Origin of the sequence: Thioalbus denitrificans (assembly GCF_003337735.1) — a bacterium.
GTDB classification, from domain to species: Bacteria; Pseudomonadota; Gammaproteobacteria; order DSM-26407; family DSM-26407; genus Thioalbus; species Thioalbus denitrificans.
Genome location: NZ_QPJY01000003.1, coordinates 1 through 56622, shown reverse-complemented (window position 1 = coordinate 56622; position 56622 = coordinate 1). Strand labels below are relative to the sequence as shown.

Below are 56622 nucleotides of genomic sequence, written 5' to 3'. Positions count from 1 at the left end.
CGTTCTCGGGCACCAGCAGCGCGAACAGCAGGTCCACCGGCTTGTCGTCGATGGCGTCGAAGTCGATGGGCTCCTGCAGGTGCGCCAGCGCGCCGATGACGTGGTCGCTGTTCTTCAGCCGTCCGTGGGGAATGGCGATACCGTGGCCGATGCCGGTGCTGCCGAGGCGCTCGCGGGCGATGAGGCTCTCGAACACCTCGGTGGGGTCCAGCTCCGGCTCGTCAGTCGCCGCCAGGCCGCCGAGGAATTCCAGCGCGCGCTTCTTGCTGCCGGCGATGACGTCGGTCGCGGTGCGTTCGAGGGTCAGGATGTCACGCAGGTGCATGGTGATTCGTCACTGTGCGGGGCGATCCGTTCGATTTCAATCGTCTGGCGTCTCTCACTGGTCTCGGTCCGGGTCCGCCGCGGTTGTCGTGGGTTCGAGTCCGGGACGGGGCTGACGGGGCCGCCGGCCCCGTCAGCCCTCCCCGGTTCCGGGCTCAGGCGCGCTTGGCGCTCTCGTGGTTGTGAGCCTGGGACTTTTCCTTGTGCTTCTTCACCTGCCGGTCGAGCTTGTCCACCAGGGCATCGATGGCCGCGTACATGTCATCGTGCTCGGCGTCGGCGTACAGTTCGGCCCCGCTCAGATGGATGGTGGCCTCGGCTTTCTGCCGCAGCTTCTCCACGCCCAGGATCACGTGCACGTTGGTGATGTTGTCGAAATGGCGTTCGACCTTCTCCAGCTTCGAGTTCACATAGTCGCGCAGTGCCGGGGTGATGTCGACGTGATGACCGGTGATGTTGGTCTGCATAGCTGACTCCTTAAGCCTTATAGCAGGCGCTTTCTTTCGTTTGATGGCGGTATCGCCATGACCTCGCGGTACTTTGCGATGGTCCTGCGTGCCACATTGACTCCCTGATCAGACAGGATTTTTGCGATCTTGCTGTCGCTGAGCGGCTTGGACGGGTGCTCGGCGGCGATGAGCTTCTTGATGAGCGCCCGGATCGCCGTGGAGGAGGCCTCGCCTCCGCTCGCCGTACTGACGTGGCTGGAGAAGAAGTATTTCAGCTCAAAGATACCACGGGGGGTGAGCATGTACTTCTGGGTGGTGACCCGGGAGATGGTGGACTCGTGCATCTCCACCGCTTCGGCGATGTCGTGCAGGACGAGGGGCTTCATGGCCTCCTCGCCGTGCTCCAGGAAGCCGCGCTGGTGCTCCACGATGCAGGTGGCCACCTTCAGCAGGGTCTCGTTGCGGCTCTGGATGCTCTTCAGGAACCAGCGCGCCTCCTGCAACTGGGTGCGCAGGAAGTTGTTGTCCTGGCTGTTGTCGGCCCGGCGCACGAGGGCGGCGTAGCTGGGGTTCACGCGCAGTCGCGGGGAGGCCTCCGGGTTGAGCTCCACCAGCCAGCTGCCCCGGTGCTTGCGCACGGTGACATCCGGCACCACGTACTGGGGCTCCTCGCCGCCCACCTCGTTGCCGGGGCGGGGGTTGAGGGTCTGGATCAGCTGGATGACCTCGCGCAGCTCGTCCTCGCTGATCTTCATCCGCCGCTGGACCTGGGCGTAGTCGCGGGAGCCCAGCAGTTCCAGGTGGTTTTCCACCAGGTTCAGCGCCTCGCTGCGCCAGGGCGTGGCGGCGGGCAGCTGGCGCAGCTGCAGGGACAGGCATTCGCCCAGGTTGCGGGCGCCCACCCCGAGGGGGTCGAAGGTCTGGATGCGGTGCAGGACCGCCTCCAGCTCGTCGAGCTCCACCTCGAACTCGGGGTCGAGGCTGGCCAGGAGCTCCTCCAGCGTGGCGCCGAGGTAGCCGCGTTCGTCGATGGCGTCGATGAGCAGCCGGGCCAGTTCCAGGTCGCGGTCGTTGAAATGGGCGAGGCTGGCCTGCCAGAGGAGGTGCTCCTGGAGCGACTCGCCCCCATGGCTGACATTGGCGAACTCCTGCTCGTCACCCTCGTCGGGCCCGGAATTGCTGCTGGGCACGTCGTAGATGTCGTCCCAGGCGCTGTCCACCGGGAGGTCCGCGGGAATGTCCGCGTCGTTGCGCTCGAGGTCGAGGTCGCGGTCCTCGGCCTCGCTGCCCGACGTCGATGGCGCCTCCGCCTCACCCGACGCTTCGACCTCGTCCTCCGCCAGCTCCAGCATGGGATTGGTCTCCAGCGCCTCCTGGACCTCCATCTGCAGGTCGAGCGCTGAGAGCTGCAGCAGCTTGATGGCCTGCTGCAGCTGCGGCGTCATGGTGAGTTGCTGGCTCAGCCGGAGCTGAATGGAGGGTTTCATACGGCGCGTCGTCGTCTAGGCGTAAACGGATATCCGGTATCCGTTGTCGTTATGTCCGGATTGTAACGCAAATAACATGCCGTGCAGATAGGGGCACGGGCCGCGCGGGTATCCCCGCGACCGGGGAGGCGGGAAGTCACAGGCGGAACTCGTGGCCCAGGTAGACGTCCCGGACCTGGCTGTTGTCGAGGATTTCGGCCGGCGTGCCGTGGGCGATGCCGTTGCCGTTGCTCATGATGTAGGCGCGGTCGCAGATGCCGAGGGTCTCGCGGACGTTGTGGTCGGTAATCAGGATCCCGATGCCGCGGTCGCGCAGGTGGCTGATGATGCGCTGGATATCGAGTACCGAGAGGGGGTCCACGCCGGCGAAGGGCTCGTCCAGCAGGATGAAGCGGGGCTCGGTCGCCAGCGCCCGGGCAATCTCCACCCGCCGCCGCTCGCCGCCGGAGAGGCTGATGCCGAGATTGTCGTGGAGATGGCCCACGTGGAACTCGTGCATGAGGCTGTCGGCGAGCCGCCGGCGCTTGCCGGGCGTGAGATCCCGGCGCAGCTCCAGGATGGCCATGATGTTCTGCTCGACGGTGAGCTTGCGGAATACCGAGGCTTCCTGGGGCAGGTAGCCGATGCCGCGCCGGGCGCGAATGTGCATGGGCTCCCGGGTCAGGTCGGCTCCATCCATGGTGATGGCGCCGCTGTCGCAGCGCACCAGGCCCACGATCATGTAGAAGCAGGTGGTCTTGCCGGCGCCGTTCGGGCCCAGCAGGCCCACCACCTCGCCGCTCTCCACCCGCAGGGAGACATCGCGGACCACCTCGCGGGCGCCGTAGCGTTTGCCCAGCCCGCGGGTTTCCAGGACGCTCATTGCTTGCTGTCGCCGCCCCTGGAGGGGACGATGGTCATCTGCACCCGGCCCGGCTTGCCGCCCTCGCCGCTGCCGCCGGTGGCCAGCACCGACTCGCGCTGCAGGTCATATTCAATACGCTGCCCGCTGAACGTATTGCGCCCCTGGGTCACCTTCGCCTCGCCGATGAGCACCAGCATGCGGCTCTTGCCCTGGTATTCCAGCTTCTTCGCCTCGGCGGTCACGTCCTTGTTCCGGCCCTCGGGGCGCTGGCGGAAACGCACCGGGTTGCCGGTGGCGGTAATCTGGGACAGCTCGCCGCCGGCGGCGTGGACCACCAGCCGGTCGGCGTGCAGCTCGATGCTGCCCTGGGTCAGGACCACCCGCCCGGTATAGGTGCTGACGCCCGTGGCCTCGTTCAGCTCCGCCTGGTCGGCCTCGAGGCTGATGGGCTTGTCGCTGTCGCCGGACAGGGCCAGGGCCGCCCCCGGCAGGGCGAGGAGCAGCAGCAGTACACTGGTGTACTGCTTCACTCTTGGCGGTACATTCAGAGCCCCCCGAAAGTGCCAGGACAAGGCGCGGTGCGCAGGCAATGGCCCGGTCCTTGTCAAGCACCGCAACGCGGTCATGGTGCTTTCGGGGGGCTCCCTTCGGGCGAGCCGCTGGCCGGCCATCTGCGGCGTTGCGCTCTCTTGAAAGGACCCTGCCATTCCTGCGAGAGCGCGCCTTGCAGCTAACCGGCCAGCAACTCGCTGAACGTGCCTCCAAGAGTGAAGCAGTACACTAACGGCGGTTCGGTTCATGGGTGGCCTTCACCTTGGACTGTAGCAGCAGCCTCTCCTCCCGCAGGAAGGCCCGCATGCCGGTTGCGTTGATCATATCACCCCCGCGGGTGATGGAAACCTCGCGGTCGGTCTCCAGGTACTCCTGCTCCACCAGGACGCGCAGGTCGTGGGTGCGCAGGGTCAGGCCGGGATCGGCGGCGGTGGGCGCCTGCTCGGCCAGGACCTGCCCGGGGAGAAACACCAGTGCGCCGTCCTCGGTGACCCGTGCCCGCTCGGCGGTCACCACCCAGGGCGCACCCTGTTGGGGGTAGTGCACCAGCCGGGCCGTCTCCAGCTCCGTGCTGTCATCGTCGGGATAGTGCTGCAGGCGCTTGCCGGTCAGGCGCTGGATGGGCACCCCCTCGAGGTTCATGCGCACCGCGGAGAAGCCCTCGAACCAGTAGTCGGGATCGTGGCGCTGCACGTCCGTCCGGGTCGGCCACCAGGGTTCGTAGCGATAGGCGAACAGGCTGCTCAGCCCCGCGAGCAGGCCGAGGACGAGAAGGCCTGCGGTGGTGGGGCTGAGGCGGGGCAGGGGGAACCGGGGCATGGGGAACCGGGGCATGGGGGCCTCAGAGGTAGGCCTCGAGAATCGCCTGCAGGGTGCCCTGGGCTTCCATGATCAGTTCGCACACCTCGCGCGCGGCCCCGCGGCCGCCCGGGCTCGGGGTCTGCCAGTGGGCGTGCTTGCAGACGAAGGGGTGGGCATCGGCCACGGCCACCGCCAGCCCCACCCGCCGCATCACCGGCAGGTCGATGACATCGTCCCCCACGTAGGCCACCTCCTCCAGGGGGGTGTCCAGCCGGTCGAGCAGTTCGCCCAGGGCGTTGAGCTTGTCCTCCCGCCCCTGGTAGACGTGGTGGATGCCGAGGCTCTCCATGCGTTCCTTCACCACCCCCGAGGAGCGGCCGCTGATGATGGCGATCTCCACCCCGGTCTGGCGCAGCAGCTTCATGCCGTGTCCGTCGCGGGAGTTGAAGGCCTTGTACTCCATGCCGTTGTCGTCGAGGTAGAGGCTGCCGTCGGTCAGCACCCCGTCCACATCGAAGATGACCAGGCGGGTGCGGGCGGCGCGTTGCAGGATGTCTTGCATGGCGGTTATTGGTTTGAGGGTAGAGGGTTAAGGGTCAATGGATAAAGGTTAATGAATAAAGGATAAAGGCGGGGGTTCCGGCGGGCGGGAGTGTGCATCGCCTCCCGTTCCCCGGCACCTGCCATCACACCACCCCGGCGCGCAGGAGATCGTGCATGTTGAAGGCGCCCACCAGCCGGCCGCCCCCGTCCACTACCGGCAGGGCGTTGATTTTCTTCGTTTCCATGAGGTGCAGGGCCTCGGCGGCGAGGGTGTCGGGGGAGACGGTGGCGCAGTTGCGGGTCATGACCGCGCCGATGTCGGTGGCGTGCACATCCACCCCGCGGTCCAGCGCCCGGCGCAGGTCGCCGTCGGTGAACACCCCGAGCACCTCGCGGGCCTCGTTCACCACCACGGTCATGCCCAGCCCCTGGCGGGTCATCACCAGCAGGGCGTCGCTGAGCAGGGCCTGCTCGGGCACCATGGGCAGGCTGTCGCCGGTGTGCATGATGTCGCCGATGAGCAGCAGCAGCCGCCGACCCAGCCGCCCGCCGGGGTGGGATCGGGCGAAATCCTCGGCGGTGAAGCCGCGCGCCTCGAGCAGCGCCACCGCCAGCGCGTCGCCCATGGCCAGCGCCGCGGTGGTGCTCGAGGTGGGGGCGAGACCCAGGGGGCAGGCCTCCTGGGCCACGCCCACGTGCAGGTTCACCTCCGCGTTGCGCGCCAGGGTGGAGGCCGGATTGCCGGTGAGGGTGATCAGCGGCACCCCCTGGCGCTTGATGAGCGGCAGGATGGTGAGTATCTCCTCGGTCTCGCCGGAGTTGGACAGGGCCAGCACCACGTCCTGGGGGGTGATCATGCCCAGGTCGCCGTGGCTGGCCTCGCCCGGGTGGACGAAGAAGGCGGGGCTGCCGGTGCTGGCCAGGGTGGCGGCGATCTTGCTTCCGATGTGGCCGGACTTGCCCATGCCGATGACCACGATCCGGCCGGTGCAGCCGAGCAGGTAGCGGCAGGCCTGCGCGAAGTTCCCGTCGATGCGCCCGGCGAGATCCTCCAGCGCGGCGGTTTCGGCCCGGATGACGGCCAGTCCCAGTTCGATCAGGCGCCGATCCTCGGTCTCGGCGGAAGGGGGGGTCACGGCGGTGCTCACGGGCTCTCCGGGTCTGGGTGGCGGTTCACGGTTCGCGGCATGCCGGTCCTGCGGACGCTCATGCCGCGGTCAGGACCAGCGTGGCCATGTAGCCGGCAAAGCCCCCGAGCAGCAGGCCGCCCTCGAAGCGGGTGAGGCGGCTGCCGTCGCGGAAGCCGTAGGCCATGGCGAACAGGGCAACTGTGAAGATTAACATAACCGGGAAGTCGCGGGTCATGACCGCCGGTTCCAGGAGGGTGGGCCGGATCAGCCCGGGCAGCCCCAGCACCGCCAGCAGGTTCCACATGTTGGAGCCGAGAATGTTGCCCAGCGCGATGTCGTGCTCGCGTTTCAGCGCGCCCGCCACGGAGGCGGCCAGCTCCGGCAGGCTGGTGCCGATGGCCACCACGGTCAGGCCCACCACGTGATCGCTGACGCCGAATCCGCTGGCGATGTTCACCGCGCCCCACACCAGCAGGCGCGAACTCAGCGGCAGCAGCACCAGCCCGAGGGCGAGCCAGAGCAGGGCGGTGGCGGTGGGCATGCCCCGGGGGACCTCCTCGGCGTATTCGGCGGTCATCGGATCGGAGATCCGGCTGGCGCGGCCGATGCTCACCATCCAGTAGATCACCAGCCCCAGCCCGGCGATGAGCACCGCGCCGTCGAACCGGCCCAGCTCGCCGTCGAGCAGCAGCGCCAGGGTGAGCAGCGTGATGGCGAACAGGACCGGGAACTCGCGGCGCAGGGTGTTGGAGTGGACGTGCAGGGGCTGGACGAGGGCCGTGATGCCCAGCACCAGGCCGATGTTGGCGATGTTGGAGCCGATGGCGTTGCCGATGGCGAGCCCCGGGTTGCCAACCCAGGCGGCGGTGGCGGAAACGGCCATCTCCGGGGCCGAGGTGCCGAAGGCGACGATGGTCAGGCCGATGAGCAGGGGCGGGACCCCCAGGTTCCGGGCCAGGGCGGCGGCCCCGGTGACGAAGCGATCGCCGGCCAGGACGAGCAGGACGAATCCGGCGATGACGGCGAGGATTGAAAGGGTCATGACATGAAGCTGGCCCGGACGTTTCCCGCCAGGACGCCAAGAGCGCCAAGGTTCAAAATGATCGAGACCTCATGAATGGAGCATCAAGCATCGTCTCGTACGAGGGCCGCTGCAGTATTAAGACCATTAATCCTTTGTTTACCTGGCGTTCCTGGCGAGAGATTTATAGATGTTGGGGCACGCTACCAGGGTTCCGGGGCGCACAGCACATCAGAAACATTAGAATGTGACTGGGCCTGGTATTGCAACCTCGGGGAGGCGGGCATGCGCATTGCGGCTTACGGCTGGGACCATCCGGGCTGGGAGGGCGGCTATTATCCTGCGGACCTGCCCGAGGAGTGGCGGCTGGCCTACTATGCCAACGCGTTCCCGGCGGTGGTGGTGCCGGCGCCGCTGGCCGTGGCCGCCAGCGGGCGGGAGCTGGCCCACTGGGCCGGCGAGACCGCGCCCGCGTTCCGCTTCCTGGTGGAGCTGCCCCTGGAGGCCGGGGGGGAGGTGGCGGCGCGCTGCATGGGGCTGGGCGAGCGGCTGGGCGGCTTCCTCGTGCCGCCCGGCGCCCCACGGGGCGTGGCGGGCCTGCCGGCGGCGGTGCCGGCCTGGTGGCTGGGGGCGGCGGAGGAGGCCGCGGCGCTCGGCCTGCGCCCGTGCTGGCGCCCGGACCGGCCCTGGCCCGGCGCGGCGGCGGCCGGGCTCGGCTGGTGCGAACCGGCGCCTGATCTGGCGGCGCCGGAGCTCGGGGCGCTGCTGCGGGGATTCGCCGCCGCGGCGGGGGCCGGGGAGGGGGTGCTGGTGGTGGCCGGCTCGCCGCCGCCCGCGGGGGTGCTCGGCCGTCTGCGCGGGCTGGCGGAACTCATGGGCTGAAGCGGGACCCGGTCGCTTTCAGGTGCTGCATCGATCGGTTATGATTTCCCGACTTTTTTGCTTCCGCGCCGAGGGTTTCGGCGCTTTCAGAACTCTGCAGCGGGGCGCTCCGGTTCGGCATGGGCAAGGACAGCGAAAATCTGGTGGAGATCCGGGGGCTGAGTTTCGCCCGCGGCGACCGGATGATCTTCGACGGGGTCGACCTCGACCTGCGCCGCGGCAAGGTCACGGCCATCATGGGGCCGAGCGGCACCGGGAAGACCACCCTGCTGCGCCTCATCGGCGGCCAGCTGCGCCCCCGCTCGGGGTCCATCCGGGTGGACGGCCAGGAGGTGCCGCGCCTGCGCCGCGATCAGCTCTTCGAGCTGCGCAAGCGCATGGGCATGCTGTTCCAGAGCGGGGCGCTGCTCACCGACCTGCCGGTGTTCGACAACGTCGCCTTTCCCCTGCGCGAGCACACCCGCCTGGGCGAGGTGCTGATCCGCGACCTGGTGCTGATGAAGCTGGAGGCGGTGGGGCTGCGGGGCGCCCGCGATCTCATGCCGAGCGAGCTCTCCGGGGGCATGGCCCGGCGCGTGGCGCTGGCGCGCGCCATCGCCCTGGACCCGATGATGATCATGTACGACGAGCCGTTCACGGGACAGGACCCCATGTCCATGGGGGTGCTGGTGAAGCTGATCCGGCTGCTCAACGACGCCCTGGGGCTGACCAGCGTCGTGGTCTCCCATGACGTGGCCGAGACCGCCGGCATCGCCGACTACATCTATCTCATCTCCGGCGGCAAGGTGGTGGCTCACGGGACCCCGGCGGCGCTGGACCGGGAGCGTTCGCCCTGGGTGAACCAGTTCATGCACGGCGAGCCCGACGGCCCGGTGCCGTTCCACTACCCGGCGCCCGATTTCGCCGACGACCTGCTGGGATCGGTACGCTGATGGACACCCTCCAGAACCTGGGCCGCTGGGCCCTGGGCATGTTCGAGCGCCTCGGCCGGGGCCACCTGTTCCTGCTCTACGTGCTGATGGGGACGCCGGGCCTGCTGCTCCGCCTCCGCCTGGTCATCCAGCAGGTCTATTCGGTGGGCGTGCTGTCGCTGCTCATCATCACCGTCTCCGGCCTGTTCGTGGGCATGGTGCTTGGCCTGCAGGGTTACAATACCCTGGTGGATTTCGGCTCCGAGGAGGCGCTGAGCGTGGTGGTGGCCCTGTCCCTGGTGCGCGAGCTGGGGCCGGTGGTCACCGCGCTGCTGTTCGCCGGCCGGGCCGGCTCGGCGCTGACCGCCGAGATCGGGCTGATGAAGGCCACCGAGCAGCTGGCCGGGATGGAGATGATGGCCGTGGACCCGCTGCGCCGGGTGATCGCCCCGCGGTTCCTGGCCGGGTTCATCTCCATGCCCCTGCTGGCGGCCATCTTCAGCGCCGTGGGCGTGTTCGGGGGCTGGTTCGTCGGTGTCGGCCTGCTGGGCGTGGACGACGGCGCCTTCTGGTCGCAGATGACGGCGAAAGTGGATTTCTACGAGGACATCATCAACGGCGTGATCAAGAGCGCCGTGTTCGGTTTCGTGGCCACCTGGATCGCCCTGTTCGAGGGCTATGACGCGGTGCCCACCTCGGAGGGGGTGAGCCGTGCCACCACCCGCACCGTGGTGCATACGGCCCTGGCGGTGCTGGGCCTGGACTTCGTCCTCACGGCACTCATGTTCGGAGGCGTGTAAATGCTGCATACGAGAACGGTGGAGATCGGCGTCGGTGTGTTCGTGGCCGCGGGCCTCGCCGCCCTGTTCATGCTGGCGATGAAGGTGAGCAATCTCAGCACCTTCAAGGCGGAGAACGGCTATACCGTCAGCGCCCATTTCGACAACATCGGGGGGCTCACCGTACGCTCGCCGGTGCGCATGTCCGGCGTGCTGGTCGGCCGGGTATCGGGCATCGGCTTCGACAACGAGGCCTACCAGGCCGTGGTCACCATGAACATCGATCCCCAGTACGACAAGCTGCCGGCCGACACCTCGGCGAGCATCCTCACCGCGGGCCTGCTCGGCGAGCAGTACGTCGGGCTCGATCCGGGCGGCGATTTGCGCTTCCTGAAGGACGGTGACGAGATCAAGCTCACCCAGTCCGCGCTGGTGCTGGAGCAGATCGTGGGACAGTTCCTGTTCAGCAAGGCCCAGGAGAGCACGGCCACGGAGTAACATCGCCCGCCTCCCGCGGTCCAATGCATGACCGAATCTGACTTGTCGACGGAGCAATAACAATGAGAACCGTGATTCACTGGCTTGCCGCCGCGCTGCTGCTGCTCGGCGGCGCGACGGCCCAGGCCTCCATGGGGCCCACCGAGCTGGTGCGGGACACCGCCGATCGCATCCTGGGCACCTTCAAGCAGAACCGGGAGGCCTACCAGGCCGAACCCCGGAAGCTCTACGCGCTGGTGGATGCCGTGGTCCTGCCCCACTTCGACTTCGATCGCATGTCCCGGCTGGTGCTGGGCAAGTACTGGCGCCAGGCCGACGCGGATCAGCGCGGGCGCTTCGCCCACGAGTTCCAGACCATGCTGGTGCGCACCTACAGCAAGGCGCTGTGGGAGTACACGGACCAGAAGATCGCCTACCTGCCCATGCGCGGCAGCGAGACGGACGGGGACGTGCTGGTGCGCACCGAGGTGCAGCAGCCCGGCGGCTACCCCATTCCCATCAACTACAGCCTGTACCGGGCGGACAACGGCTGGAAGGTCTACGACGTGGTCATCGACAATATCAGCCTGGTGACCAACTACCGCGCCAGCTTCGCCAACGAGATTCGCAAATCCGGCATCGACGGCCTGATCGCGAACCTGCAGCAGCGCAACCACGGCGGCAAGTGAACAACCTCACCCTCGAACAGGCCGCGGACGGCTCCTTCCGGCTCCAGGGCGAACTGGGCTTCGCCACGGTTCCGGAGGTCCTGGAGTCGGGGCGCCGGCTCTTCTCCGGCGGCGGGACGCTGACGCTGGACCTGTCCGGGGTCAGCCGGGTGGACAGCGCGGGGCTGGCGCTGCTGGTGGAGTGGGTCCGCGAGGGGCGCCGCCAGGGGCGGACGCTCGCCTTCACCGGCGTGCCGGAACAGCTGCTCTCCATTGCCCGGATCAGCGGCCTGGAGGAGATCCTCGGGCTGGCCTGAGGCCCCGGGCCGCGCTGCGGCGGCTCCCGCCCCAGGCGGGGAGGACGCTCCCGGGGCTCGCGGCAGGCGCCGTTTTCCTGGCCCGATGGGGCGGGAAGAGCCGGGCGGGCCGGGGCTGCCACGGCCTCCCCTCCCGCCCCGCCCCGCGTGACTTCCAGGATGAGGTGTCCCGGCCTGGGGTGCGAGGTTTCGCCGCGACGGCTGTTTCCTATATGATCCGTCCCTTGTCATGGGCGAGCCGGGCGCGGTGAAGGCGGCCGGTTCCCGGAAATAATGAAACGCGCGGACATAGCGCGTGCAGCAAGACAGGAGAAAACCATGTTCGATCCCGCGGAAATCAAACGCCTGATCGAGGCCGGCCTCCCGGGCAGCGCTGCCCGGGTCACCGGCGACGGGAGCCACTTCGAGGCCACGGTCGTGTGTGACGATTTCGAGGGCAAGCGCTCCCTGGAGCGGCAGCGGATGGTCTTTGCCACCCTCGGTGATCGCATCACCAACGGCACCATCCATGCCCTCAGCCTGAAGACCGCCACCTCGGCGGAGGCGGCGCAGGGCGACTGAGTCGTCCGGCCGGCAGATGCGGACCGGGCGGGGCAGCGCAACAGCCCCCGGGGCTGTGGCTGCCCCATTTTGATTGCTCCGGGCGCATGCCAGGGCCCGGAGCGGTAACTGGTGGAGCGGCCCCGGCCGCATCCGAAACCGATGGTTGTGACCGCAGTTCCCGGTCGGGGTGCCGCGCGAGCCGGATTTACGTACGAGACTTCATGGACAAGCTGATTATCACTGGTGGCGTTCCCCTGGACGGCACCATCCGCATCTCCGGCGCCAAGAACTCGGTGCTGCCCATTCTCGCCGCCACCCTGCTGGCCGACGGTCCCGTCACCATCGGCAACGTGCCTCACCTCCAGGATGTCACCACCACCATGGAGCTGCTCGGCGGCATGGGCGTGGAGCTGATGGTGGACGAGCGCATGAGCATCGAGGCCAACACCAGCAGCGTCGACAACTTCAGCGCGCCCTACGAGCTGGTGAAGACCATGCGCGCCTCCATCCTGGTGCTGGGCCCGCTGCTGGCCCGCTTCGGCCGGGCGGAGGTCTCCCTGCCCGGCGGCTGCGCCATCGGATCCCGGCCCGTGAACCTGCACCTGCAGGGGCTGGAGGCCATGGGGGCCGAGGTCCGGGTGGAGAACGGCTACATCCGCGCCCACGTGAACGGCCGCCTCAAGGGGGCCCACCTGTTCCTCGACAACGTGACGGTGACCGGCACCGAGAACCTGATGATGGCCGCGGCCCTGGCGCGCGGCACGACGGTCATCGAGAATGCGGCCCGCGAGCCCGAGGTGGAGGACCTGGCCAACTGCCTCATCGCCATGGGCGCCGGGATCGAGGGCGCCGGCACCGATACCATCACCATCCACGGTGTGGAGCGGCTGGAGGGGTGCCGCTACAACGTGCTCCCCGACCGCATCGAGACCGGCACCTACCTGGTGGCGGGCGCCATCACCGGCGGCCGGGTGCGGCTGAAGGATACCCGTCCCGAGATCATCGACTCGGTGCTGGTGAAGCTCGAGGAGGCGGGGGCGGAGATCGACACCGGCCCCGACTGGATCGAGCTGGACATGAAGGGCAACCGCCCCCGGGCCGTGGACGTGCGCACGGCCCCCTACCCGGCCTTCCCCACCGACATGCAGGCCCAGTTCACCGCGCTGGACTCCGTCGCCGAGGGGACCGGGACCATCCGCGAGAGCGTGTTCGAGAACCGCTTCATGCACGTGCAGGAGCTGCAGCGCATGGGCGCGGACATCCGCCTGGAGGGCAACACGGCCATCTGCATCGGGGTGGAAAAGCTGACCGGCGCACCGGTGATGGCCACGGATCTCCGTGCCTCCGCCAGCCTGGTGCTGGCCGGCCTGGTGGCCGACGGCGATACCATCGTGGACCGTATCTACCACATCGATCGCGGCTACGAGTGCATCGAGGAGAAGCTGGCCCAGCTGGGCGCCCGCATCCGCCGCGTGCCGGCATAGGAGCCGGTCACGGAGCACGCGGGAGACGGCGTGCCGGGCGCAGGGCCGCGGTGACGGGGCAGCCCGGGCTGCTGCGTCCCGTTCGCCACGCCCCGGGCCCCATGGCGCTGACAAACCGGCCGACGACATCATGACCGACACACTGACCATCGCCCTCTCCAAGGGGCGCATCTTCAAGGACACCCTGCCGCTGCTGGCCCACGCCGGCATCCACCCGGTGGATGATCCGGAGACCAGCCGCAAGCTGATCCTGGACACCAACCTGCCGGAGGTGAAGCTGGTGATCATCCGCGCCGCGGATGTCCCCACCTACGTGGAGTACGGCGCGGCGGACCTGGGCGTGGCCGGGAAGGACGTGCTCATGGAGCACGACGGCGACGGGCTCTACGAGCCGCTGGACCTGGACATCGCCCGCTGCCGCATGATGGTGGCCGGTCCCCGGGAGGGACGGGCCCCGCGCCGACGGCTGCGCATCGCCACCAAGTACGTGAACACCACCCGGCGCTACTACGCCGCCCGCGGCGAGCAGGTGGAGGTGATCAAGCTCTACGGTTCCATGGAGCTGGCGCCGCTGGTCGGGCTGGCGGACCTCATCGTGGACCTGGTGGACACGGGCAACACCCTCAAGGCCAACGGGCTGGTGCCGCTGGAGCACATCGCCGACATCAGCTCGCGGCTGGTGGTGAACAAGGCCTCCATGAAGATGAAGCACGCCCGGGTGAAGGCCTTCATCCAGCGCCTCGCCGAGGCGGTGGCCGCCGCCGGCGGCAAGTAGAGGCGCACGGAGGCCGCAGGGGCGGTCGGAAACGGGTTTTCGCAGGGTGCCGGGAGGTCTGGCGACCTCTGTGTCCCCTGTGGCAGAAGCACTCCAACTGGGAGCAGACCATGGCTGAGATCACGAGACTGGATACGACCGCGGTGGACTTCTGGGAGCGGCTCGAGGGCCTGCTGGCCTGGGAGTCGGTGTCCGACGAGCGGGTGACCACCACGGTGCGCGAGATTCTCCACCGGGTCCGCCGCGAGGGCGACGCGGCGCTGCTGGAGTACACCAACCGGTTCGACCGCATGAGCGCCACGGCCATGGCCGAGCTGGAGATCCCCCGCGCCCGCCTGCAGGCGGCCCTCGCGGGCCTGCCCGCCGACCAGCGCGAGGCGCTGGAGGTCTCCGTGGCGCGCCTGAAGGCCTACCACGCCCGCCAGAAGCAGGAGTCGTGGAGCTATCGCGAGGCCGACGGCACGCTGCTGGGCCAGCAGATCACCGCCCTGGACCGGGTCGGCCTCTACGTCCCCGGCGGCAAGGCCGCCTACCCCTCGTCGGTGCTGATGAACGCCATTCCGGCCAAGGTGGCCGGCGTGCCGGAGCTCATCATGGTGGTGCCCACCCCCGACGGCGAGGTGAACCCGCTGGTGCTGGCCGCAGCCGAGCTGTGCGAGGTGGACCGGGTCTTCGCCCTCGGCGGAGCCCAGGCGGTCGCCGCCCTGGCCTATGGCACCGAGACGGTGCCGCGGGTGGACAAGATCGTGGGCCCCGGCAACATCTACGTGGCCACCGCCAAGGGCATGGTCTACGGCACCGTCGGCATCGACATGATCGCCGGCCCCTCCGAGATCCTGGTGGTCTGCGACGGCAAGACCGATCCCGACTGGGTGGCCATGGATCTCTTCTCCCAGGCCGAGCATGACGAGGACGCCCAGCCGATCCTGGTCACCCCCGACGGGGAGTTCCTGGAGGCGGTGGCCGCCAGCGTGGCGCGCCTGCTGCCGGAGATGGAGCGCAAGGCCATCATCGAGAAGTCCCTCGGCGCCCGCGCTGCGCTGGTCAAGGTGCGGGATCTCGACGAGGCGGTGACGGTGGCCAACTTCATCGCCCCGGAGCACCTGGAGCTGTCGGTGGATGACCCCGAGGCCATGGCGGGCAGGATCCGCCATGCCGGCGCCATCTTCATGGGCCGCTACACCGCCGAGGCGGTGGGCGACTACTGCGCCGGGCCCAACCATGTGCTGCCCACCTCGCGCACGGCGCGCTTCTCCTCGCCGCTGGGGGTCTACGACTTCCAGAAGCGCTCCTCGCTCATCATGTGCTCGCCCGAGGGCGCCACCACCCTGGGCCGGATCGCCTCCGTGTTCGCCCGCGGCGAGGGCCTCACCGCCCACGCCCGCTCGGCGGAGTACCGGATCAAATCGTGAGTGCGTGAGTGCGTGAGTGCGTGAGTGCGTGAATGCGTGAATGCGTGAATGCGTGAATGCGTGATGCGGATCGTCCCATCCTCAAAACCCACCACCCACCACCCACCACCCACCACCCATCACCCACCACCCATCACCCATCACTACACACACTGACTCACCAACACCCCGTGCCATGATCGCGCGTCTGCTGGCGGACTTCACCGTGCTGCTGCACCTGGCGTTCATCCTGTTCGCGGTGCTGGGCGGGCTGCTCGCCCTGCGCTGGCTGCGGGTGGCGTGGGTGCACCTGCCGGCGGCGGCCTGGGCCGCGGCCATCGAGCTGGGCGGCTGGATCTGCCCGCTCACCCCGCTGGAGAACGCCCTGCGCGCCCGGGCCGGGGAGGCCGGCTATGGCGGCGGCTTCGTGGAGCACTATCTCCTGCCCCTCATCTACCCCGCGGGCCTGACCCGGGAGATCCAGTTCGCGCTGGCCGGGTTGGTGCTCCTCGTCAACGTCGCCATCTACCTCGCCGTGGCCCGGCGTTGGCGTTGAATATCGCTGCACGGCCTCAGGCAGCGAACAGCCACCCCGTGTAGCCGGCGTAAAGGAGCAGGAAGACCACGCCGCCGATCCGGGACAGGCCCCGGCCGCCCAGGAACAGGGCCAGCATCGCCAGTGTGGCGGCGAGCATCACCCACAGGTCCAGGGCCAGCAGGCGCGGGTTGAAGGGCAGCGGCACCACCGCGGCGGTGACGCCGAGGATGCCGAGGATGTTGAACAGGTTGCTGCCCAGCACGTTGCCGAGCGCCACGTCGTTGTGGCCGCGCAGGGCGGCCATGACCGAGGTGGCAAGCTCCGGCAGCGAGGTGCCCACCGCCACCAGGGTGAGGCCGATGACCGCCTCGCTCACGCCCATCGCCCGGGCCAGGTCCACGGCGCCGCTCACCAGCAGCCGCGCCCCCAGCAGGACGCCCGCCAGCCCGAGCGCCAGGTGGAGCAGGGACCGCCAGGCCGGCAGGGGAGCGGTGCCCAGCTCGTCGGCCTCGTGGAGATGCAGCTCGGCGCCCCCGTTGCGGGCCCGGATGTCGGCGCGGTAGGACCAGGCGATATAGCCCGCCAGGAGCGCCACCATGGCGCCGCCCTGCCAGGCGGCGATGGTTCCGGTGAGGGCCAGGGCCGGCAGCAGCAGCGTGGCGGCGAGGACCGCCAGGGCGTCGCGGCGGATGCCCGTGGCCGGTACCAGGATGGGATGGACCAGGGCGGAGACGCCGAGAATCAGCAGGATGTTGGCGATATTCGAGCCCACCACGTTGCCCATGGCGAGATCCGGCTGGGCGCGCAGCGCGGCCTCCAGGGAGACCAGGAGTTCGGGCGCCGAGGTGCCGAACCCCACCACGGTCAGGCCGATGAGCAGGGGTGGGACGCCCAGGCGCCGGGCCAGCCCCGCGGCGCCCCGGACCAGCATCTCGCCGCCGGCGAACAGCAGCACCAGCCCGGCGGCGGTCAGCAGCCAGGCTGTCATGCGGCGGCTCGGGTCTCCCCCGGGGGGCTGGCGGCATCGCGCTGGGTATACCGCCACACCACCGCCGGAGGCAGGTTCAGCAGTACCCGGGCCACCGGCCGTCCCACCAGTTCGAGCCGGCGCAGCAGCGCCGGGTGGACCGGCGAGGCGAGGCCGTAGGTGAACTGGACGAAGGTGCCGTTGGGAACCAGCAGGCGGAAGCTCTGGCGCAGGACCTGGTGCTGGGTGGTGAAGGGCAGCGAGAGCAGGGGCAGGCCGGAGATGATGGTCGCGGCCTCGTGGATGCCCAGGGCGGCGAGGGACTGGATCAGCCGGCAGGCGTCGGTCTGTACCACCCGGACCGACGGATACCGCTGGCGGAGCAGGCGGCAGAAGACGGGATCCCGCTCCACCAGCACCAGTCTCTGGGGCGCGATGCCGCGGGCGAGGAGGGCGCGGGTCACCACCCCGGTTCCGGCGCCCAGCTCCAGCACCGGGCCGTCCCGGGAGGGCAGCGCCTGGAGTGCCAGGGCGCGGGCCAGGGCGCCCCCGCTGGGCACGAGCGCCCCCATGCGCAGGGGGGCGCGCAACCATTGGCTCAGGAACAGGGGCAGGTCGGAGGATGACATCGGCTTGGTGATCTCACGGTTCGCCCGGGGGGCGTGTTCGGCGCCGCTCGCGCGGCCGCAGTCCGGATCGGCGGGACTGCTCGGAAAGGACCCCGGGCCCGGGCCGACCTGGTGTACTGCGCCACTCTTGGAGGTGCTTTCAGAGTCCCCCGAAAGCGCCATGACGGCGTCGCAGCGCTTGACAAGGGAACAACCATTGCCTGCGCACTGCGCCTTGTCCTGGCGCTTTCGGGGGACTCCCTCCGGGCGGCTCGCTGAATGTGCCTCCAAGAGCGGCACAGTACACTATGCAGTTACACTAAATTAGGGGTTGTCGTCCTGTCCAGTGGCGCGTGTGCCTGCCGGGGCGGGCCCATGGCCGCCGGCGTTCAGCGTCAGCCGCCGTTCTGGGCCGGGCGCTCGCTCACGACCGCCTCCAGCGCAAAGGGTTTCCCCTGGCGGGTGCCGCTGAGCCGGACCCGGGACCCCGGCCGGACGCGGGCGATGCTGTTCAGCGCCTCGCGCACCCCGGTGATCGCCTGGCCTTCCACCTCGGTGAGGATGTCGCCGGGCTCGAGGCCGGCCTTGTGGGCGGGGCCGTCGCGCAGCACCCCGGCGATGAGCGCGCCGGTGGTGTCCGGGTGGCCGAACGACTCCGCCAGCTCCGGGGTCAGGTCCTGGATCTCCACGCCCAGCCAGCCGCGGGCCACCCGGCCGTGCTCCACGATCTGGGTCAGCACGTCCTTCGCGATGCCCATGGGAATGGCGAAGCCGATGCCCTGGGAGCCGCCGGAGCGGGAGTAGATGGCGGTGTTGATGCCCACCAGCTCGCCGCGGGCGTTGATGAGGGCGCCGCCGGAGTTGCCGGGATTGATGGCCGCGTCGGTCTGGATGAAGTCCTCGAAGGTGTTGATGCCGAGCTGGCTGCGGCCGGTGGCGCTGACGATGCCCATGGTGACCGTCTGGCCCACGCCGAAGGGGTTGCCGATGGCCAGGACCACGTCGCCGACCCGCAACTCGTCGGAGCGGCCGATCACCAGGCTCGGCAGGGCGGGCAGCTCGATGCGCAGGACCGCCAGATCGGTCTCCGGATCGCTGCCCACCACGGTGGCGTCGACGCTGCGCCCGTCGTGCAGGGCCACCAGGATCTCCTCGGCGCCCTCGATCACATGGTTGTTGGTGAGGACATGGCCGCGGGGGCTGACGATGACGCCCGAGCCCAGGCTGGTTTCCAGGCGCTGGCGCGGCTGGTCGAAGCGATCGCCGAAGAAGCGCTGGAACAGGGGATCGTCGAGCAGCGGATGGGGCTGGCTGGTGACCCGCTTGCTGGTATAGATGTTGACGACCGAGGAGGCGGCCTGGGCGACCGCATCGGCATAGGAGACGGGCCCTTCCTGGCGGCTCAGGGGCAGGGAGGGGATCGCTTCGCGGAACTCCACCACCCGGCTGTAGGGCGCGAACAGCTCGGGCTTGAAGATCAGCAGGACCGTGGCGGCGACGATGCCGACGGTGACGGCCTGCATGACGAAGGTGACGAGCTTTCTCGCGTTCATTGGGTGGGAGTCCGTGCCGGGGCGACTGTCATGGCAATTTTACACGATACATAATAACTAGCAGCCTGTCGGACTTGAGCGATCGTAGCGGGCCGAGTGGGAGAGCGAGGACAGATGGAGTCGATTTTGAGGCGCATAGTGGGTCTATGTAACGAAAAATCGGCTCCATATGGACCGCTGTCCCGCCGGCGCAGTAGATTAGTCTCAAGTCCGACAGGCTGCCAGGTGTGGCGCCCTGCGAGGAGGTTGTGATGGCCGGTCTGTACGAACTGGTGGGCTATGCGGACGGGCTGCTCCAGGTGGAGCGGTTCCAGGACTACGCTCCCAACGGACTCCAGGTGGAGGGGCGGGAGCGCGTGGAGCGCCTGGTGACCGGGGTCACCGCCTGCCAGGCCTTCATCGAGGCGGCGCAGGAGGCCGGGGCCGATGCCCTGCTGGTCCACCACGGCTATTTCTGGCGCGGCGAGAGCCCGGTGGTGAGCGGGATGAGGCGCCGTCGGCTGCGGAGCCTGCTCGGCGCGGACCTGAGCCTCATCGCCTACCACCTGCCCCTGGACGCCCACCCGGTCTACGGCAACAACGCGCGGCTGGCCGCCGAGCTGGATCTGAGCGTCGAGGGCGGCTTCGGGCCGGGGCCCGATTCGGGCATCGCCATGTACGGCTCGCTCAGCGAGCCGCTGGCGCCCGGGGTCTTCACCGACTTCCTGGCCGAGCGTCTCGGCCGGGCACCCCTGCACGTGGCGGGCGGCGGCGACCGCGTCTACCGGGTGGGCTGGTGCACCGGCGCCGCCCAGGACTACCTGGAGCAGGCCGCGGCCCTGCGGCTGGACGCGTACATCAGCGGAGAGGTTTCGGAGCGGACCGTCCACGAGGCCCGGGAGCTCGGCATCCACTATTTCGCCGCGGGTCACCACGCCACCGAGCGCTATGGCGTCCAGGCCCTGGGCGAGCACCTGGCCGAGCGCTTCGGCATCGAGCACCGCTTCATCGACATCGACAATCCGGTGTGATGGGTGAGTGCGTGAGTGCGTGAGTGCGCATGCGTTTCCGGCCGGTTGCGGCGCCTGCCCTTCCTGCGCAAGCGCGCCTTGGATCTGACCGCCCGGCGACTCGCTGAATGTGCCTCCAAGAGTGGTGCAGTACACTAGATCCTTGCCCCCACCATTAACCCCGCCTATCCATCCGGGTGTTACCCCCCGGTTTCGCTTATTAGTCTCAGTCTAAGATAAGCGAGCCTTATGGCGTGCGAAGAGAAATCTGTTTTGACACGCTGGGGCAAAGGTATATGGTAGGGCACCTGCGTCCGGCCGGGGGTGGAAAGCGCCCGGTTTTGGGGATTGAAAGGACACCCTCGGTACAACCAGAAGAAGGGCGGATACATGTCAAAGCTGGTGAATCCTCACGGTGGTGGCGAGCTCAAGCCGCTGCTGCTCGAAGGCGAAGCGCTGGAGGCCGAGAAGGCCCGGGCCCAGTCTCTGCCTCAGATCCGTATCTCTTCCCGCGAGGCGGGCGACCTCATCATGATGGGCATCGGCGGGTTCACCCCGCTCGAGGGCTTCATGACCCATGCCGACTGGCAGGGGGTCTGTGACGGGATGAAGATGGCCAACGGCCTGTTCTGGCCCATCCCCATCACCCTCTCCACCGATCTCGATACCTCGAACAGCATCAAGGAGGGCCAGGATGTGGCGCTCTACGACGCCGAGCGCGACGAGATCCTGGCCACCATGAAGGTGACCGAGAAGTACACCATCGACAAGGCCCACGAGTGCATGATGGTGTACAAGACCACCGACGAGGATCATCCCGGCGTCAAGATGGTCAAGGCCCAGGGCGAGATCAACCTGGCCGGCCCGGTGAAGGTGCTCTCCCTCGGCGGCTTCCCCGAGAAGTACGGCGATCAGTTCATGACCCCGGCGGAGACGCGGGCGGAATTCCAGAAGCGCGGCTGGAGCACCATCGCCGCCTTCCAGACCCGCAACCCGATGCACCGCTCCCACGAGTACCTGGCCAAGATCGCCGTGGAGATCTGCGATGGTCTGCTGATCCACTCCCTGCTCGGCAAGCTCAAGCCCGGTGACATTCCGGCCGAGGTGCGATCCGACGCCATCGGATCGCTCATCGACAACTACTTCGTCAAGAACACGGTGATGCAGGCGGGCTACCCGCTGGACATGCGCTATGCCGGTCCGCGCGAGGCGCTGCTGCACGCCCTGTTCCGCCAGAACTACGGCTGCTCCCACCTCATCGTCGGCCGCGACCATGCCGGCGTGGGCGACTACTACGGCCCCTTCGACGCGCATCACATCTTCGACCAGATCCCGAAGGACGCGCTGGAGACCAAGCCGCTCAAGATCGACTGGACCTTCTGGTGCTACAAGTGCGGCGGCATGGCCTCCATGAAGACCTGCCCCCACGAGGCGGGCGACCGCCTGCTGCTCTCGGGCACCAAGCTGCGCAAGATGCTCTCCGAGGGTGAGGACCCGCCGGCGGAATTCAGCCGCCCCGAGGTGGTCAGCATCCTGCAGGAGTACTACAGAAGTCTGAAGGACGACGAGAAAGTGGAGGTCAAGCTGACCGGCCACTCTGCCAAGTAACGGCTTTTCAAAGTGTGCCGCCTGATCTGCCAGACGGGCGGCCATTCTTTACCGCGGTAGAAATGGAGAACGACAATGCCTACGTTTGTTCGTACTGACAAATGCGATGGCTGCAAGGGTCAGGACAAGACTGCTTGCATGTACATCTGCCCGCACGACCTGATGAAGCTCGACAAGGACGGGTCCGAGACCGGTCACGCGATGAAGGCCTTCAACCAGGAGCCCGAGCAGTGCTGGGAGTGCTACTCCTGCGTGAAGATTTGCCCGCAGAATGCCATCGAGGCACGTCACTACGCCGATATCGTACCGCTGGGTGGCTCCGTGCAGCCGCTGCGTGGTTCCGATTCCATCATGTGGACCATCAAGTTCCGCAACGGCACCATGAAGCGCTTCAAGTTCCCGATCCGCACGACGCCCGAGGGCTCCATCGAGCCTTACGCCGGCAAGGAAGAGGCCAAGATGGAGAACATCTCCAAGCCCGGCTTCTTCACCGCCAGCAATGGCTATCGCGCCGGCAACCCGGCCGAGCTGATCCGCAAGTAAGGCTCGGGCACGTAACGAATCAGAGGAAAGAACAATGGCTGGTGAATTTGGTAATCCCGAAGTTGTCCAGGAAGAGGTCGACATCCTTCTCATCGGCGGCGGCATGGCTTGCTGCGGCGCCGGTTACGAGATCATGCGCTGGGCCGAGGCCGCCAAGGCCGCGACCGGCGTCGACCTGAAGATCAAGCTGGTTGACAAGGCCGCCATGGACCGCTCCGGCGCCGTGGCCCAGGGCCTGTCCGCCATCAACACCTACATCGGCTCCGAGCAGGATCCCGCCGACTACGCCCGCATGGTCTCCAACGACCTGATGGGCATCACCCGTGACGACCTGGCCTACGACCTGGGCCGCCACGTGGACGAGTCCGTGCACCTGTTCGAGGAGTGGGGTCTGCCCATCTGGAAGACCGACGACCAGGGCGTGCGTCACGACGGCGCCGAGTCCATCCGCGAGGGCATCCCCGCGCTGAAGGACGGCGGCAAGCCGGTGCGCTCCGGCAAGTGGCAGATCATGATCAACGGCGAGTCCTACAAGTGGATCGTTGCCGAGGCCGCCAAGAAGGCCCTGGGCTCCGACCGCATCCAGGAGCGCATCTTCATCGTGAAGCTGGTGAACGACAAGAACGACCCCAGCCGCATCGCCGGCGCCGTGGGCTTCTCCGTTCGCGAGCACAAGGTGATGGTCTACAAGTTCAAGGCCTGCCTGCTGGCCGCCGGTGGCTGCGTCAACCTGTTCCGTCCCCGCTCCGTGGGTGAGGGCACCGGCCGCGCCTGGTACCCGGTCTGGAACGCCGGCTCCACCTACTCCATGGCCGCCGAGGCCGGCGCCGAGCTGACCATGATGGAAAACCGCTTCGTGCCCGCCCGCTTCAAGGACGGTTACGGCCCGGTCGGCGCCTGGTTCCTGCTGTTCAAGGCCAAGGCCACCAACGCCTTCGGCGAGGTCTACATGGACCGCAACAAGGAGATGCTGAACGACTACCCGCCCTACGGGCAGGCCGCCGTTCCCGCCTCCTGCCTGCGCAACCATCTCATGCTGAAGGAGATGAAGGAAGGTCGCGGTCCCATCTACATGGATACCGTCACCGCCCTGGCCAACCTGCGCGAGACCCTGACCCCGAAGGAGGTCAAGCATCTCGAGGCCGAGGCCTGGGAAGACTTCCTCGACATGTGCGTCGGCCAGTGCGGCATCTGGGTGGGCGAGAACATCGAGCCGGAGAAGAAGAACTCCGAGCTGATGCCCACCGAGCCCTACCTGCTCGGCTCCCACTCCGGCTGCTGCGGCATCTGGACCTCCGGTCCCGATGACGTGGGTGCGCCCACCGACGAGGCGATGGACGGCGTGCCCGGGCACCTGCCGAAGGGCTGGAGCTGGGGCTACCGCGGCATGACCACCGTGAAGGGTCTGTTCACCGCCGGTGACGGCGTGGGCGCCTCCGGCCACAAGTTCTCCTCCGGCTCCCACGCCGAGGGTCGCATGGCCGCCAAGTCCATGGTGCAGTACTGCCTGGACAACAAGGACTGGACGCCTGAGCTCGACACCGACGTGGACGCGCTGGTGGAGGAGATCTACAAGCCGGTCCGCACCTACATGGAGCACAAGGACTACAGCACCGCCATCGACGTGAACCCGCACTACATCACGCCGAAGATGCTGCAGTTCCGCCTCCAGAAGATCATGGACGAGTACGTGGCCGGTGTGGCGACCTACTACACCACCAACGCCCACATGCTCGCCGTGGCCGAAGAGAAGCTGGAGATGCTGAAGGAAGACGCCGCGAAGATGCGTGCGAAGGATCTCCACGAGCTGCTCCGCGCCTGGGAGAACTACCACCGCATCCTGACGGCCGAAGCCCACATGAAGCACATTCAGTTCCGCGAGGAGAGCCGTTACCCCGGCTTCTACTACCGCGCCGACAAGAACTTCGTCGACGAGGAGAACTGGAAGTGCTTCGTGAACTCCGTCTACGACAAGGACAGCAAGAAGTGGACCTGCTTCAAGCGCGCCCATGTCGACCTGGTGGACAAGTCCAAGCTGTTCAAGTAATCACTGCTTGACGGTTTAGACTTCGAGGTCCGGGTGTCGCGAGGCACCCGGACCTCTTATTATGTAGAACACGAACGTTCCAGGCGGTACGCGAACGTTGCAGGTGCCTGTCCCGGGAAGTGAACCTTCCCGTTCCGGCCGCGGTCCAAACAGACCCGTCGCACAGCCGTGCGGACAGCGGCCGATATCCAGAGGTGATTCCATGAGCGAACCCATGAAGCCCCCCTTCGAGAGCCCTGTCATGCCCGTGATGCTGGAGGGCGATCACCAGTTCAACTTCCGCTGCCACAAGGGAATCAGCTGCTGGAACGCCTGCTGCAGCAACATCGACATCACCCTGACACCCTACGACATCGTGCGGCTCAGGAAGCGGCTCGGCATCACCTCCGCCCAGTTCCTGCGCGAGTACACCGTTCCCTTCGAGATGGAGAAGGACGGCCTGGCCGGGGTGAAGATGAAGCCGGTGCCGAACGGCACCGCCTGCCGCTTCATGGTGGACGAGGGCTGTTCGGTCTACGACGACCGTCCCGCCTCGTGCCGCTACTATCCCGTCGGCCTCATGTCCCTGCGCAAGCAGGACGAATACGTGGATCGGGACGCCTACGCGGTGGTCAAGGAGGAGCACTGCATGGGGCATCTCGAGGAACGCCCCATCACCATCGACGAGTACCGCCAGGAGCAGGGCGTGGTGGAGTACGACCGTCACTCCCGCGGCTGGAGGCAGCTGGTCCTGAAGAAAAAGTCCTCCGGACCCTCGATCGGCAGCCTGTCGCTGAAGAGCCGGCAGTTCTTCTTCATGGCCAGCTACGATCCGGATACCTTCCGGGCCTTCGCCACCTCCGAGAGCTTCCGCGAGTCCTACGACCTGCCGCCCGAACTCTTCGACGAGATCGAGGCCAGTGACGAGGCGCTGCTGGAGTTCAGCGCCCGGCTGCTGCGCCAGGTGCTGTTCGGCGAGGTCTCCATCCCCGTGCGCCAGGAGGCCGTGGAGGAGCGCAATACCCGCAAGATCGCCGCGGCCGAGGCCCAGGCGGCGCAGGCCGCCGCCCAGCACAAGGCCGCCCTGGCCGATCTGAACGACGCCGAGCGTTTCGACGCGTCGGTGGACGACTACTGATTCAGCGGGGTGAAGGGAAAAAGGTTACGGGTTCATGGATAGGGGTTGATGGATAAGGGATAAAGGTCAAGGGATGCTGGTGTTCCGTGTTCCGTGACTGGTGACTGGTGACTGGTGACTGGTGACTGGCGCCTCCGGTGGCGGCGGGGGCATCCTGCCTTTGTCCTTTGTCCTTTGTCCTTTGTCCTTTCACCCTTCACCTTTCACCTTTCCCCTGGTGCCGCACCGGTCCGGGCGGCCGGTAGTCCGCGGCGGTGAGCAGGTCGGTGCCGCACTCCAGCTCCGATATCCACTCCAGGAAGTCGGTGATCACGGCCCGGCCATGGAGCGGGGGGCCGTGATGGGGCACGAGCCACTCCAGGTCGATCTCCCTGACCATGTCGGCCCATAGCCGGCAGGCCTTGTTGCAGCTCATGTGGCGGCGGTGGAAGGGCTCCATGTAGCGGATGTGCGGGCCCAGGCTCTCCACGGGCGTGCACAACTCCTCCACGCCGATGGCCGAGCCCATGTCGCCGCTGAACAGGGCCCGGGCGACGGGATCATGGAAGTGGAAGTTTCCTTCTGAATGGAGGAAGTGGGCGGGCAGGGCGCGTAGCCGGGATTTGCCCATGGGCAGCTCGAGTCCGGCGTCGGGAATGGTGATCACCCGGCCGTCGAGGATCCCCGGCGAGCACAGGTGGGGCAGGAAGCGCTCCCACAGCTCGGGGATGACCACCTTGCCCCGGGTGGCCAGCACCCAACCCTCGAGAGCCCCGGTGGTATCCGGGTCCTGGTGTGAAAACAGGAGATAATCCAGGTACTTGAGGTGAGGGCCCAGCTGTGTCAGGACACGGTTGAAGGTGGCTGTGCCGCCGGGATCGATGAGGGCGGCGTGATAGCCGTGCACAACCAGGCCCTGGCAGGTCTGCACCTCGGTGCGCACCACCTGCCCACTGAACAACTGGCAGGAATGGAGATCATCCCCGTAGAGCTCGATGGACATGGTGGTTCGGAGGGCAGGGGGAGGAGGATTCCTGCTTAAACATAGTCCGCGCCGGGTACGGTCGCCAGCCCGCGCGCCCTGCCGGCCGACCATGCTTAAAGGCAGCCGGCCCGCAATTTTTCACAAATCTCTCGCCAAGACGCGAAGAACGCCGGGAAAACAAGAGGATTGACGGTCTTGTACCGCAGTGGCCTCCGTGCAAGACGATGTTCGATGCGCCATTCGGAAGGTCTCGAGCATTCTTAACCTTGGCGTTCCTGGCGACAGAAACCTGGGTTAATAATAAATTCAGTGTGGTTTCATGGGGCCGCGGGAGAATGGCATCGTCAATGGATGCCACCTGGGAGGAACCCCCATGAAGAAAATCCCGCGCATAGCCGCTGTTGTCCTGCTGGGTCTGGGCCTGGTGCTGTCGGTGGGCGCCGGTGTGGCCGCCGGCTGCTGTGACCGTTCCGGGCGGGGTGAACTCCCGGCCGCCCTGGTCTCGATCGATACGGTCATCCAGGCCGCGGAACGCATGACCGCGGGGCGCTTTGTCCGGGCGGAGCTGCACGCCGTGGACACGGACTGGGTCTACCGGATCGTGCTGCTGGGACGCGACGGGCTGCAGGAATCCCGCTTCGATGCCCGCAGCGGCCGCCATCTCGGCTGATGACGCAGTGCAGTAACCGGGATATCAAACGCCCGCAAAAGTGTATATGATCATTTCCCCGAGGGTCCGGCGGCACGGATGAGACGTGCCGCCGGGCGGCCCCGGGCCCGCCCGATACAGTCCTGGAAAAGACACGCAGTGCCCAGGGAGTGACCGTCCGCAGCCATGGCGGTGTTGCCGGGGCAGGATGTGGAATGGCCACACCGGCGCAGCGGAGCCCTGCGGCGCGCCCGGAGCGAGATTGCTTCTCCCGGTGCCGGGTCCAGGGACTGTGACAAACCGCCGGTGCCCCGCAAGCAGGGCCTGATTGCCGTCCGGCCGCGGATCGGCTACGTTTTGCTGTGCCGCAGCATACCCTGAGGCGCCTGGGCGGCGCACCGCAACCCCGTCAGCGGAGGTTTGTGTGATCAGAAAGATACTCATCGCCAACCGCGGTGAAATCGCGGTGCGCATCGCGCGCGCCTGTGCCGAGATGGGCATTCGCTCGGTGGCGGTCTACTCCGAGGCCGATCGGCACGCGTTGCATGTGAAGAAGGCCGACGAGGCCTACAGCCTGGGTCCCGATCCCCTGGCCGGCTATCTCAACGCCCACCGCCTGGTGGATCTGGCCGTGGCCACCGGCTGCGACGCCCTCCATCCCGGCTACGGCTTCCTGTCCGAGAATCCCGAGCTGGCCGCCGCCTGCGATCGGCGCGGCATCCGCTTCATCGGCCCCGACGCCGAGGTGATCCGGCGCATGGGCGACAAGACGGAGGCGCGCCGGTCGATGATCGCCGCCGGCCTGCCGGTCACCCCGGGCAGCGAGGGCAACCTGGCCGACCTGGAGGATGCGCTGGCGCGGGCGGGCGAGATCGGCTACCCGGTGATGCTCAAGGCCACCTCCGGCGGCGGCGGCCGAGGCATTCGCCGCTGCGACTCCGAGGCCGATCTGCGCCGCAACTACGACCGCGTGGTCTCCGAGGCCACCAAGGCCTTCGGCTCCGCCGAGGTGTTCCTGGAGAAGTGCATCGTCAACCCGCGCCACATCGAGGTGCAGGTGCTGGCGGACACCCACGGCAACGCCATCCACCTGTTCGAGCGCGACTGCTCCATCCAGCGCCGCAACCAGAAGCTCATCGAGATCGCTCCCTCGCCCCAGCTCACCGAGGCCCAGCGCCAGGAGATCGGCGCGCTCGCGGTGAAGGCGGCCAAGTCGGTGGGCTACACCAATGCCGGCACGGTGGAGTTCCTGCTCGACGCCGGCAACCAGTTCTACTTCATGGAGATGAACACCCGCCTGCAGGTGGAGCACACCATCTCCGAGCAGATCACCGGCATCGACATCGTGCGCGAGCAGATCCGGATCGCCGACGGCCAGCCGCTCTCCTACGCCCAGGGCGACGTGCAGCGGCGCGGCTACGCCATCCAGCTGCGCGTCAACGCCGAGGATCCCAAGAACGACTTCCTGCCCAGCTTCGGGCGCATCACCCGCTACTACGCCCCCGGCGGGCCGGGCGTGCGCACCGACGCGGCCATCTACACCGGCTACGAGATACCGCCCTACTACGACTCCATGTGCGCCAAGCTGATTGTCTGGGCGCTCACCTGGGACGAGGCGGTGAACCGCGCCCGGCGCTCCCTGCGCGATATCGGCCTGCAGGGAATCCGCACCACCATTCCCTACTACCTGGAGATCCTGAAGACGGCCGAGTTCCGCACCGGCACCTTCGACACCAGCTTCGTGGCCACCCACCCCGAGCTGGCGAACTACTCCAGCAAACGCCGCCCCCACGACGTCGCCGCCGCCCTGGCCGCGGCCATCGCCGCCCACGCCGGGCTGTAACCAACGGAAACCAAAGTCGGGAACCATCGCCATGTCGAAAGTCTTCATCACCGATACGGTCCTGCGCGACGCGCACCAGTCCCTCATCGCGACCCGCCTGCGTACCGATGACATGCTGCCCATCTGCGGCAAGCTGGACGCGGCCGGCTACTGGTCGCTGGAGGTGTGGGGCGGCGCCACCTTCGACTCCTGCCTGCGCTTCCTCAAGGAGGACCCCTGGGAGCGGCTGCGCAAGCTGCGCGAGGCGCTGCCCAACACCCGGCTGCAGATGCTGTTGCGGGGCCAGAACCTGCTCGGCTACCGCCACTACTCCGACGACGTGGTGCGGGCCTTCGCCAAGCGCGCCGCTGCGAACGGCATCGACGTGTTCCGCATCTTCGATGCCCTCAACGACGTGCGCAACCTGCGCGTGGCCATCGAGTCGGTGAAGGCCGCCGGCAAGCACGCCCAGGGCGCCATCAGCTACACCACCAGCCCGGTGCACAGCAACGACCAGTTCGTGGCCATGGCGAAGGAGATGGCGCAGATGGGGTGTGACAGCATCGCCATCAAGGACATGGCGGGCCTGCTCACCCCCTACGCCACCGCCGAGCTGGTCAAGGTCCTGGTGGACGCGGTGGACCTGCCCATCCACCTGCACACCCACGCCACCTCCGGCCAGGCCGAGATGTGCCACCTGAAGGCCATCGAGAACGGCTGCCGCCACATCGACACCGCCATCTCATCCATGGCCGGCGGCACCAGCCACGCCCCCACCGAGAGCATGGTGGCGGCCCTGCGCGGCACCGAGCACGACACGGAGATGGATCTCGAACTGCTGCAGCAGATCGGCATGTACTTCTACGAGGTGCGCAAGCGCTACCACCAGTTCGAGAGCGACTACACCGGGGTGGACACCCGGGTGCAGGTGAACCAGGTGCCCGGCGGCATGATCTCCAACCTCGCCAACCAGCTGCGCGAGCAGGGGGCGCTGGACCGGATGCAGGAGGTGCTCACCGAGATTCCCCGGGTACGCGAGGATCTCGGCTTCCCGCCCCTGGTCACGCCCACCTCCCAGATCGTGGGCACCCAGGCGGTGCTGAACGTCCTCACCGGCACCCGCTACAAGTCCATCACCAACGAGGTGAAGCTCTACCTGCAGGGCAAGTACGGCCGTCCGCCGGGACAGGTGAACAGCCTGGTGCGCCAGCAGGCCATCGGCAACGAGCCGGTCATCGACGTGCGCCCCGCCGACATGCTCAAGGACGAGATGCACAACCTCGGCGAGCAGATCGGCCAGCTGGCCCGCGGCGAGGAGGATATCCTCACCTTCGCCATGTTCCCGGAGGTGGGGCGCCAGTTCCTGGAGCACCGCGCCGCCGGCACCCTGCACCCCGAGCCGCTGGAGCCCCAGCCGGCGAAGGAGGGCGAGCAGGCGCCGCCCACGGAGACCGCCCCCACCGAGTTCAACATCACCCTCCACGGCGAGACCTACCACGTGAAGGTCACCGGCACCGGCCACAAGGCCGAGGCCGAGCGCCACTTCTACCTCACCCTCGACGGCATGCCCGAGGAGATCGTGGTGGAGACGCTGGAGGAGGTGCTCCTCACCGGCGGCGCCGAGGGCGCGGTGGTGAGCAAGTCCAAGGGCGGCCGCCCGCGCGCCTCCAAGCCCGGCCACGTCACCACCTCCATGCCCAGCACCATCGTGGAGGTGAAGGTGAAGGAGGGCGACATGGTGAACGCCGGCGACCCGGTGCTCATCGCCGAGGCGATGAAGATGGAGGCCGAGGTGCAGGCGCCCATCGCCGGCAAGGTGATCGCCGTGCACATCGCCAAGGGTGACAGCGTCAATCCCAACGAGGCCCTGATCGAGATCGAACCCGCCTGAGGTCGCCCATGAACGCCATCGACGAACTGTTGCAGGGCTACGGCCGTTTCCGCGCCGGCTACTACCCCCAGAAACAGGAACTGTTCGACCGCCTGAGCCGCGAGGGGCAGTCGCCCCGGGTGGCCATGGTGGCCTGCTGCGACTCGAGGGTGGACCCCGCCATCATCCTCGACTGCAGCCCCGGCGAGATGTTCGTCATCCGCAACGTGGCCAATCTGGTGCCGCCCTACGAGCAGGCCGGCACCTACCACGGCACCAGCGCCGCGCTGGAGTTCGCCGTGCTCGACCTGCAGGTGGAGCACGTGGTGATCATGGGCCACGCCTACTGCGGCGGCATCCGCTCGCTCATCACCACCGAGCCGGCCCCGGGGCGGCAGCGGGAGTTCATCGGGCCGTGGATGGACATCGCCCGCGACGCCTGCAAGGTCGCCTTCGACCGGGCCCGGGCAGACGCCGCCCACCCCGCCCGCGAATGCGAGCAGGCGGGCGTGCGGGCCTCCCTGGACAACCTGCGCACCTTCCCCTGGGTGCGCGATCGGGAGGCGGAGGGGCGGCTGCAGCTGCACGGCTGGTACTTCGACCTGGACCAGGGCGAGCTGCTCGCCCTCGACGCCGAGACCGACCGCTTCGAGGTGATCGAGGCGCCGATCCCGGAGAGCCTGGAGCGCCACGCCCTGTGAGGACGCCGGTTGCCCTCCTGCCGGTCCTGGCGCTGGGGGCGTCCGCGGCCGCCCTGGCGGCCCCCGTTTCCCTCGTCGCCGAGGGGGGCGCCCCGCTCCCCGCCTGCCGCAACCGCCTGCCCGACCTGGCGCTGACCCTGGAAGCGGTTGCCGGGGGGCTGCGGGTCGAGGTGGTGAACCGCGGCACCGATCCCGCCCCCGCCGTGGTGATGGCGGTGGGCTGCGAGGGGGCGGCGCCGGTGCCCATCGCCTGCGCCGGCTGTGCGCCGCTGGAGCGCACCCTGCTGAACTGGCCGCCGGGCGCGCTCGCCTGGACCCTGCCGCCCCTCGCCGCCGGGGCCGCCGCCGTCTTCCCGCTCACCGCCGGCGGCCCCGCAGCACGGTGCCTGGGACAGGTGGATCTCGACTACGCCGTCATCGAGCTCAACGAAGGCAACAACCGCGCCCGCCTGGGCGAGTGATATCACCGACCGCTGCGGCATTTGCCGCGCTCCCCCGAACCCGTATGCCCGCCGGAGCGGCGTTTCCCGGGCGGAACGGCGGGTATGTTTCTTGCTGACAGTTGTGCGGTTTCAACAACGACTGTTGTGCAACGACCCAAGGGGGAAAACATGCGCACCGCGCTTTCAGCCGCGATTCTCGCGGCCCTGCCTGCCGCCAATGTCCTGGCGCAGGAGAATACCGAGCTGGTCTCCGAGGCGGTCTACCTGGGCGAGGTGGTGGTCACCGCCCCGCAGATGGAGGATCCCCTCACCGTGGTCACCGATCCCAAGGCGCCGGTGCAGCCGGTGCCGGCGGCCGACGGCGCCGCCTACCTGAAGAACATTCCCGGCTTCTCCGTGGTGCGCAAGGGCGGCACCTCGGGCGACCCGGTGTTCCGCGGCATGAGCGGTTCGCGCATCAACATCCTGCTCGACGACGCCAATATCCTCGGCGGCTGCGGCATGCGCATGGACCCGCCCACCGCCTACGTCTACCCGGAGTCCTACGACCGCATCACGGTGCTCAAGGGGCCGCAGACGGTCCTCTACGGCACGCCCACCAGCGGGGCGACGGTGCGCTTCGAGCGCGACACGCCGCGCTTCGACGCCCCCGGGGTGCGGGCCAACGGCAGCCTCATGCTCGGCAGCTTCGGGCGCAACGACCAGGTGCTCGAGCTCACCGGCGGCAGCACCCAGGGCTACCTGCGGGGCAGCGCCACCCGCTCCGACTCCGACAACTACGAGGACGGCGACGGCAACGAGCTCCACTCCTTCTACACCCGCTGGAGCGGCAGCCTGGTGGCGGGCTGGACGCCAGACGACACCACCCTGGTGGAGCTGTCGCTGGACCGCAGCGACGCCGAGGCCGCCTACGCCGACCGTCCCATGGACGGGGTGAAGTTCGACCGCACCGGCTATGGCCTGAAGGTGGAGAAGTCCTTCGCCGCCGGTCTCCTGGAGCGGCTCGACCTGAATGTCTATCACAACTACGTGGACCACGTGATGGACAACTACACCCTGCGCGACACCATGGCCATGCCCATGGTCAGCAACCCCGACCGCGACACGGTGGGCGCCCGGCTCGCCGCCCAGCTCAATCTCGGCGAGGCCACCTTCGCCACGGTGGGCGTGGACTACCAGGAGAACGAGCACACCCTGCGCAAGGCCATGGGGATGGCCGTCTCCACCTACACCAGCCTGCCGCGGGCCAAGGACGCCCGCTTCAAGGAGACGGGCCTGTTCGGGGAGCTGAACCACGCCCTGGGAGACCGGGACCGCCTGGTGGCGGGACTGCGCACCAACTGGGCCGAGGCCGAGGCCCTCATGGCCGGCGGCTACGGCGGCGCCGCCCCCGGGACCGAGGACGAGGATACCCTGGTGTCCGGATTCGCCCGCTGGGAGCACGACCTCGATACCCTGCCGTGGACCTTCAGCGCCGGCCTGGGGTTGGCGGAGCGGGCCCCCGACTACTGGGAGCGGCGGCAGGTCTTCGATCTCGACACGGAGAAGACCCTGCAGCTCGATCTCGGCGCCACCTACCGCAGCGAGCGCCTGCGGGCGACCGTCTCCGCCTTCGCCGCGCGCCACGACGACTACATCCTCATCAACTACAGCGATCCGAAAATCCTGGCCAACGGCGCGGCGGAGAACATCGACGCGCGCACCTGGGGCCTGGAGGCGGACTTCTCCTACGAGCTGGTGAGGAACTGGCGCCTCAACGGCGCCCTGGCCTACGTCTACGGCGAGAACGAGACCTACGACTACGCCCTGGCGCTGATGCCGCCGCTGGAGGGCCGCCTCGGCCTGGCCTACGACAACGGCACCTGGTCGGGCGGGGTCTCCGTGCGGGCCGTGGCGGAGCAGGACCGGGTGGACGCCGGCAGCGGCAGCATCGCCAGTGTCGACATGGGCGAGACCGGCGGCTTCACCGTCTGGTCCCTCAACGCCGGCTACCGCCTCAACCGGAACGCCCTGTTCACCGCCGGCGTCGACAACCTGTTCGACGCCACCTACGTGGAGCACATCAGCCGCAACACCTTTGCCGGCCTCAACCCGCCCACCGAGCGGGTCAACGAGCCCGGCCGCACCCTCTGGGTCAAGGCCAACCTGAAGTTCGAGTAGGCACCTAACCCGGCGCAGGGACGCGCCAGATTGATCTCACCACGAAGGCACGAAGAACACGAAGAAAAGCGAAAGGCGAATCAACCGCAGATTCACGTTGATTGACGCTGATTCGGGTGTACAACACAGGTTGGCTTGGCGCTGAAAGCCCCTCCCGAAGGTGATGGGTTGGGGCGCGCGTGTTTCGACAGGAAACCTCGTAGAGTCGTTTGGCAACCAACCGGATAAACGGGGACAATCAACGCAAATCAGCGGTTGGACAGCCTTTCTCTTCGTGTCCTTCGTGCCTTCGTGGTGAGCTCTTTTCGTCTTTCTGGTGAGTCATGAGTCACTCCGCGGGGCGGAGGAGCTTGAGGCCCACCTTGCGGATCTCGCCGTTGACCATCTCCCGCACCGTCAGGTGCAGGTTGCCGATGACCACCTCGTCGCCCTCCACCGCCCGGTGGTGGAGCAGCCGCTCCAGCGCCTCGGCCAGGGTGGCGGCGGCCAGCGGCGGGGGCACCTCGCCGGCGTTGTAGAAGCTCACCACGTCGGCCACGCGGGCGCCCGCGTCGAGGGTGAAGTCGCCGTACACCTCGCGGGCCGCGAAGGGGCCGGTGTCGCTGCGGAACCACTCGGCGAGCCGCTCGCTGAACGCCGCGGGGGCGAGCAGGGAGACGATGTCCCCCACCTCCAGGCGCAGGGCGGCCAGGTCGGTGAAGCGCAGCCCGCCGCGGAACACCGCCACCGCCTCGCAGCGCTCGGGCAGGCGCAGGGTGGCGGGCACGTGGCCCGCGGCGCGGCTTTCCGGCAGCACCCGGTACTGGACCAGGGCGAAGGCCTCGCCGGCGCCGGTGTCCAGCGGGACGCTGGAGAAGGGCTCGGGGCGGGGCGGCACGCACACCTTCAGGCGCCGCGCCACCCAGGCCAGGCTGGTGCCCTGCAGCAGCAGCGACAGCAGCACCACGTAGAAGGTGATGTTGAAGATGAGCTCCGCCCCCTCCACCCCGGCCAGCAGCGGGAACAGGGCCAGCACGATGGGCACCGCCCCGCGCAGCCCCACCCAGGCGATGAAGGCCACCTCGCGGGCGGCGAACCGGAACGGCAGCAGGGTGAGCCAGACCGCCAGCGGGCGGGCGACGAGCATCAGGATGCCGGCCAGCAGCAGCGCCGGCCCGGCCACCGCCAGCCCCTCCCGGGGGGCGACCAGCAGCCCCAGCAGCAGGAACATCCCCGACTGGGCCAGCCAGGCGAGCCCGTCCATGGCGCGCAGGGCGCCCTCGCCCACGGGCCGCTCGCGGTTGCCGGCGGTCAGCCCCACCAGGTAGACGGCCAGGAAGCCGCTGCCGCCCAGCGCGTTGGTCAGGGCGAACACCAGCACCCCGGCGGAGGCGAGCAGCAGGGCCTGGAGCCCCTCGCCCACCCGGGCGTGGTCCTGCACCCAGCCGATGGCGTGTCCGAACCCGACTCCCGCCGCCAGCCCCAGCCCGAACTGCTTGAACAGCGCCAGGGGCAGCGCCGTCGCCGGTTCCGTCATCTGGCCGCTCAGGACGGCGACGAGGGTCAGGGTGAGAAAGACGGCCATGGGATCGTTGAGGCCCGACTCCAGCTCCAGGGCCGCGGCGACACGGTCGTTGAGGCGCACGCCGCCGGCGCGCAGCAGGGAGAAGACGGCGGCCGCATCGGTGGAGCCCACCACGGCGCCCAGCAGCAGGCCCAGGCGCCAGTCCACCCCCAGCAGCCAGGCCGCGCTCGCACCCAGCAGGCCGGCGGTGATGAGCACGCCCACGGTGGCCAGCGACAGGGAGGGCCCGAGGGCGACGCGGAAGGTGGCGTAGCGGGTGCGCAGCCCGCCGTCCAGCAGGATCACCGCCAGCGCCAGGTTCCCCACCAGCACGCTGATGCCGTAGTCGTCGAAAGCGATGCCCCCGGGGCCGTCCTCCCCGCCCAGCATGCCCACCACCAGGAACACCAGCAGCGCCGGCAGCCCGAAGCGCGCCGAGACCCCGCCGAGGAGAATCCCGGCGAACATCAGGACGGCGCCCACCAGCAGGGCGTGGTTAAGGGCGTCCATGGGCTGTCGGCTTCATCGGCACAGTAAAGAAAGTTCTCACCACGAAGGCACGAAGGACACGAAGAAAAGCGAAAGGACTATTATCCGCAGATTACGCAGATTGAACCATTCAGGCATGTTGGCGCATCGATGAAACAGGATCCATAACGATACGGTTCGATGGATCGTCCCTCTTCCAGCACCCCATCCGGGATTTTCAGATGGCAATCCATCGATCGGGGAAAAATCTGCGTAAATCTGCGTAATCTGCGGTTAACTAGCCTTTCTCTTCGTGTCCTTTGTGCCTTCGTGGTGAATGGGCCTTTCCCCGCACGACGAAGCAAAAAAAAGCCCTCCGCGGGGGAGGGCTTTTCAACGGCGTTGCCGCCGGGGATTGCCTACGACTTGTTGGCGATCTCCTCCAACTGCTTGGCGCGGATCACCTGGCCGTCGAGGCCGGCGTCCTTGGCGTTGCGGCCGTAGGCCACGTCCATCAGCTGGCTGTAGTAGACCACCGGCATCTTGAACTTGGTGCCGTACTTGGCGTTGATGTGGTCCTGGTAGACCTCCACGTTCATCTGGCACACCGGGCAGGGCGTGACCACCAGGTCCGCGCCGCCGTCGTAGGCCGCCTCGATGATGTCCTTGATCATCGCCTGGCTCTTCTCCGGCTCGGAGAACGCCAGCGCGCCGCCGCAGCACTGGACCTTCTTGTCGTAGTTCTCCAGGGGCTCGGCGCCCATGGTCTCCACCAGCTTGTCCAGGTACTTCGGGTTCTCGAAGGACTCGCCGTCGATGCCGAAGGGGCGGTTGGTCTGGCAGCCCACGTAGCCGGCGATCTTGAGCCCGTCCAGCGGCTTCTTCACGTGGCTTCCCAGCGCCTCGTAGCCGAAGTCCTCGATCAGCACCTCCACCATGTGGCGGATGGGCGACTTGGCCTCCACCTTGAGACCGGCCTCGGCGAGGACCTTGTTCATGTCCGCCATCATGTCCTGGTCGTCGTGCAGCCGCTCCTGGGTCTCCTTGGTGGCGAGCCAGCAGGCGGCGCAGGTGGCGACGATGTCCTGGCCGGCGTTGTGCTGCTCGGACAGGGCGATGTTGCGCGCCGACAGGGCCAGGCGCGGCAGCTCGCCGCCGCCGGCGTAGCCGATGGAGGCGGAGCAGCAGTTCCAGTCGGGGATGGTGTTGAGCTGGATGTCCAGCTCCTCGCACATGGTCTCCACCGACTTCAGGTAGTTGGAGGAGGAGGCCTTCTCCTGCGAGGAGCAGCCCGGGTAGAAGGAATACTCTTTTTTAGCCATGGGTCAGTCTCTCCTCAGGCGCCTTGGGCCTTGGCCTCTTCGATCTCGCGGGCCTTGTTCAGAATCTTCTGCAGGCCCGACTTGTCCTTGACGCCGTGTCCGCCGAGGATCTCCATCGGGTTCATGCGCTTGGTCTTGACCATCCCGAGCCCGATGTTCTTCATCTTCAGCGACGTCTTGATGCCCTCGCCGAAGCCGTTCATGAAGTACAGCGACAGGCCGAGCTTGAGCTCGTTGACCCGTCCGGACTTCACCAGGTTGTCCCAGAACAGCTGGGCGAACTTGGCCGTGGGCTGGTTCTTCGGCGCCAGGCCCAGGCGCTTCGCGTAGTGGGCCAGGCCGTGCATGATGTGGGTGATGGGCAGCTCGCGCGGGCAGCGCACGATGCAGTTGTAGCACGAGGTGCACATCCACATGGCGTCGGACTGGAGCACCTCGTCGCGCTTGCCCGCCCGGATCATCATGAAGATCTCCTGCGGGGGATGCTCCCAGTGCGGGCCGAGCGGGCAGGAGCCCGAGCAGACGCCGCACTGCATGCACATCTTGACCCAGTCGCCCTCCTCGACGTTCGCCTCAACCTCCTTGAGGAAGCTGTTGCGATACTTCTCGATCATCGCGGTGTTCAGATCGCTCATGGTCGCACTCCGTTAGAACTTGAAGGGGCTGAGGCCAATCTTCTCGACCGTGGCGGCCATCTCGTCGATCAGCTTCGGAATCCGGTGGATGTCCGTGATCGCCACCTCATAGGTCTGGACGCGCTCGGTCTCCAGGTTGAGCTGGGTGAGCGTGTCGTCGATCTTGCTCATGCGGTAGTGGGCCATCTCGGAGCCCTTCACGAAGTGGCACTGGTAGTCGTCGCCCTTCTGGCAGCCGAGCAGCATCACCGCGTCGTAACCGCTGTTCAGCGCGTCGGAGACCCAGATGGTGTTCACCGAGCCGAGGCAGCGCACCGGGATGATGCGCACGAACGGGCTGTAGGTGAGCCGGTTCATGCCCGCCATGTCCAGCGCCGGGTAGGCGTCGTTCTCGCACGCCAGCACCAGGATGCGCGGCTTCTCCTCGAACTCGTCGGGCACGTCCACGGCCTTGAGCTGCTGGCCCACGGTCTCCACCGAGTAGTTCTCGAAGGAGATGACGCGCACCGGGCAGGCACCCATGCAGGTGCCGCAGCGGCGGCAGCGCTCCTCGTTGAACACCGGGTAGCGCTGCTCGTCCTCGTCGATGGCGCCGAACGGGCACTCCACCGTGCAGCGCTTGCACTGGGTGCAGCCCTCCTTGCGGAAGGAGGGGTAGGAGAGGTCGCCCGAGCGGGGGTGGGCGGCACGGCCCTGGCCGGCGTTCTCGATGGCCTGGATGGCCTTGAGCGCCGCGCCGGTGGCGTCCTCCACCGCCTGGATGGCGTCCATGGGGCGGCGCACCGGGCCGGTGGTGTAGATGCCCGTGCGGCGGCTCTCGTAGGGGAAGCAGATGAAGTGCGAGTCGGTGAAACCGTAGCGCAGGTGCGGCACGTCGGTGCCCTGGCGGTACTGCAGGTTGAGCACCGAGGGCGGGGCCTTGTCGAGCTCCTTCTGCAGCTGGATGACGCGCTCTTCCTTGCCGTCGGCCTTGGCCTGCTCCAGGTCCAGCTGGACGTAGGGATCGGGGCCGCTGACCGGCACCATGCCGGTGGCCAGCACCACCAGGTCGGCCTGCAGGGCGGTGTCCTCGTCCAGGATCAGGTCCTTGAACTTCACCTCCAGGCCGTCGCCGCCGGTCACCACCTCGCTGGCCTGGCCCTTGCGGAAGGTCACGCCCTTGTCCTGGCCTGAGCGGTAGAAGTCCTCGCCGCCGGCACCGGGGGTGCGCAGGTCGGAGAACATCACCACCGTCTCCACGTCGGCGTTGGTGTCCTTGAAGTACATCGCCTGCTTGATGGAGGTCAGGCAGCAGTGGCCGGAGCAGTAGGGCAGGTGGCCCTCCTTCTCGCTGCGCTGGCCGGCGCACTGGATGAAGACGACGCTCTTGACCTCCTTGCCGTCGGAGGGGCGCTTGATGGCGCCGCCGTTGGCCTCGCGGGCCAGCTTCTCCAGGCCCATCTGGTCCACCACGTCCGGGGTCTTGCCCCAGGCGAACTCGGGCAGCTGGCTGGCGTCGTAGGGCTCGAAGCCGGTGGCCACCACCACGGCGCCGAAGGTGCGGCTCTCGGTGGAGCCGCTCTCGGTGGCGAGCTCCACGCTGAAGCGGCCCGGGGCGCCGTCGGTGCTGGCGACCTTGGTGTTGAGCCTTACCGTGATCTTCGGGTCGGCCTCGATGGCGGCCTTCATCGCCTCCACGCCGGTGTCGGCGGGCTCGGCGAAGGGCGCATCGGCGGGCACGCGCTTCCAGATGGTCTTCATGGCGCCGCCGAGAGCGTCGGACTGCTCCACGATGGTCACCGGGTAGCCGGCATTCGACGCCTCGATGGCCGTGGTCATGCCGGAGATGCCGCCGCCCACCACCATGACCTCGCGGGCGAACTCCTCCTTGACCTTGCCCCCGGGCACGGTCATGTACTTGACCTCGGCGCAGGCCATGCGGACATAGTCCATGGCCATCTCGCCGGTCAGCTCGCGCGCCTCGTCGGTGTCGGGCTGGGACCAGATGACGCCCTCGCGCAGGTTGCCGCGGGACATGGCCACGCCATCGAAGTTGAAGGCGTCGGCCTTGGCGCGGCGCGAGCAGGCCAGGATCGCCATGTGGGTCACGTCGCCGGCCTCGATGTCGGCCTTGATCATGGCCACGCCCTCGGCGCTGCAGAGGTAGTCGTGCTGCTTGCAGAAGGTCATCTTCCCTTCGCGCACGGCCACCTGCTCGAGCGCATCGGCGTCGAGCCGCTCGCCGAGGCCGCAGCCCTTGCAGAGATAGGCTCCCATCTTCTTCTCAGACACTGTTTAACCCTCCGTACCCGAAACCCGGTTGACCACCTGGATGGCGCGCAGCGCCGCGGCCGTGGCGTTCTGAACCGAGCGGTTCACGTCCAGGGCGTCGGCGGAGCAGCCGGCGGCGAAGATGCCGCTGTTGCTGGAGTGGTCGATGAAACCTTCCTCGTTGATGACCACGCCCTCCGGCAGGTGATCGCCGGGCACGTTCGGCTGCATGCCGACGGCCAGCACCACCAGGTCGTGCTCGTTGGAGTAGCGGTGGTAGCCCTCGGTGTCCACGCCGTGCAGGATCGGGTTGTCGTTCTCCCGGTTGACGGTGATGTTGGCGACCTTGGACTTGACGAAGGTGACGTTCGGGTCGGCCTGGACCTTGCGGTAGAAATCGTCGATGCGGTCGATGGCGCGGATGTCGATGTAGTAGACACTCGACTTGGCGTCGTCGCCGAACTGTTCGCGCACGTAGGTGGTCTGCTTCAGGGTGGCCATGCAGCAGATGCGCGAGCAGTGCTTGAGGTGGTTGCGGTCGCGCGAGCCGGCGCACTGGATGAAGGCCACGTTCTTCGGCGCCTGGCCGTCGGAGGGCCGCTGGACCTTGCCGCCGGTGGGGCCGAAGGGGTCGAGCATGCGCTCGAACTCGACGCTGGTGATGACGTTGGCGTAGCGATCGTAGCCGTAGGGCTGGATCCTGGCCGCGTCGTAGGGCGTCCAGCCGGTGGCCCAGACGATGGCGCCGGCCTTCAGCTGCAGGGTCTGTTCCTGCATGTCGAGGTCGACGGCGTCGTACTTGCACGCGGCCTTGGCCTTGTCGGCGTCATCGGTGCCGATGATGCGCGGGTCGAGCAGGTAGCGCTGCGGGTAGGCCATGTTGTGGGGCAGGTAGGCGCCCTTGCGCTTCTTCATCCCGTAGTTGAACTCGTCGTCGAACTCCGCTTCCACGGCGTTCGTGCACTCGCCGCAGGCGGTGCAGTTCTCGTTCACGTAACGGGGGGCGATCTTCACCTCCACGCTGAAGTCGCCCGGCTCGCCGCTGACGCCGGTCACCTCCGCCATGGTGATGATGTGCAGGTTGCGGTTGCCTTTCAGGCGACGGAGGTTGATCTCCAGGCCGCAGGTGGGGAAGCACAGCTTCGGGAAGTACTTGTAAAGCTGGCTGACCCGGCCACCGAGGGCGGGTCCCTTTTCGAGCAGAACGACATGCTTGCCGCACTCGGCAGCTTCAATCGCCGCGCTCATGCCGCTGATGCCGCCACCGACGACCAGGATGGTCTCGTTGGTTGCGATCACATCCGCCATGTTTGCCTCCGTCACGGATTCGAGGTCTTCTGGAGTGGAATTCATTGTGCGCTTCCCAGCCGGGTCGCGCGGTCCGCGGCAGCGGCGCCCCGCGCCGACGATGCGGCGCAAAACCCCGCGCTCCGGCCGGTCGCCGGAACGGTGGGGGGGAGTGCTGCCCGGGAGCCTGTCGGATTTTACTCGCGGCCGCCGCCGGTGCCGGGAGTTCCGGCACGATTCCGCAGCGCAGCAGGGAAAAGCCGACAGGCTCCCGGATGCAGAATGGCGTAACCATACCCCTCTGCGCGGGGCGTTGCCACTTGTCCCCTAGGGATGCAACCCAGAAATTTCGTATATAGCGATAGAACGGTCATATGGATTTGACAATGACCATGGCTAAGGCCCTGTTTGGCCTGTGGATCAACCTAAATACCCAGCAAAACGCTCCCATTATCCTTTTGAAAACAGGGTGGTTTGGTCGGAAATAGTCTGGTAAGGATAAATCCCGGCAGGGATCGAAAATACGGACCGGATTTCCGCCGCGGGCGCGGCCTGCGGAACCCGGGCCGGGACGCTTGTCTTAATGTTAACCGCCGGGCGGGCCGCGCCGCCGGTCGTCCCCCTCACCCCACAGACCCTATCGAGCGAGGAGTTTGCATGCAGGCACACAGCCTGAAGGCCGAGCAGCGGATCATCGGGCAGGAGCCCTACTACGAGCCGGTGGCCGACGAGATCGAGGTGTTCGAGGCAGCCTACGACAACCGCCTGCCGGTAATGCTCAAGGGGCCCACCGGCTGCGGCAAGACCCGCTTCATGGAGCACATGGCCTGGCGCCTCAAGCGCCCGCTCATCACCGTCTCCTGCCACGACGACCTCACCGCGGCCGACCTGGTGGGCCGCTTCCTGGTCAAGAACGGCGAGACGGTCTGGACCGACGGGCCCCTGGCGCGGGCCGTGCGCTTCGGTGCCATCTGCTACCTGGACGAGGTGGTGGAGGCGCGCAAGGACACCACCGTGGTGATCCACCCGCTGGCGGACGACCGCCGCGAGCTGCCCATGGAGAAGCTGGGCGAGCTGCTGGAGGCGCCGCCGGAGTTCAATCTCACCATCTCCTTCAATCCCGGCTACCAGAGCGTGCTCAAGGACCTGAAGCAGAGCACCCGCCAGCGCTTCGTGGCGCTGGAGTTCAGCTACCCGGACCCCGAGCTGGAGGCGCGCATCATCGAGCGCGAGTCGGGCGTGGACGGCGAGGTGGCCGGACGCCTGGTGCGCTTCGCCGAGATGACCCGCAACCTCAAGGGGGCGGGACTGGACGAGGGGGCCAGCACCCGGCTGCTGGTGCAGGCGGCCAAGCTCATCCACCACGGCATCCCCCCGGCCGCGGCCTGCCGCGCCGGCGTGGCCCAGGCCCTGACCGACGACCCGGACATGCTGGCGGCGGTCAACGAGCTGAGCACGTCGCTGTTCTGACGGTTAAGGGACAAGGGTGAAGGGTGAATGGTGAATGGATAAGGGCACTATTCACGCACTCACGCACTCACGCACTCACGGAACGCTAGCGTTCCACGAAGCGGGTCTCGTAAATGAAGGGCCAGTACTTGCCGGTGAGCAGGAAGGTGCCGGTGTCGGGGCGGTAGGCGATGCCGTTGAGGACGTCGGTGCCCCGGCAGTGGGGCTCGGGCAGCAGCCCGGCGGCGTCGATGACGGCGGTGACCGCTCCGGTCGCGCCGTCGATGCGCAGGATCCGGTCGGTGGGCCAGACATTGGCGTAGATGTCGCCCCCCACGCACTCCAGCTCGTTGAGGCCGGAGACGGGACGGGCGCCCAGGGTCACGGTGAGCTCCCCGACGGGTGCGAAGCTCTCGGGGTCGCGCAGGGTGAGGTGTTCGCTGCCGTTGCTCATCACCAGCCGGCGGCCGTCGTCGCACAGCCCCCAGCCATCCCCCTGGTAGCGGCGCTCCTCCAGGGGGGCGAGATCCCCGGCGCGCCAGCTCAGCAGGACGCCTTCGCGCCAGGTGAGCTGGAGCAGGCGCCCGCCGCTGCGGGTGAGCCCCTCGCCGAAGAGGCGGGCGGGCAGGGGCCTGCGCTCGATCTCGGCGCTGCCGAGGGCGTAGCGCACCAGGGCCGATTCGCCGTAGCCGCCGGCGCTCTCGTAGAGGAGGCCGTCGTGGTACTCCAGCCCCTGGGTGTAGTGGCCGCAGGGGTGGTCCCAGGCGCGCAGCACCTCCACCCCGAGGCACTCCACCCCGGGCGCGCCCGCGGCGCAGGGCGGGGAGCGCTGCATGCCGGCGATGACCGCCAGGCCCACCAGGGCCAGCGCCACGGCCAGCGCGGCCGCCGGCAGGCGGTAGGAGAAGGCGGGTGATGACGGGTGCGGGGTGCCGGACATTCGTGCTCAGCGACGCGGGTTGTCACTGGGATTCAGTTTAACGTGTCGGGACGCCCGGCGCAGGTGTCTTTCGAGCGGGCCGGCGGCGGTCCGCGCAGGCAGGGGACGGGGAACGACCATGACGGAAGGGCGGTACCGGGCCAGGCGGCGCTTCTCCCACCGCGCCATGAGCGCCGACGAGGTGGAGCTGCACCTGGAGGAGGTGTTCGAGACCGACATCTCCTCGCGCCACTCCGTCGCCCCGGCGCTGGCCATCGCCTCCCTCGAGGGCGTGCAGCAGGATTTCGTGCTGCACTGGATCAAGGTGGTGGCGCGCACCAGCCTCGAGCTCGCCTTCCAGTTCGCCGAGCGGGTGGACCGGGCCTTCGAGCTGATGGACACCGAGGGGGTCGAGGAGTGGCTGGTGCAGGCCGTCGACGCCTACGACCGCAAGGGCCTGGCGGTGGCGTTCCGGGCCCTGGCCGAGGTGGAGCAGTTCGCCGCCGACCGCGCCGCCCGCTACACCGGGGTGGCGCTGGCGGACATCGCCGGGGTGCTGGAGCGGTTCGTCACCGGCCTCAGCGGGCGGGTGCTGAAGCTCGACGAGTCCGAGATCCCCTTCACCGACACCGAGACCCTCTACCTGCCGCCGCTGCTCAACGTGCTGCCCGCGCGGGAGCGGAACTTCCAGCTCTACAAGGCGATGGCCGTCCACCAGTGGGCCCAGATCCGCTTCGGCACCTGGCGCCTGCCTTTGGCGGAGTCGCTGGCGGCCTACCCCGATCCCGACCGGGCCCTGCGCCTGTTCCACCGCCTGGAGGCGGTGCGCCTGGATGCCCGGGTGCGCCACGAGCTGCCCGGCGTGGCCCGCGAGATGGACGCCCTGGAGGCGGTGCTGGGGGGCGGTCCCCTGCCCGGCGCGTGGGCCGGGGCGGCCGCGGCGCTGGCGGCGCCCGGGGCCGGTGCGGCGGATGTCCTGGACTGGGTCCGGCGGCTGTGGGAGCAGCCGGCGCTGCCCGAGACCCTCTGCTACCAGGGCGAACTCCGCCCCGAGCGGGCCGCCGCGGTCATGGCCGCGCGCATCGAGCGCGAGGAGCGGCAGCTGACCACCGCCCTGGTGCGCCTGCGCCAGGAGCTGGAGGAGCGCACCCGGGATGCCCGCGGCGAGGCCGGGGAGACGGAGCGCCGGCCCATGAAGCTGGAGCTGCGCCAGCGGCCCGACCCCGCCCGGCCGGGAGGCATGCGGGTGGAACTCTACCTGGAGGACAAGCCGGTGGCGCCGCCGGAGGAGGTGCAGAACCTCATCAACTCCATCCTGCTGGACCTGGGCGAGATTCCCGACGAATACCTCCACGCCGCGGGAGAGGGCGAGTACCGGGTGGACGAGGAGCGGGAGGCCCAGCGCCGCGCCCGCTCCGGCATGGCCGGCAACGAGGGCATGCTCTTCTACGACGAGTGGGACATGGAGCGGGGCCACTACCGCAAGGGCTGGTGCCAGCTGCGCGAGCTCACCGTGGAACCGGGCCCGGAGGCATTCTTCCCCGCGGCCCAGGCCAAGTACCGGGGGCTGGTGAAGAGCATCCGCCGCACCTTCGAGGTGCTGCGCGGGGAGAACAAGCTGCTCAAGCGCCAGCCCGAGGGCGACGACGTGGACATCGACGCGGTGGTGGACGCCTACGCCGACGCCCGCGCCGGGCAGGAGAGCCCGGTGGGCCTCTACACCCGCATGCACCGGCTGGAGCGGGACATCGCGGTGATGTTCATGGTGGACATGAGCGGCTCCACCAAGGGCTGGGTCAACGACGCCGAGCGCGAGGCCCTGGTGCTGCTGTGCGAGGCCCTGGAGAGCCTCGGCGACCGCTACGCCATCTACGGCTTCTCGGGCATGACCCGCAACCGCTGCGAGGTGTTCCGGGTCAAGCGCTTCGACGAGGCCTACGACGAGACGGTGCACCGGCGCATCGCGGGCATCGCGCCCAAGGACTACACCCGCATGGGCACCGCCATCCGCCACCTGAGCGGGCTGCTGGCCCGGGTGGACGCCCGCATCCGGGTGCTGGTCACCCTCTCCGACGGCAAGCCCGAGGATCTCGACGGCTACCGCGGCGAATACGGCATCGAGGACACCCGCCAGGCCCTCATGGAGGCCCGCCGCGACGGCATCCACGCCTACTGTGTCACCCTCGACACCGAGGCCGCCGACTACCTCAAGCACATGTACGGCCCCGCCGGCTACACCGTCATCGACGATGTCACCAAGCTCCCCCTGCGCATCTCCGACATCTACCGCAAGCTGACGTCGTGACTGGTTCGGTGGTTAAGGGAGAAAGGGTGAAGGGTGAAGGGTGAAGGGTGAAGGGTGAAGGGTGAAGGGTGAAGGGTGAAGGGAATCGCGGCGGGGCGCCCCTCCCACAAGGATTCCCCGGCCCCGGCGGCCTGGCCGAGGCCTGTGGGAGGCCCGCCCCCGGGGCGATGGGACGCTGCCGGCTGCCCGGAGGCCAGGTGCCGGTGGCCAGCGTCGTTACACCTCAAACCGGGTGTCTTTTGCGTCGATCATGCAATGAATGACAGAAGAATAGCCACCATCTGAGGACAACAGGCAAAAAAATGCCGCCCGGGGGCGGGCGGCCAAGGGGGGGGCAATGCCAGCGTCTGCTGGCGGGAGGGAGGGTTGCCGGGGTCAGGCGGCGTACTTCTCCTTCGCCTCGCGGGCGGCCTTCGCGGCCTCGGGGTCGTAGGCGGTGCCCGACCAGAGCATCTCGTAGGCGATCTCCTCGTTGCCGTTCTCGCACAGCGCCAGCACCTCGCGGAACAGGGGCTGGAAGGTGTCGGAGCGGTGGGAGCGCTCATGGTCCTCGAAGCTCTTCCAGAAGGTGATGATCAGGGCCTCCTTGCCCTTCAGGGGGTTCTCCACGGCCTGGCCGATGGTGGAGCCCTCGTTGGAGACGGCGCCGCTGTTCAGCGCCACGAAGCCGCCGATGAAACCGGTGTCGGAGTGGTAGGTCTTGACGTTCTCGCACAGCATCGCCACCCGTTCCTCCAGGTCCTCCACCGTGTATTCCGGCTTGAGGATCACGCGGTTGATGGTCACAACGCCGTCCAGCGGGAAGTTGGGAATCAGACCGGACATAGTCACTACCTCCTGTTGCTGCCTGTATCAGTAAACAAGTAACTGCTTATACGCTCATAAGGCTAATATTGCCTACTGTAATAGTCAAGTATATTTTGGTTGGTCTTCGCAGGGGGCTGAGGGGGGGGCGCTGCCTGGCCGGATGAATGCGTGATCCGTGAAGGGTGAGGGGTAAGGGGTAAGGGGTAAGGGGTGAAGGGTGAAGGGTGAAGGGTGATGCCGAACGTCCCATCACCCACAACGCATCACCCATCACCATGAATGCTTGGGTGCGGCACGGCCTGCTCCCCCTCCCCTTGCGGGAGGGGGCTGGGGGAGGGGGCGGCGTGTCCATCTGGCGCAGGCGGGCAGATGAATCTGCACCTACTGCCTCGCCACTCGCAACTATCCTTTACCGCACCCGCAGGGTCAGCAGGGTGTTGCCCCGCTGCAGGCGCATGAGGATGCCGCGGGAGTCGCGCTGGAGCGCCTGGCCGAGGCTGGCGGTGTCGGTGACGGCCTGGTTGTTGACGGAGAGGAAGATGTCGCCGGGGCGCAGGCCCAGGGCGGCGGCGGGGCTCTGCCCGGCCACGTCCTCCACCCGGAGGCGGCTGGAGCCGTCATCGGCGGTGAACTCGTCGAGGACGGCGCCCTTCAGCCGCGGGTCGAGATCGCCGCCGTCCTGCTGCAGGGCGCTCTGCTCGACGATCACGGCGGTGGCGTCGAACTCCTTGCCGGCGCGCCAGACCCGCATCTCCACCCGGGTGCCCGGACGCAGCAGGCCGAGGTTGTTGCGCATCTCCCCGGCGCTGTTGGTGCGGGTGCCGTTCAGCGCGAGGATGACATCCCCCACCTTCAGCCCCGCCTTCTCCGCCGGCGAACCGGCGGTGACGCCGATGACCACCGCGCCGCCGCCGGAGCTGATGCCGAAGGCCTGGGCCAGCTCCACGGTCAGATCCTGGGCGCTCACGCCCAGCAGCCCGCGCTGCACCTCGCCGTACTCCAGCAACTGCTCCATCACCACCCGGGCCATGTTGCTGGGGATGGCGAACCCGATGCCCATGTTGCCGCCCGACTTGGAGAAGATGGCGGTGTTCACCCCCACCAGCTCGCCGCGCAGGTTCACCAGCGCCCCGCCCGAGTTGCCCGGGTTGATGGAGGCGTCGGTCTGGATGAAGTCCTCGTAGCCCTCGATGCCGAGCCCGCTGCGCCCCAGCGCGCTGACGATGCCGGAGGTGACCGTCTGGCCCAGCCCGAAGGGGTTGCCGATGGCCACCACGAAGTCCCCCACCCGCAGCGCGTCGGAGTCGGACACCGTGAGCTGGGTGAGGCCCTCGGCCGGGATCCTGATGACGGCGACGTCGGACTCGGGGTCGGCCCCCACCAGTTCGGCGCTGAAGTGGCGCCCGTCGTTGAGGGTGACGGTGATCTGCACCGCCTTGTCCACCACGTGGTGGTTGGTGAGGATGTAGCCCTTGGCCGCGTCCACGATCACCCCGGAGCCCAGGCTCTGGGCCGTGCGCTCCCGCGGCCGGGCGGGCAGATCGAAGAAGTGGCGGAAGAAGGGATCGCTGAGCAGGGGGTTGTCCCGCACCAGCACCCGGCTTTCGGTGGAGATGTTCACCACCGCCGGGGTGACCCGCTCCAGCATGGGGGCGAGGGTGGGCAGGGGCTCTCCCTCCACGGCGGCGGGCAGGGCCGCCGCGGCGGGGAGCCCGGCGCCGAGGGTCAACAGCAGGAGCAGGAGCGTCGCGGTCCGTCGTAATGCCATGGTTCCTCCCTCAGTCCACGTCGACCTGGATGCGGCGGGCGCCGGGCGCCCGCAGGCGCGGCAGCTCGATGCGCAGCACGCCGTGGCGGTAGCTGGCGCGGGCGGCGTCCTCGTCCACCGGCACCGGCAGGGGAATGGCGCGCTCGAAGCGGCCGTAGGCGCACTCCATGAGGGTGTAGCGGCCCTCCCGGCTCTCCCGCTGCACGCGCTTCTCGCCCTGCACCACCAGGTAGTCGTCCACCACGCTGATGTCGAACGCCTCCGGCTCCAGGCCCGGCGCCTCCAGCCGCACCACCACCGCGTCGTCGGTCTCCTGCACCTGGGCGGCCAGCAGGCCCCAGCGGGAGGCGCGGCCGGCGATCAGTTCATCGGCGGTCTCCAGCTCCTGGGCATGGCGCACCGGGGTGAAGCGGGTGAGGGCGTCGCTGGCGTGGTCGAGCAGCTGGCGCCAGCCCTCCGCGAGGCTGTCCCAGGCCCGCTCCAGGCCGTGCCGCAGCTGATTCAGGGTGCTCATGTCTCCCTCCTTGATGGTTCGAGTGGCGGGTTCGGCCAGCAGGACTGGCCTGTCTGGGCCTGCTGCCCGGTTAGTGCACCAATCGTGTGGAATAGTTTCATCCCGCGCCGGTTCCGTCCGGCGCGGGGTCCGCGGCGGCTCAGACGCCGAGGGTCGCCCGGGGGTTGAAGGGCGCGGCGCGCTCCAGCTCCCGGTACAGCTCCCGCAGCTGTTCCGAGTCCGCCGGCGGCGTGAGAATCTTCAGGTGCACGTACTGGTCGCCGGCCGGCCGGCCCGGCAGGCCGCGGCCCTTCAGGCGCAGGGTGCGCCCCGACTGGGAGCCGGCGGGGATGCCGAGATCCACCTTGCCGCCCAGGGTGGGAACGGTCACCTTCGCGCCCAGGGCCGCTTCCCAAGGCGCCACGGGCAGATCCAGGTGGATGTCCTTGCCCTCGGTGCGATAGAAGGGGTGGGGCTGGATCTCCACCGTGAGGTAGAGGTCCCCGCGCGGGCCGCCGCCCATGCCGGGGCTGCCCTGGCCGGCGAGGCGGATCTGCCGGCCCTCGGTGGCGCCGGCCGGAATCTTCACCTGCAGCTTGCGGTTGCGCACCGTGACCCGCCCCTGGGCGTCGGCCTCGGGCACCTGCAGCGACAGGGTCCGGGTCACGCCCTGGTAGGCCTCCTCCAGGGTCAGCAGCAGCTTGGCCTGCTGGTCCTCGCCGGGCATGCGGAAGGCGCTGCCGCGGCGGCCGCCGAAGGGGCTGCCGCCGCCGGCGAACGGCCCGCCGCCGCCGAACAGGCTCTCGAAGAAGTCGCTGAACTCCTCGGCGCCGCCCCCGGCCCCGCCGAAGCCGTGGCGGAACTCCGTGCGGCCCTCCCAGCCCGGCGGCGGCCGGAACTCCTGGCCCGAGCGCCAGCTGCTGCCGAGCTGGTCGTAGGCGCGCCGCTTCCCGGGGTCGCCGAGCACCTCGTTGGCCTCGTTGACCTCCTTGAAGCGCGCCTCGGCGTCCTTCTCCTTGCTCACATCCGGGTGGTACTTGCGCGCCAGCTTGCGGAAGGCGCGCTTGATCTCCTCCTGGGACGCGCCGCGTTCCACGCCGAGAATCTTGTAGTAGTCCTTGTATTCCATCTATCAGTTCCCCCGGCCCCGCCCGAAGCGGACTCCGGGGCGGGGCCGTCTGCGGGTTCTGATCAGCCCTCCACCACGATCTTGCGCGGCTGGACCTTCTCCTGCTTCGGAATCACCACCTCCAGCACGCCGTTGCGGCCGCTGGCGGCGATCTTCTCGGCGTCCGCCGTGTCCGGCAGGGCGAAGCGGCGGTAGAAGACGCCGCGGGCCCGCTCCATGCGGTGGAAGCCCTTGCGCTCCTCCTCCGGCTCGAGCTTACGCTCACCGCGGATGGCGAGCACGCCGTTTTCCATGGTGATCTCGATGTCCTTCGGGTCCACGCCCGGCACATCGGCCAGCAGCACGAAGCGGTCCTTCTCCTCCTTGATGTCCACCGGCGGCGCCCAGTCGCTGGTCACCACCGTGCCGGTGTCCTCGTCGCCCGCGCGCTTGAACAGGCGGTTCATCTCTTCCTGGAGCTGGTTCAGGGTCGCCCAGGGGTCGTAACGGACGATGGTCATGGTGTTACCTCCTGTCAGTCCGGTTGATTGTTCATGCCTGACATCAAGATGGGCGCGGCCCGGACGATTTCAAGGGGTGTGGCCGGGCGGTGGGCGGGGGTGGAAGTGAGCGCCCGCCAACTTCCCCAAGCGGCTGAAAATCGGAATATTAGGACTACAATATGTTGTGTTCGCACATCGGGGCGCCAACGGCTCAATAAGCCCCTGAAAAACCGTGAATATCTTCACAGATATGGCATAACTGGTTGAATAATTGACAAAAAACAATCTGTGACAATATGCGGAAATCCGGTTGACAGCCCCCCTATTGGGGCCTAACCTTACCTCCCAACCACAACATATAGTGGTTTTGTTTTCAGGTGTCCGGCGCGTCGGATACCGCTGCAACCCCTCCCAATGGTCTAAAGAATAAGACGGAGAGACGCCCCATGGAGTCCGCGCACCTGCACGCCGTCCCGAGCCACGAGAACATGGACATTCCCTTCCAGCCCGCCTCCCAGGACATCTGGGACAAGAAGTACCGCCTGAAGACCAAGGACGGCAAGCCCGTCGACCGGACGGTGGACGAGACCTACAAGCGGGTGGCGAAGGCGCTGGCCGAGGTGGAGCGGACGCCCGAGAAGCAGGAGGAGTGGTACAAGAAGTTCCTGTGGGCGCTGCGCCGCGGGGCCATCCCCGCCGGGCGCATCACCTCCAACGCCGGCGCCCTGGCCCACAAGCCCGCCACCTCCACCATCAACTGCACGGTGTCGGGCACCATCCGCGACTCCATGGACGACATCCTGGAGAAGGTGCACGAGGCGGGCCTGACCCTGAAGGCGGGCTGCGGCATCGGCTACGAGTTCTCCACCCTGCGCCCCAAGGGCGCCTACGTGAGCGGGGCCGGCGCCTACACCTCCGGGCCGCTGTCGTTCATGGATATCTACGACAAGATGTGCTTCACCGTCTCCTCCGCCGGCGGCCGCCGCGGGGCGCAGATGGCCACCTTCGACGTGGGCCACCCGGACGTGATGGAGTTCATCCGCGCCAAGCGCGAGCATGGCCGGCTGCGCCAGTTCAACCTCTCCCTGCTGGTGACCCGCGAGTTCATGGAGGCGGTGCGCCACGGCGCCGAGTGGCCGCTCGCCTTCCCCATGACCGCCCGCGAGATCGAGGCCGACGGCGTGGACCTCACCGACGCCTCCAAGGTCACCTGGCGCGAGTGGCCTACCACCAACTCCTACCACGTCAACGACGAGGGGAAGGTGGCGTGCCGCATCTACAAGGTCATCCCCGCCCGCCGGCTGTGGGACATGATCATGACCGCCACCTACGACTTCGCCGAGCCCGGGTTCATCCTGATCGACAAGGTCAACGAGATGAACAACAACTGGTTCTGCGAGAACGTCCGCGCCACCAACCCCTGCGGCGAACAGCCGCTGCCCCCCTACGGCGCCTGCCTGCTGGGCTCGGTCAACCTGACCAAGTTCGTGCGCGACCCCTTCAGCGACAAGGCCCGCTTCGACTGGGACGAGTACCGCAAGGTGGTGGGCATCTTCACCCGCATGCTCGACAACGTGGTGGACATCAACGGCCTGCCGCTCAAGGAGCAGGTGGACGAGATCCTGAGCAAGCGCCGCCACGGCATGGGCTTCCTGGGGCTGGGCTCCACCATGACCCTGCTGGGCATGAAGTACGGCTCGCCCGACTCGCTGGAGTTCACCGACCGGGTCACCCGCGAGCTCGCCCTGATGGGCTGGGAGACGGCCCTGGAACTGGCCGAGGAGAAGGGGCCCGCCCCCATCATGGAGCGGGAGTTCGAGGTCACCGCCGCCATGCTGGCCCGGCGCCCGGAGATGGCGAAGGACGGCTACAAGGCGGGCGACAAGGTCAAGGGCAAGGTGCTGCACGCGAAGTACAGCCGCTACATGCAGCGGGTGGCCGAGGTGGCCCCGGAGCTGGTGGAGAAGCTCGCCGCCACCGGCGCGCGCTTCACCCACCACAGCTCCATCGCGCCCACCGGCACCATCTCGCTGAGCCTGGCCAACAACGCTAGCAACGGCATCGAGCCGAGCTTCGCCCACCACTACTCGCGCAACGTCATCCGCGAGGGCAAGAAGTCCAAGGAGAAGGTGGACGTCTTCTCCTTCGAGCTGCTCGCCTACCGCGAGCTGGTCAACCCCCGCGCCATGCCCTACTCGGAGCAGGCCGAGGAGATATTGCCCGAGTACTTCATCACCGCCGAGGACATCTCCCCCAAGGAGCACGTGGACGTCCAGGCCGCGGCGCAGAAGTGGATCGACTCCTCCATCTCCAAGACCGCGAACGTCCCCACCGACTACCCCTTCGAGGACTTCAAGGACATCTACATGTACGCCTACGAGCAGGGGCTGAAGGGCTGCACCACCTTCCGCTTCAACCCCGAGGCGTTCCAGGGCGTGCTGGTGAAGGAGAAGGACCTGGAGGGCACCATCTACCGCTTCACCCTCGAGGACGGCACCGTCGTCGAGGCCAGGGGCAACGAGGAGATCGAGTACGACGGCGAGATCCACACCGCCGCCAACCTCTACGACGCCCTCAAGGAAGGCTACTACGGCAAGTTCTGACGTGCCGGCCGGCACTCAGCAGCATCGACAAGACCGACCGACACGGGAGACAGGAACCATGACCATCAAGATCGAAAAGAAGATTGCCAAGTACGCGGTGGCCAACAAGGAGGAGGAGGCGGCCAGGGCCCAGGAGGCCGCGGCGGCCAAGAAGCTGAAGGCGACCGACAACATCGTGCACATGCACGAGAAGCTCGAGCGCCCGGACATCCTCATCGGCTCCACCTACAAGGTCAAGACGCCGCTCTCCGAGCACGCGCTGTACGTGACCATCAACGACATCATCCTCAACGAGGGCACCGAGCACGAGCACCGCCGCCCCTTCGAGGTGTTCATCAACTCGAAGAACATGGACCACTTCCAGTGGATCGTGGCGCTGACCCGCATCATCAGCGCCGTGTTCCGCAAGGGCGGCGACGTCACCTTCCTGGTGGAGGAGATGCACTCCGTGTTCGACCCCCGCGGCGGCTACTTCAAGAAGGGCGGCAAGTTCTGCCCCTCGCTGGTGAGCGAGATCGGGGACGTCATCGAGACCCACCTGAAGAAGATCGGCATGCTCAAGGACGACAGCCTCGACGAGCACCAGAAGAAGCTCATCGAGCAGAAGCGCGCCGAGTACGAAAGCAAGCTCAGCAAGCAGAACGAGTCCACCGAGGAGGCCAAGTTCCCCGAGGGCGCCCAGCTCTGCACCAAGTGCAACACCAAGGCCATGATCGTCATGGACAACTGCCTGACGTGTTTGAACTGCGGGGAGTCGAAGTGCGGGTGATTCGGGTTTTGTTTAACGCCAAGGCGCCAAGGCGCAAAGGTTGAAGAGGGCAGGGTGACGGGATGAAGGTGAGCCAGGGGATGGGGTGATGGATATGATGCGCAGGGAGAGCGTGGGTTGAATCGGGAAGGGCTCGCCTCGGGGGATCGGGGCGGGCCTTTTTTGTTTTGGGGTTTGGTTGACGACGAGGTGAGAAGCGTTGTGCTGGCCATTGATAAATGGAAATTGGCCGTATATCACGCTGCACCCGTTCGTGTTTCGCCCCAGGATGGATTGTGTAACCTGCTGAAAAGCCGGGGTGAGCGTTATGTATCCGCGAGTTCCTGGAGGTTTGCTGGTGCGAGATAGGCCGACGTTTACCTGATATGGGCGATATACAGCAATGTTCCGTTGTTTTGTACTGTTAGAACAAGAAAATGGTCATGGGTAGAGCCGAGAAAAAACTGACCACATTAAAAGCTAAGGATGATTTGCCCCCTTGGTTCAAATCCAAGCACTATTATCAAGGCTTGGAGGAAGAGCGGTGGCTAGATGAAATCGTAATGAGGCTTTCGGTGCAAACAGTCCTTGAGAACACCGACGACATCCCACATGCCAAAGAACTTTTCGATAGCCTTGTTGTAAATGAAAACTATACAAAAGGCGCATTGGCCTCATCTTTGGGGGATATTTCTGATCTATGGGGGGTTAAAGAGCCGAGTGGATTCGATGCTTTGTACCTCGCCGCGGTAATAAGTAGTTCTCCTCAGGGCTCAAATCTTTTTTCAGAACTCAATACTTTCCGGCAATCTCAGACACCAGGAAAATTGTTCACCGAACTGCCCGAAACATTAAAAGCACAAAAAAGGAAATCGTTCGGAGAACTTATAGATTGGAAATCAGAACCAATTAATCCCTCTGAGGTGATATCGGGGTTCCCCCTTGTTGTCGATCTGGAGCAAGATGACGAAACTCTAAAGATTGCGTTTGAGGTTTGGTTGGCTGGAGCTCGTGCGGAATCAGGGGAAGCAAAAAATCCGTACTCTACTCGAGACTATGCAACATGGCGTGATTACGGTGTTTTGCAGGCCTTCGACCTCCAATTTTGGGCTCGTCTCAACAAGGCTCGATTTACAAACAACGTGATTTCTAATGCAATTTGGCCTCTCGATGAGGTCGATACAACAGAGCGGCTAAGAAAAGTCACTAATCCAAAGATCAAGGAGATATTCACCGATTGGACCATGGCGAGGCGACTGTGGCGGCAAGTCGAGTTATCCAAAGCACTTGCCGACTTGGTTGCCGGAACAAAAAATGAAGAAACCGATTCCGGAAACGCGATGTAGTAAAAATGTTCCGGAATTCTATCTGTAGTTCGCCATCCCTCGATAACCCCAGCCTTATCAGGAAAATGGGGCACGAACTTCGGGTGAGTTTGAGGGTGAGTTATGCGAACTACGTGTCAAAAGGAGCGCTGCAGACAGTGCTCAAATTCGATGGCAAAACAATGTCTTCGTTCAGTGATCGTGCTACTTGCAGTGAAAGTAATAAACTGGCTTTTTGGTTTGATTGTGTTCTAACAAGTAAATTCAGCCGACCAAAAACCGCTGCGCGCTTTTTGGTCGGCTGATTTAAACGTTAGCTCTCATATGTCGACACTGTCAGTTCAATCAACACGGGTAAGCAAGACGTTGTATTTCAGCATTATTTCAGCACTCCTGCTGTTGCTGTCCCTCGTGTTTCAATGGGACATCATCGATGCCCTTACACCGTTTCTCGGTGGGCCATTGCTCGGCTTGGTGTGGCTCCTAGTCGTGATCTCGGCTGTCTTGGGATCCGCCCACGCCTATCGCCATAGGAGTAAAGGTGCATCTGCCTTTGCCCCATTGATGGTTTCAATCGGCACGCTACTCGTCGCTTTCTTTGTCCCATTCACCCAGCTTTGGCTGTATGCCAATTTCAACTTAAATAAGGTAGCGCGAGAGCAAGTGGTAGAAAAGGTGAAGTCCGGCACCTTCGCACCTAACGTCGCGCACAACGACAAACTGATCGCGCTTCCAACAGATTCTGGCGTTTCCATGGGGGGTGACGAAATTCTTGTTGAAGGCCCATCCAGCAACCCTTATGTATTTTTCTTCACCTTCCGCGGCATTCTCGATAACTACTCCGGGTTCTTATGGGTTCCAGACGGAGGTAGACCAGAACAGTTTGGTGATGCGGGTGAACCGGGTACTGAAATAGAGTCGTTTGGTGGTAATTGGTACTTCATCGGGAACCGCTAAATGAAAGCTAACCCTTCATTCCAGCGAAAAGGGGTCAGCGAAAAGCGGCAGCGAAAAGGGGTCGGTGACAAATACTAATTATTACCATTTGTCACCGACCTTTTTAACCGTTTGTTCCGAGCATACTGTAAACCTGTCTAAAAGGATTGCGCTGTGATAGAGGCTATCGTCGCTG

The 56622-nt window shown here is 67.1% G+C and carries 52 protein-coding genes (1 of these 52 only partly in view); 28 read left to right on the top strand and 24 right to left on the bottom strand.

The annotated features are described in order from the left end of the window. The 9 genes from ptsN to DFQ59_RS08505 form a co-directional block, all read right to left on the bottom strand. On the bottom strand, positions 1-325 hold the 5' portion of the coding sequence (gene ptsN / locus DFQ59_RS08545; protein WP_114279281.1) for a PTS IIA-like nitrogen regulatory protein PtsN. It extends 173 nt beyond the left edge of the window; the window shows 325 of its 498 coding nt (coding positions 1-325); the start codon lies at positions 323-325; the stop codon falls past the left edge of the window. 154 nt (positions 326-479) lie between these two features. Beyond that, positions 480-791, bottom strand: coding sequence for a ribosome hibernation-promoting factor, HPF/YfiA family (gene hpf / locus DFQ59_RS08540; RefSeq protein ID WP_114279280.1), 312 nt, complete (start codon positions 789-791; stop codon positions 480-482). Between the two features lie 17 nt (positions 792-808). Continuing rightward, entirely contained in the window at positions 809-2260 is a 1452-nt protein-coding gene (locus DFQ59_RS08535) for an RNA polymerase factor sigma-54 (protein ID WP_114279279.1), read from the bottom strand. A 136-nt stretch (positions 2261-2396) separates the two neighbouring features. Next, complete coding sequence (gene lptB / locus DFQ59_RS08530) at positions 2397-3122, bottom strand: LPS export ABC transporter ATP-binding protein (RefSeq protein ID WP_114279278.1); 726 nt, start codon at positions 3120-3122, stop codon at positions 2397-2399. Beyond that, entirely contained in the window at positions 3119-3634 is a 516-nt protein-coding gene (gene lptA, locus DFQ59_RS08525) for a lipopolysaccharide transport periplasmic protein LptA (protein ID WP_170142092.1), read from the bottom strand. Before lptA ends, lptB begins: the two co-directional genes overlap by 4 nt. 250 nt (positions 3635-3884) lie before the next feature. Beyond that, entirely contained in the window at positions 3885-4490 is a 606-nt protein-coding gene (gene lptC / locus DFQ59_RS08520) for an LPS export ABC transporter periplasmic protein LptC (protein WP_114279276.1), read from the bottom strand. 7 nt (positions 4491-4497) lie between these two features. Then, positions 4498-5019 (bottom strand): 3-deoxy-manno-octulosonate-8-phosphatase KdsC, encoded by a 522-nt coding sequence (kdsC, locus tag DFQ59_RS08515; RefSeq protein WP_114279275.1) that lies wholly within the window; start codon positions 5017-5019, stop codon positions 4498-4500. 124 nt (positions 5020-5143) lie between these two features. Continuing rightward, the gene (locus DFQ59_RS08510) at positions 5144-6148 is read right to left on the bottom strand and encodes a KpsF/GutQ family sugar-phosphate isomerase (RefSeq protein ID WP_281268239.1); all 1005 of its coding nucleotides are present in this window, start codon (positions 6146-6148) and stop codon (positions 5144-5146) included. Between the two features lie 58 nt (positions 6149-6206). Then, the gene (locus tag DFQ59_RS08505; protein WP_114279274.1) at positions 6207-7172 is read right to left on the bottom strand and encodes a calcium/sodium antiporter; all 966 of its coding nucleotides are present in this window, start codon (positions 7170-7172) and stop codon (positions 6207-6209) included. 264 nt (positions 7173-7436) lie between these two features. Between DFQ59_RS08505 and DFQ59_RS08500 the strand changes: the two genes are divergently transcribed. From DFQ59_RS08500 to DFQ59_RS08450, 11 genes are all read left to right on the top strand, one after another. Further along, on the top strand, positions 7437-8033 hold the full coding sequence (locus tag DFQ59_RS08500) for a DUF72 domain-containing protein (RefSeq protein WP_114279273.1): 597 nt from the start codon (positions 7437-7439) through the stop codon (positions 8031-8033). Positions 8034-8152: 119 nt separating this feature from the next. Next, entirely contained in the window at positions 8153-8965 is an 813-nt protein-coding gene (locus tag DFQ59_RS08495; protein WP_114279272.1) for an ATP-binding cassette domain-containing protein, read from the top strand. Next, positions 8965-9744, top strand: coding sequence for a lipid asymmetry maintenance ABC transporter permease subunit MlaE (mlaE, locus tag DFQ59_RS08490; RefSeq protein ID WP_211314849.1), 780 nt, complete (start codon positions 8965-8967; stop codon positions 9742-9744). Before DFQ59_RS08495 ends, mlaE begins: the two co-directional genes overlap by 1 nt. Further along, positions 9745-10221, top strand: a complete 477-nt coding sequence (mlaD, locus tag DFQ59_RS08485; protein WP_211314848.1) for an outer membrane lipid asymmetry maintenance protein MlaD — start codon at positions 9745-9747, stop codon at positions 10219-10221. It abuts the gene before it with no gap. 62 nt (positions 10222-10283) lie between these two features. Beyond that, positions 10284-10889, top strand: a complete 606-nt coding sequence (locus tag DFQ59_RS08480; RefSeq protein ID WP_114279270.1) for an MlaC/ttg2D family ABC transporter substrate-binding protein — start codon at positions 10284-10286, stop codon at positions 10887-10889. Beyond that, a complete protein-coding gene (locus DFQ59_RS19805) occupies positions 10886-11185 on the top strand; it encodes an STAS domain-containing protein (RefSeq protein WP_170142091.1) in 300 nt (99 codons plus the stop codon). The genes DFQ59_RS08480 and DFQ59_RS19805 overlap by 4 nt, the downstream gene beginning before the upstream one ends. Before the next feature lie 318 nt (positions 11186-11503). Continuing rightward, the gene (locus tag DFQ59_RS08470) at positions 11504-11746 is read left to right on the top strand and encodes a BolA family protein (protein ID WP_114279269.1); all 243 of its coding nucleotides are present in this window, start codon (positions 11504-11506) and stop codon (positions 11744-11746) included. 203 nt (positions 11747-11949) lie between these two features. Then, entirely contained in the window at positions 11950-13212 is a 1263-nt protein-coding gene (murA, locus tag DFQ59_RS08465; protein ID WP_114279268.1) for a UDP-N-acetylglucosamine 1-carboxyvinyltransferase, read from the top strand. A 130-nt stretch (positions 13213-13342) separates the two neighbouring features. After that, positions 13343-13987 (top strand): ATP phosphoribosyltransferase, encoded by a 645-nt coding sequence (hisG, locus tag DFQ59_RS08460; RefSeq protein WP_114279267.1) that lies wholly within the window; start codon positions 13343-13345, stop codon positions 13985-13987. Positions 13988-14097: 110 nt separating this feature from the next. After that, positions 14098-15399: a histidinol dehydrogenase gene (hisD, locus tag DFQ59_RS08455; protein ID WP_114279266.1), complete on the top strand. Its 1302-nt coding sequence runs from the start codon at positions 14098-14100 to the stop codon at positions 15397-15399. Between the two features lie 175 nt (positions 15400-15574). Then, entirely contained in the window at positions 15575-15934 is a 360-nt protein-coding gene (locus tag DFQ59_RS08450; protein WP_114279265.1) for a DUF2784 domain-containing protein, read from the top strand. A gap of 16 nt (positions 15935-15950) precedes the next feature. On the opposite strand, the gene DFQ59_RS08445 is transcribed toward DFQ59_RS08450, so the two are convergent. From DFQ59_RS08445 to DFQ59_RS08435, 3 genes are all read right to left on the bottom strand, one after another. Then, the gene (locus tag DFQ59_RS08445) at positions 15951-16904 is read right to left on the bottom strand and encodes a calcium/sodium antiporter (protein ID WP_114279264.1); all 954 of its coding nucleotides are present in this window, start codon (positions 16902-16904) and stop codon (positions 15951-15953) included. After that, a complete protein-coding gene (locus DFQ59_RS08440) occupies positions 16901-17512 on the bottom strand; it encodes a class I SAM-dependent methyltransferase (protein ID WP_170142090.1) in 612 nt (203 codons plus the stop codon). The genes DFQ59_RS08445 and DFQ59_RS08440 overlap by 4 nt, the downstream gene beginning before the upstream one ends. A 374-nt stretch (positions 17513-17886) precedes the next feature. Then, a complete protein-coding gene (locus DFQ59_RS08435; RefSeq protein ID WP_114279262.1) occupies positions 17887-19044 on the bottom strand; it encodes a Do family serine endopeptidase in 1158 nt (385 codons plus the stop codon). Between the two features lie 251 nt (positions 19045-19295). On the opposite strand from DFQ59_RS08435, the gene DFQ59_RS08430 reads away from it, so the two are divergent. The 5 genes from DFQ59_RS08430 (at position 19296) to DFQ59_RS08410 (ending at position 25348) form a co-directional block, all read left to right on the top strand. Further along, complete coding sequence (locus DFQ59_RS08430) at positions 19296-20054, top strand: Nif3-like dinuclear metal center hexameric protein (RefSeq protein ID WP_114279261.1); 759 nt, start codon at positions 19296-19298, stop codon at positions 20052-20054. A gap of 369 nt (positions 20055-20423) precedes the next feature. Next, positions 20424-21641: a sulfate adenylyltransferase gene (gene sat, locus DFQ59_RS08425; RefSeq protein ID WP_114279260.1), complete on the top strand. Its 1218-nt coding sequence runs from the start codon at positions 20424-20426 to the stop codon at positions 21639-21641. A gap of 75 nt (positions 21642-21716) precedes the next feature. Continuing rightward, the gene (gene aprB, locus DFQ59_RS08420; protein ID WP_114279259.1) at positions 21717-22184 is read left to right on the top strand and encodes an adenylyl-sulfate reductase subunit beta; all 468 of its coding nucleotides are present in this window, start codon (positions 21717-21719) and stop codon (positions 22182-22184) included. 34 nt (positions 22185-22218) lie between these two features. Continuing rightward, on the top strand, positions 22219-24231 hold the full coding sequence (gene aprA, locus DFQ59_RS08415; protein WP_114279258.1) for an adenylyl-sulfate reductase subunit alpha: 2013 nt from the start codon (positions 22219-22221) through the stop codon (positions 24229-24231). Between the two features lie 202 nt (positions 24232-24433). After that, on the top strand, positions 24434-25348 hold the full coding sequence (locus DFQ59_RS08410) for a YkgJ family cysteine cluster protein (protein ID WP_114279257.1): 915 nt from the start codon (positions 24434-24436) through the stop codon (positions 25346-25348). 196 nt (positions 25349-25544) lie between these two features. On the opposite strand, the gene DFQ59_RS08405 is transcribed toward DFQ59_RS08410, so the two are convergent. After that, positions 25545-26330, bottom strand: coding sequence for an oxygen-binding di-iron domain-containing protein (locus DFQ59_RS08405; protein ID WP_170142089.1), 786 nt, complete (start codon positions 26328-26330; stop codon positions 25545-25547). Positions 26331-26685: 355 nt separating this feature from the next. Between DFQ59_RS08405 and DFQ59_RS08400 the strand changes: the two genes are divergently transcribed. From DFQ59_RS08400 to DFQ59_RS08375, 6 genes are all read left to right on the top strand, one after another. After that, a complete protein-coding gene (locus DFQ59_RS08400; RefSeq protein WP_114279255.1) occupies positions 26686-26982 on the top strand; it encodes a PepSY domain-containing protein in 297 nt (98 codons plus the stop codon). A 403-nt stretch (positions 26983-27385) separates the two neighbouring features. After that, a complete protein-coding gene (locus tag DFQ59_RS08395; RefSeq protein ID WP_114279254.1) occupies positions 27386-28804 on the top strand; it encodes an acetyl-CoA carboxylase biotin carboxylase subunit in 1419 nt (472 codons plus the stop codon). Positions 28805-28835: 31 nt separating this feature from the next. Beyond that, positions 28836-30674, top strand: a complete 1839-nt coding sequence (gene oadA, locus DFQ59_RS08390) for a sodium-extruding oxaloacetate decarboxylase subunit alpha (RefSeq protein WP_114279253.1) — start codon at positions 28836-28838, stop codon at positions 30672-30674. Between the two features lie 8 nt (positions 30675-30682). Next, a complete protein-coding gene (locus DFQ59_RS08385) occupies positions 30683-31354 on the top strand; it encodes a carbonic anhydrase (protein ID WP_114279252.1) in 672 nt (223 codons plus the stop codon). Further along, entirely contained in the window at positions 31351-31815 is a 465-nt protein-coding gene (locus tag DFQ59_RS08380) for a hypothetical protein (RefSeq protein WP_114279251.1), read from the top strand. Before DFQ59_RS08385 ends, DFQ59_RS08380 begins: the two co-directional genes overlap by 4 nt. A 150-nt stretch (positions 31816-31965) precedes the next feature. Beyond that, the gene (locus DFQ59_RS08375; RefSeq protein WP_114279250.1) at positions 31966-33957 is read left to right on the top strand and encodes a TonB-dependent copper receptor; all 1992 of its coding nucleotides are present in this window, start codon (positions 31966-31968) and stop codon (positions 33955-33957) included. Between the two features lie 328 nt (positions 33958-34285). Here the strand turns inward: DFQ59_RS08375 and DFQ59_RS08370 are convergent, their stop codons facing one another. The 5 genes from DFQ59_RS08370 to DFQ59_RS20490 all read right to left on the bottom strand — a co-directional run bounded on the left by DFQ59_RS08370 (position 34286) and on the right by DFQ59_RS20490 (position 41483). Further along, positions 34286-36010, bottom strand: coding sequence for a potassium/proton antiporter (locus DFQ59_RS08370; RefSeq protein ID WP_114279249.1), 1725 nt, complete (start codon positions 36008-36010; stop codon positions 34286-34288). A gap of 377 nt (positions 36011-36387) precedes the next feature. Further along, positions 36388-37290, bottom strand: coding sequence for a CoB--CoM heterodisulfide reductase iron-sulfur subunit B family protein (locus DFQ59_RS08365; RefSeq protein WP_114279248.1), 903 nt, complete (start codon positions 37288-37290; stop codon positions 36388-36390). Positions 37291-37304: 14 nt separating this feature from the next. Next, positions 37305-37925, bottom strand: a complete 621-nt coding sequence (locus tag DFQ59_RS08360) for a 4Fe-4S dicluster domain-containing protein (RefSeq protein WP_114279247.1) — start codon at positions 37923-37925, stop codon at positions 37305-37307. Positions 37926-37937: 12 nt separating this feature from the next. Continuing rightward, positions 37938-40196, bottom strand: a complete 2259-nt coding sequence (locus tag DFQ59_RS08355; RefSeq protein WP_114279246.1) for a hydrogenase iron-sulfur subunit — start codon at positions 40194-40196, stop codon at positions 37938-37940. Between the two features lie 3 nt (positions 40197-40199). After that, the gene (locus DFQ59_RS20490) at positions 40200-41483 is read right to left on the bottom strand and encodes a CoB--CoM heterodisulfide reductase iron-sulfur subunit A family protein (RefSeq protein ID WP_114279245.1); all 1284 of its coding nucleotides are present in this window, start codon (positions 41481-41483) and stop codon (positions 40200-40202) included. A 636-nt stretch (positions 41484-42119) separates the two neighbouring features. Here DFQ59_RS20490 and DFQ59_RS08345 point away from each other — a divergent pair. Then, a complete protein-coding gene (locus DFQ59_RS08345; RefSeq protein ID WP_114279244.1) occupies positions 42120-42932 on the top strand; it encodes a CbbQ/NirQ/NorQ/GpvN family protein in 813 nt (270 codons plus the stop codon). An 85-nt stretch (positions 42933-43017) separates the two neighbouring features. On the opposite strand, the gene DFQ59_RS08340 is transcribed toward DFQ59_RS08345, so the two are convergent. Further along, on the bottom strand, positions 43018-43851 hold the full coding sequence (locus DFQ59_RS08340; RefSeq protein ID WP_211314847.1) for a glutaminyl-peptide cyclotransferase: 834 nt from the start codon (positions 43849-43851) through the stop codon (positions 43018-43020). A 118-nt stretch (positions 43852-43969) separates the two neighbouring features. Between DFQ59_RS08340 and DFQ59_RS08335 the strand changes: the two genes are divergently transcribed. Then, entirely contained in the window at positions 43970-46135 is a 2166-nt protein-coding gene (locus DFQ59_RS08335) for a nitric oxide reductase activation protein NorD (RefSeq protein WP_245937233.1), read from the top strand. Positions 46136-46510: 375 nt separating this feature from the next. Here the strand turns inward: DFQ59_RS08335 and DFQ59_RS08330 are convergent, their stop codons facing one another. From DFQ59_RS08330 to DFQ59_RS08310, 5 genes are all read right to left on the bottom strand, one after another. After that, complete coding sequence (locus DFQ59_RS08330) at positions 46511-46960, bottom strand: ligand-binding protein SH3 (protein ID WP_114279243.1); 450 nt, start codon at positions 46958-46960, stop codon at positions 46511-46513. A 391-nt stretch (positions 46961-47351) separates the two neighbouring features. Then, positions 47352-48710, bottom strand: coding sequence for a DegQ family serine endoprotease (locus DFQ59_RS08325; protein WP_114279242.1), 1359 nt, complete (start codon positions 48708-48710; stop codon positions 47352-47354). A 10-nt stretch (positions 48711-48720) separates the two neighbouring features. Then, positions 48721-49224, bottom strand: coding sequence for an Hsp20/alpha crystallin family protein (locus DFQ59_RS08320; protein ID WP_114279241.1), 504 nt, complete (start codon positions 49222-49224; stop codon positions 48721-48723). A gap of 139 nt (positions 49225-49363) precedes the next feature. Beyond that, positions 49364-50332, bottom strand: coding sequence for a DnaJ C-terminal domain-containing protein (locus DFQ59_RS08315; RefSeq protein ID WP_114279240.1), 969 nt, complete (start codon positions 50330-50332; stop codon positions 49364-49366). Positions 50333-50394: 62 nt separating this feature from the next. After that, on the bottom strand, positions 50395-50832 hold the full coding sequence (locus DFQ59_RS08310; protein WP_114279239.1) for an Hsp20/alpha crystallin family protein: 438 nt from the start codon (positions 50830-50832) through the stop codon (positions 50395-50397). Between the two features lie 428 nt (positions 50833-51260). On the opposite strand from DFQ59_RS08310, the gene DFQ59_RS08305 reads away from it, so the two are divergent. The 4 genes from DFQ59_RS08305 to DFQ59_RS19510 all read left to right on the top strand — a co-directional run bounded on the left by DFQ59_RS08305 (position 51261) and on the right by DFQ59_RS19510 (position 56447). Next, the gene (locus tag DFQ59_RS08305) at positions 51261-53417 is read left to right on the top strand and encodes an adenosylcobalamin-dependent ribonucleoside-diphosphate reductase (protein ID WP_114279238.1); all 2157 of its coding nucleotides are present in this window, start codon (positions 51261-51263) and stop codon (positions 53415-53417) included. A gap of 58 nt (positions 53418-53475) precedes the next feature. Continuing rightward, positions 53476-54186, top strand: coding sequence for a TSCPD domain-containing protein (locus tag DFQ59_RS08300; protein ID WP_114279237.1), 711 nt, complete (start codon positions 53476-53478; stop codon positions 54184-54186). Positions 54187-54608: 422 nt separating this feature from the next. After that, positions 54609-55511 (top strand): DUF6387 family protein, encoded by a 903-nt coding sequence (locus DFQ59_RS19515; protein WP_147275200.1) that lies wholly within the window; start codon positions 54609-54611, stop codon positions 55509-55511. A gap of 345 nt (positions 55512-55856) precedes the next feature. Then, entirely contained in the window at positions 55857-56447 is a 591-nt protein-coding gene (locus DFQ59_RS19510) for a hypothetical protein (RefSeq protein WP_211314846.1), read from the top strand. Positions 56448-56622: the final 175 nt, after the last annotated feature.

Coding starts and splice junctions, on each gene's coding strand:
- hpf (WP_114279280.1), bottom strand. CDS start 791: ATGCAGACCAACATCACCGGTCATCACGTCGACATCACCCCGGCACTG.
- DFQ59_RS08535 (WP_114279279.1), bottom strand. CDS start 2,260: ATGAAACCCTCCATTCAGCTCCGGCTGAGCCAGCAACTCACCATGACG.
- lptB (WP_114279278.1), bottom strand. CDS start 3,122: ATGAGCGTCCTGGAAACCCGCGGGCTGGGCAAACGCTACGGCGCCCGC.
- lptC (WP_114279276.1), bottom strand. CDS start 4,490: ATGCCCCGGTTCCCCATGCCCCGGTTCCCCCTGCCCCGCCTCAGCCCC.
- kdsC (WP_114279275.1), bottom strand. CDS start 5,019: ATGCAAGACATCCTGCAACGCGCCGCCCGCACCCGCCTGGTCATCTTC.
- DFQ59_RS08505 (WP_114279274.1), bottom strand. CDS start 7,172: ATGACCCTTTCAATCCTCGCCGTCATCGCCGGATTCGTCCTGCTCGTC.
- DFQ59_RS08500 (WP_114279273.1), top strand. CDS start 7,437: ATGCGCATTGCGGCTTACGGCTGGGACCATCCGGGCTGGGAGGGCGGC.
- DFQ59_RS08495 (WP_114279272.1), top strand. CDS start 8,153: ATGGGCAAGGACAGCGAAAATCTGGTGGAGATCCGGGGGCTGAGTTTC.
- mlaE (WP_211314849.1), top strand. CDS start 8,965: ATGGACACCCTCCAGAACCTGGGCCGCTGGGCCCTGGGCATGTTCGAG.
- mlaD (WP_211314848.1), top strand. CDS start 9,745: ATGCTGCATACGAGAACGGTGGAGATCGGCGTCGGTGTGTTCGTGGCC.
- DFQ59_RS08480 (WP_114279270.1), top strand. CDS start 10,284: ATGAGAACCGTGATTCACTGGCTTGCCGCCGCGCTGCTGCTGCTCGGC.
- DFQ59_RS08470 (WP_114279269.1), top strand. CDS start 11,504: ATGTTCGATCCCGCGGAAATCAAACGCCTGATCGAGGCCGGCCTCCCG.
- murA (WP_114279268.1), top strand. CDS start 11,950: ATGGACAAGCTGATTATCACTGGTGGCGTTCCCCTGGACGGCACCATC.
- hisG (WP_114279267.1), top strand. CDS start 13,343: ATGACCGACACACTGACCATCGCCCTCTCCAAGGGGCGCATCTTCAAG.
- hisD (WP_114279266.1), top strand. CDS start 14,098: ATGGCTGAGATCACGAGACTGGATACGACCGCGGTGGACTTCTGGGAG.
- DFQ59_RS08450 (WP_114279265.1), top strand. CDS start 15,575: ATGATCGCGCGTCTGCTGGCGGACTTCACCGTGCTGCTGCACCTGGCG.
- DFQ59_RS08445 (WP_114279264.1), bottom strand. CDS start 16,904: ATGACAGCCTGGCTGCTGACCGCCGCCGGGCTGGTGCTGCTGTTCGCC.
- DFQ59_RS08440 (WP_170142090.1), bottom strand. CDS start 17,512: ATGTCATCCTCCGACCTGCCCCTGTTCCTGAGCCAATGGTTGCGCGCC.
- DFQ59_RS08435 (WP_114279262.1), bottom strand. CDS start 19,044: ATGAACGCGAGAAAGCTCGTCACCTTCGTCATGCAGGCCGTCACCGTC.
- DFQ59_RS08430 (WP_114279261.1), top strand. CDS start 19,296: ATGGCCGGTCTGTACGAACTGGTGGGCTATGCGGACGGGCTGCTCCAG.
- sat (WP_114279260.1), top strand. CDS start 20,424: ATGTCAAAGCTGGTGAATCCTCACGGTGGTGGCGAGCTCAAGCCGCTG.
- aprB (WP_114279259.1), top strand. CDS start 21,717: ATGCCTACGTTTGTTCGTACTGACAAATGCGATGGCTGCAAGGGTCAG.
- aprA (WP_114279258.1), top strand. CDS start 22,219: ATGGCTGGTGAATTTGGTAATCCCGAAGTTGTCCAGGAAGAGGTCGAC.
- DFQ59_RS08410 (WP_114279257.1), top strand. CDS start 24,434: ATGAGCGAACCCATGAAGCCCCCCTTCGAGAGCCCTGTCATGCCCGTG.
- DFQ59_RS08405 (WP_170142089.1), bottom strand. CDS start 26,330: ATGTCCATCGAGCTCTACGGGGATGATCTCCATTCCTGCCAGTTGTTC.
- DFQ59_RS08400 (WP_114279255.1), top strand. CDS start 26,686: ATGAAGAAAATCCCGCGCATAGCCGCTGTTGTCCTGCTGGGTCTGGGC.
- oadA (WP_114279253.1), top strand. CDS start 28,836: ATGTCGAAAGTCTTCATCACCGATACGGTCCTGCGCGACGCGCACCAG.
- DFQ59_RS08385 (WP_114279252.1), top strand. CDS start 30,683: ATGAACGCCATCGACGAACTGTTGCAGGGCTACGGCCGTTTCCGCGCC.
- DFQ59_RS08375 (WP_114279250.1), top strand. CDS start 31,966: ATGCGCACCGCGCTTTCAGCCGCGATTCTCGCGGCCCTGCCTGCCGCC.
- DFQ59_RS08370 (WP_114279249.1), bottom strand. CDS start 36,010: ATGGACGCCCTTAACCACGCCCTGCTGGTGGGCGCCGTCCTGATGTTC.
- DFQ59_RS08365 (WP_114279248.1), bottom strand. CDS start 37,290: ATGGCTAAAAAAGAGTATTCCTTCTACCCGGGCTGCTCCTCGCAGGAG.
- DFQ59_RS08360 (WP_114279247.1), bottom strand. CDS start 37,925: ATGAGCGATCTGAACACCGCGATGATCGAGAAGTATCGCAACAGCTTC.
- DFQ59_RS20490 (WP_114279245.1), bottom strand. CDS start 41,483: ATGGCGGATGTGATCGCAACCAACGAGACCATCCTGGTCGTCGGTGGC.
- DFQ59_RS08345 (WP_114279244.1), top strand. CDS start 42,120: ATGCAGGCACACAGCCTGAAGGCCGAGCAGCGGATCATCGGGCAGGAG.
- DFQ59_RS08340 (WP_211314847.1), bottom strand. CDS start 43,851: ATGTCCGGCACCCCGCACCCGTCATCACCCGCCTTCTCCTACCGCCTG.
- DFQ59_RS08335 (WP_245937233.1), top strand. CDS start 43,970: ATGACGGAAGGGCGGTACCGGGCCAGGCGGCGCTTCTCCCACCGCGCC.
- DFQ59_RS08330 (WP_114279243.1), bottom strand. CDS start 46,960: ATGTCCGGTCTGATTCCCAACTTCCCGCTGGACGGCGTTGTGACCATC.
- DFQ59_RS08325 (WP_114279242.1), bottom strand. CDS start 48,710: ATGGCATTACGACGGACCGCGACGCTCCTGCTCCTGCTGTTGACCCTC.
- DFQ59_RS08320 (WP_114279241.1), bottom strand. CDS start 49,224: ATGAGCACCCTGAATCAGCTGCGGCACGGCCTGGAGCGGGCCTGGGAC.
- DFQ59_RS08315 (WP_114279240.1), bottom strand. CDS start 50,332: ATGGAATACAAGGACTACTACAAGATTCTCGGCGTGGAACGCGGCGCG.
- DFQ59_RS08310 (WP_114279239.1), bottom strand. CDS start 50,832: ATGACCATCGTCCGTTACGACCCCTGGGCGACCCTGAACCAGCTCCAG.
- DFQ59_RS08305 (WP_114279238.1), top strand. CDS start 51,261: ATGGAGTCCGCGCACCTGCACGCCGTCCCGAGCCACGAGAACATGGAC.
- DFQ59_RS08300 (WP_114279237.1), top strand. CDS start 53,476: ATGACCATCAAGATCGAAAAGAAGATTGCCAAGTACGCGGTGGCCAAC.
- DFQ59_RS19515 (WP_147275200.1), top strand. CDS start 54,609: ATGGGTAGAGCCGAGAAAAAACTGACCACATTAAAAGCTAAGGATGAT.